Raw genomic sequence first — 57,671 nt, forward strand, 5'->3', positions numbered from 1 at the left:
TACGAGGGCGTGTCCGATTTCGTGGTATGCTACAAGCCACTTTTTCTTGCTGTCGAGCAATGGGTTGAGCGTCAGCCCGATCGTGATTCGGTCGATCGCATCATTAACTTCTAAATTACTAATCGTGTCTTTGCGTCGCCTCGCGGTGAGAATAGCTGCTTCGTTGAGCAAGTTTGCCAAATCAGCACCGGAAAAGCCGGGAGTGCGACGGGCAATCATATCTAGGGCAACTTCGTCGTCGAGTTTTTTGTTGCGCGCGTGCACTTCCAAAATCCCTAAACGCCCTTTGTAGCTGGGCAAATCTACCGTTACTTGTCGATCGAACCTACCGGGCCGCAACAAGGCAGTATCAAGCACATCAGGGCGGTTAGTAGCAGCAATCACAATCACGCCGCTATTACCCTCAAAGCCGTCCATTTCTGTCAGCAACTGATTGAGAGTTTGTTCGCGTTCGTCATTTCCGCCACCAATACCAGCGCCGCGCTGCCTTCCTACCGCGTCTATTTCATCGATGAAGACGATGCAGGGCGCATTTTCTTTAGCTTTTTTGAACAAGTCGCGGACGCGGGAAGCGCCGACTCCGACGAACATTTCCACAAATTCGGAACCGGAGATGCTGAAGAATGGAACGGCTGCTTCCCCTGCGATGGCTTTTGCCAACATTGTTTTGCCTGTTCCCGGAGGCCCGATTAACAAAACTCCTCTAGGAATTTTGGCGCCGATGGCGTTGAAACGTTCGGGTTTTTTGAGGAAAGTTACAACTTCTTGCAGTTCTTCTTTGGCTTCTTCGATCCCTGCTACGTCGTCGAACATCACGCCGGTTTTGGCTTCCATTTGGAAACGGGCTCTGGATTTGCCGAAGTTCATGGCATTTCCTTGCGATTGGGTCGATCGACGCAGGATAGCCATCAACACTGCCAACACTGCAAAAATCACTAGCAAGTTTACTACTAAACTAACTGCTGCGGCGTTGTCGGCTGTTTGTTTGACTTCAAAATCAATCTTTTTGGCACGGATTTGCGAGTAGAGTTCTCGGTTGTTGTAGTCGAAGAGAGTAACAATTTGGGGTTGATCGGTTTTTTGATCTTTTAGCTTAACTTTGGCAGTTCTTTGAATTTCGTCTATTTCGACTTTACTGACTTGCCCTTTTTCTATGTTGTCGATGAGTTGGCTGTAACTCATGGTGTTGTTTGGCGCGCTGTCGGCGAAAACCGGGGTCGAGAGCAATATTCCTTGAGAAATCACCAAACTACCCAGGATGCGCCAAATATTCCGTCCTGGAATTGATTTTTTCGGATTCTGCTGGCTCGATTTGTCTTTGTTTACAGCTAGATGTCCCAGCCATGCGTGTTTCCAAGAATTTTTCATATTGCTTTTTTGCCCAAGGTGGAAGACTGCCAAGATTGACCGCTTGTGGTTTGCTACGTTCATTTATTTTAACAAGATGCCGGGTGTTGAATCGGTTTATCTGTCGCTGGGATCTCAAGAGACCGCTTAAGATGACGGGTTTTGAACCCACTGCGACTCAGAAACCGAGTTTTTTACCAAATCTGTCGGCTATCACCAAGGATTTTGGCAAAAACCCGGTTTCTCGGCCCCTCCACTGAACTTACGCACTCCGACTCAGAAACCGGGTTTTTTACCAAATCTGTCGGCTATCACCAAGGATTTTGGCAAAAACCCGGTTTTTCGGCCCCTCCGTAAATCTCAAATCTCAAATCGATTGACACTTGCCGATCGCCCTTGTTATATTAATCATACTCGTAATGAGTACGCTTTACTTGCTCTGTTATTGTTTTTAAGTCCTATGGTAAAGATAGTCGGCATTGGTGGAAGTTTGCGGGCTGGCTCCTACAGCCAGATGGCGCTGATGGTAGCGGCTGAGCGGGCGCAGGTACTGGGCGCGGAAGTTGAAATATTGGATTTGCGATCGCTCAATCTGCCATTCTGCGACGGTGATAATGATTATTCCGATTACCCCGATGTGGAAAAGCTGCGGAATGCGGTAAAGCAAGCCGACGCTTTGATTCTAGCAACGCCGGAGTATCACGGTAGCGTCAGCGGTGCTCTCAAGAATGCCCTCGATTTACTCACTTTCGAGCATTTGGACGGCAAAGTTGCGGGTGCGATTAGCGTTTTGGGAGGGCAAGTCAACAGCAACGCGCTTAACGATTTGCGAACTATTTTGAGATGGGTGCACGCTTGGGTAATTCCCGAACAAATTGCGATCGGACAAGCTTGGAAAACTTTTAGTCCAGACGGTAAATTGTTGGATGATAAACTGTCTGAAAGGTTCGATGAATTTGCTCGCAGTTTGGTAGAAAATACGCGGAAATTGCGAGGAGTTTCTTAGTAGTATAAGGCGGGAATTTTGGAATTGTTGACTAATGACTAATGACTACTGACTACTGACTACTGCCAACTGCCAACTGACTTCAAAATGGCATATCGATCATATCTCCGAAAGGATGCGGTACGTCGATCGGCATTCTTCCGGGTTTTGACTCATAATTGTCAATCCACTTTTTCGCCAATTCCAAAGCTTCCTCTTCGGTTTTGGCATTTTGGACGGCGACGTGGCGGTTGCCGCGGCCATCCCAAACCTCGACGTAGAATACTTTCTGGGATTGAATAATCCAACCTTTATAAGTGTCTGCTGGTTCCATAGTTAAAATCTTCATTCAGTTGACAGTTGACAGTTGACAGCGACCTCTACCTGGAAGTAAGAGGATTGGATTAATGAATAGTCTGCTTTTAATTTCTCCCTACAAGGGTTCCGGCTTTAAACCATTTTTTTCTGGTAAAATAATCGGGTGAGGAGTTCCACTGGCGGCCTAATTGTAAATATTGCCCCGTGTAAAATGAATTTTACGGGGGTTTATATAGTATTTTTGGAAAAAAGTCAGTTTTACGGTTAACCTCATGACTAGACTCCTGAAGCAATTATTTAACTGGAGAAATTATCTCCAACCTTTGGCGGTGGCGATCGCGATCGTCCTGATCGCATCCCAAATAGCGGTATTGCCGGCATTGGCGACGGGCGTGTACGAAATGCCAGTATTGTCAGCGGGCGATCGAACTTGGGTGTTTGACAAAGGCGACGTACTCAGCCGCAGCAGCGAAAGCAATATCAGCAGTGTGCTCGACACCCTAGAACAAAAAACAGGAAAACAAGTCCGGTTTGTCACCATTCACCGCTTAGACTACGGCGAAACGACTGCCACTTTCACCGACCAACTGTTTGAACAGTGGTTTCCCGCCAAAGAAGACCAGACTAATCAAATTTTACTCGCTCTCGACACTGTTACCAACAGCGCGGCAATTCGCACCGGGGAAGGGGTGAAGTCCCTGCTAAGCGACGAAATTGCCCAGAGTGTAGCTGGGGAAACCGTGCAAGTACCGCTGCGGGAAGGTAATAAATACAACGAGGCATTTGCCGAAGCTAGTTCACGGATTGCGACTGTGATGTCGGGTGAACCAGATCCGGGCCCGCCTGAAGTTGTTGATAACATTCAAGTTGAAGGCACATTTAAGAAAGCTGAAGAAACAGACCAAGGTAATGCCACAGTTATTGTGGTTGTGTTGTTGGTGTTGGCGACAGTGATTCCAATGGTGACTTATTTCTGGTATCAAGGTTTTTCTTAAACAGTTGACAGTTGACAGTTGACAGTTGACAGTTGACAGTTGACGCTTGGACTAATCTTGAACGTATTCTCGATCGCTCAACAACGCCATTTCTGCCCGCACAAATTCCCGTCCCAGATAAGCCGCGTGATCGAACATCGTCACCGGGCTGGGGCGGGTTTCTTCTAGGATTTTGACGCAAAGTTCTTTGGCGGTTCTGCCGCTAAAAAGTGTGGACTGGCTGCGTTCTACCTTGCCGCGGGCGGGGATGGGTTTGCCGGTTTCGGGATCGACAGCGAGGCCGCGATCGTCGATAATGTTGGTGAAGTGTTTGGCGCAAATTAGGCTGGTTTCGCGATCGATGTAAATGATGAAGTAGCCGCCCGGATCGAGGTCTAGGTGGCGTTTGGAGAGGTTGTCATCGATGGCGGTGAGGTTTTCCAATGTTTGACTCATGGTTGGGGAAAGGCAGTAAATAATCGCTGTATTTTTTTTTGCTATTTCTAGTTTAGTGGGCTGCGGCGCAAGTTTGGGAGTTTTCTAAGCGATTTTCTACGCAATATTTGTAGGAGGCAGAAACCGGGTTTTTTTAAGAAAATGCTGCATCGAAGCCTTTAATCTCTAGAAAAACCCGGTTTCTTTGATATTTATGCGTCCATCTATAGGGAAACAGCAAGGCCTAAGTCCGGCGCGGGACTTTTAATGATTGGTAGAAGATTGAGGAACGAACCGCAGAGAGCGCATAGAACGCAGAGGAGCGAGCAGAGAGAGAAACACAATCTGTTATCATTGGGTTGAGTAACAGTTTGTCTTAAATTATAGATGAAATTTATAGATTTATTTGCAGGAATAGGAGGTTTCAGACAAGGTTTTGAGAAAGCGGGATTTGAATGCGTTTTATCGTGCGAAATTGACAAAAACTGCCGCGAAGTTTACACTAATAATTTCAATGAGATTCCAGTAGGAGATATCAAAGAAATCAATTCAGCCGATTTTGATGACTTTGATGTTTTAGTTGCCGGATTTCCTTGTCAACCTTTTAGCATTTGCGGTAAAAAACTGGGTTTTGAAGATACGAGAGGAACGCTATTTTTCGAGATTTGTAAAATCATCAAAATCAAACAACCTCAAGTTATAGTCCTCGAAAATGTCAAGCACTTAATTCATCACGACAAGGGAAATACATTAAAAGTAATTATTGCCAGTCTTCGAGAGTTAGGATACAGCGTAGACTACAAAATCCTGAACGCTAAAGACTTTGGAATTCCTCAACATCGAGAAAGGATATTTATTATTGGAACTAAAGGTAAAGAGTTTGAATTTCATAGACTCAAAAGTAGGTTCCCTCCGAAACTAAGAGAATTTCTAGACGAATCAGGCGATTTTGAAATATTGGATAAATCCGAGTACACTTTAATCGATCGTCCAAAAAAGCAAGTTTCCGGGCTGTTATTTGTAGGTTACAGAAATAAAGGTACTTGGAAAACTGGTGTGAGGCCAAATACAGAACATTTATCGAGAGTTCACAGACAGCCTAATCGAATTTATTCGGTAGATGGTGTGCATCCAACAATTCCTTCGCAAGAAACATCTGGCAGGTTTTTTATCTATTTTCCTGAAACCAACACTGTGAGGAAACTTACGCTAAGAGAATGTTATCGACTGATGGGTTTTCCTGAAGATTTTAAGGTTCATCCCAGGGTTGGGGAAAGTTACAAGCAAATTGGGAATTCTGTTTGTGTGCCGGTGGTGGAAGCGATTGCGACAGAAATATTAAACCACTCTAGCCAATGAACTAACGTTGATGCGGAAATGAGATCTTCCGATTTATATTCCTCATTTTTTTGATGATAAACGTAAGTTTGAGCATCAGCATTAGATGGGCAGAATAACCTGACTCTACAATCAGCATTTTTATTTTGCCAAGCAAGTCTGATACTACCTGCATCGTCTGTACTTGTTGATGCTTTAGGGAAATCATTGCCCAAAACATCATAGGCTTCTACAATCAATTTCATCGCTGTCTTAAAAGCGTACTCAGTTGGTCTTAAAATTCCATATTCGTCGTCTTCTAAATCTAAAAGTTCCAGAAGACGTTCAACTGTCACGCGGAAGTTTGATAATCGCTTCGTGCTACTGCTATCAGTAATCTGTTCGTTAGCTACAGTCATAATATATAAATTCCTTAATGCCGATCGCCAATTTCATCTTAACACAGGCTTTTACTGCGATATTTGCCGTCAAAACTGATATCATTGGCGATCGCGCGACGAGCGATATTTGTAGGGAAACGGCACTGCCGTCTCCTCTATATTCGGTAGGGACACGGTACTGCCGTGTCCCTACCGAAAACCGCCAGTAGGGACACGGCACTGCCGTGTACTCTATATTTGATTAAGCTGGAACTTGGACTTTTTCACTTCCCGAAAGCTCAAAGGCCGCGTGAATTGCCTTCAAAGCTGTGACACCCTGTGCTTCATCCACAACGCAGCTAATTTTAATCTCAGAAGTCGCAATCATTTGAATGTTGATTTTGTGCTGCGAAAGCGCTTCAAACATCTTAGCCGCAACTCCCGGATGCGCTACCATCCCGGAACCGACAACGCTAACTTTGGCGATTTCTGTATCGACTGCTACTTCGCCCCAGCCAAATTCAACTGCTGATTTTTCCAGGACTTCTTTAGCTGCTTCTGCGTCAATTTGTGCTACGGTAAATGCAATGTCGCGTGTTAATATGCCGTCGATATTGTGACACCGCTGCGATTGAATGATCGTGTCTACGCTAATATTTTCTTCGGCTAAAAGTCCGAACATTTTTGCTGCTACTCCTGGTCGATCGGGCAATTGGCGAATTGCCAGACGCGCTTGATTGATATCCAACGCCACGGCGCGCACTGCTGGCGGTTTTTGTGACGCACAACGCAGCCCGATCGGCGAATTGGCGACATCAAAGGCTTTGCAAAGTTCGGCAACTGCCCGATCGCACTCCGCAGCATCGATCGTACAACTAACCTTCACCTCGGAAGTCGAAATCATCTGAATGTTAATCCCCGCATCCGCCAAAGTATTAAACATCTGGGCCGCTACCCTCGGACGGCCGATCATTCCCGCACCCGCAATGCTAACTTTAGCTATGGGTCTTTCTTCTGCCCTCACTTCCGGTTCCCCAAATTCTGGGCGAGAATTCTTGCCGAGGGCGGGCACGATCGCATCTGCAACCGCGACAGCTTGATTCAGAGAATTTCGCCTCACCGTAAAGGCGATATCGTTAGTATTTCCCTCGTGAATTGACTGAATAATTAAGTCTACATCGAGGTTTTGCTGTGCGATCGCCCCAAACAACCGCGCTGCTACTCCAGGACGATCGGGCAAACGCAACAACGACACCCCCGCCTGATCCAAGTCAAACTCCACCGCATCGACCGCTTTTGCGAGCTCCAAGCCCTCCAAAGGCCGAGGCTGTGGGGGTGGGGACACTACTCGCGTACCGGGCGCGTCACTCCAGCTAGAAAGCACCACCAGCGGCACGCCGTAATTCTTGGCAATTTCTACCGCCCGCGGATGCAGGACTTTTGCACCCAAACTCGCCAATTCCAGCATTTCGTCGCAGGTGATCTCGTCCATCAGTTGCGCGTCGGCTACCAAGCGCGGATCTGTAGTCAGAATTCCGGGAACGTCGGTATAAATTTCGCATCTGTCGGCGCGTAAGGCTGCGGCGATGGCGACTGCTGTTGTGTCGGAACCGCCTCTCCCCAAAGTGGTAATTTCCAATTCTGCCGCGTTAGCGATGCCTTGGAAACCTGCGACGACTACGACTTTACCGCTGTTTAACTGGCTTTCAAGCCGCGCCGGATCGATCCGCAAAATCCGGGCGCGGGTGTGGGCGGCTTCGGTGACAATGCCGACTTGGGCTCCGGTGAGGGAAATTGCGGGCTGTCCCATTTCCTGTAATGCCATGCTCAAAAGTGCGATCGACACTTGTTCCCCAGTGGAGAGCAACATATCCATTTCCCGTTTGTTGGGATTTGGGGAAATTTCTTTGGCGAGTTTCACTAAACCGTCGGTGGTTTTCCCCATTGCTGAAAGTACCACGACGAGGGAGTTTCCCAGCTTTACTGTTTTGACTACTCGTTGGGCTACTTCTAGAATGCGATCGACTGTACCAACCGAGGTTCCGCCATATTTCTGAACAATTAGTGCCATAGGATTTATACAAAAGTGATGCAATACTTACCAGTTAATATACGCAAATTCTGGATTATAACCGATGTCGATCTTGTTTTTGAGGGTGGTAGCTCCCAATCAAGAAACCGGGTTTTTTGCGAGATTGAGGGTTTGAATCGAATACCTTGGCCCAAAAACCCGGTTTCTCGTCACCGATGCGTCAGTCCAAAGAAACCGGGTTTTTGGGAGATTGAAGATTTTTGGCGCATATTTTGGCGAAAAAATCCGGTTTCTGGCCACCTATTAGCTGCCTTCTAACTCTCGCAAACGCGCTTCTAAAGCTTGAATTCGCAACTCAGCTTCTATGCGCCTTTGTCGTTCTCGTTCTGCGGCCAATTCGGCTTGATCGGCCCGTTCCTCCGCCGCTGGGATCAAATTCCCGGAGGCATCCCACCAGCGCAGCCAAGGCAGTTCTACGCCCTGATACACTCCTTGCCAAATACCTAATTCTACTCCTATTTGGGCGATCGGGTAATGTCCGCGATTATTTGGTGCGGCTAACTCGAAGCGGTCTTCGACTAAATGATAGACTTCAACTTGGGCTTTTTTAACTTCATAAATCCCGTAAAAAGCAGGGCGAATTATCCGCTCGTAAATCCAGAATTTGCCTTTGCGAGGAGTCGTATCTCTTTCTTCGCTGCCATCGCCGGACACAAATTCTAGTACAATCAGAGGTGGCATTAATTCCCGCCACATCACATAGGAACGGCGGAGATTTCCGTCAAGTGTTGGCGGCACGTCGGGCACGTAAAACCAATCGGGTGCTTCGGCTCCTTTTTCTGGCGGTTCCGGGGGTTGGGCTACTCGCCAGTAAATACCGGAATCTTGACCGATGCAGTATTGTCCGTCGGGATGAACTTGGTCTAAAATCGGTCTAATTGATGTTGTTAATAGGATGCTTTGAGGGTGTTCTTGAAAATTTTTCACAAAAGTACCGTCGGAGTCTGGTAATTGAGTGTGGTCTGGAAAGTCTGTTGCTAGAAAATCTGGTTTTTCGGTGACATTCATCTTGACCTCTTGAATGTTGAAAGATTATACTTATAGCAGTGGACATTGGACAGTTGACAGTTGCACAGTACGGGAATTCAACCATTTATGCTTTGACGGGTATCGTCTCTATTTATGAGGTTATTTATGTCATAACCGATATCGCGCTCGCTATATAATTGGTGGATTAGATATGGATAATGCTATTGTATCAGAGAAAACCGGGTGTTGCTATATGGGAGATTTTCAGGAAGATGAGTCAGTATAAGTTAATTATTTTCGATTTCGACGGTACCTTGGCAATTACTCACAAAGCTATTGTATATTGCTTTACCAAAACTTTTGAAATTTTCAATATTGATCCGCCTGCTGCTCAGACAATTCAAGCGACGATCGGGATAAATTTATCAAATAGTTTCAAAATCCTGCATCCGACGATCGAGGAAAGCGCAATTCCCCAATGGGTGGAAACTTACCGCTCTTTTTATCGGACAGAAGGTGAAAAGCAGCTCGATTTATTTCCGGGAACTAAGCAAGTTTTGCAGTTGGCGAGCAAGTCGGGATTGAGTATGGGTGTTTTTAGCAACAAGCACGTTAATTTTGTTAACTTATTTTTGGAAAAGTTGAGAATTCACGGTTATTTTGATTTAATTTTAGGTGATGACGGACAAATTATTCAAAAACCAAATCCGAGTGTTTTTCACTCGATTATTAAACCGCTGTTCCCGGATTTGGATAACAGTCAAGTTTTAATGGTTGGCGATTCGGCGGTTGATTTGTTGTTTGCGAAAAATGCTGGGATAGATGTTTGTTGGGCGGTTTACGGATATGGCGATCGCGCTGAGTGTCTCGCTTTAGAACCGACTTTTGCGATCGACAAAATTTCGGAACTTGCTGCGATAATTCAAAATTAATCTTGAGTCGGTTTGTTTCAGAAGAAGTTCAATTATTTTTTTAAATAAAATAATTACAGCACTTACCAGGTAATCTCAAAAATCTGGTTTAAACAGATTTCCTCTAAAAAGTTTTAGTTTTTTAGATGAAAACCGTTTAAAATTGCAAGTTCTGAATAAAAAAAATATTTAAAGATAGCCGGAGTTTTTTGGGTTCATTAGAAACAATTAGCGGCGCGAACCGGTAAGCGGCGCGAAGCCTGCCAAGTAAACCATACCAGAGATAGAGATATCCTAGCAACAACTATTATAAATTAGCAGGTAGGAGTCGTTTGAAGGCACAAAGCAGAAGGCTCAAAGCAGAAGAAAAGAAAAACGAGGGAGACTAGAGTTTTTCTAGGTATGATTTACGGCCCAAATTATGCATAATCGCCTTCTAACTTGTGGCTGCGGAAAACAGGGCAATTCTGTTGAACTTTGGGGTGCAGTCAGTCAGAACCGACAAGAAACTCAATCTATAAGAAACTCATGAAGATCGATAATATAAGTATTCCTTCTGAAACGCTATCGCCGACTCGCACTGGTGGGAATCCACCGAATTTAATAGAAGAAGTATGGAGGCTGTACGATCGCGCCCTGGCAGCTACTAGCAACGGCATCGCGATCGCGGACGCCCGACAGCCCGACAAACCAATAGTCTACTGCAACCCGGCTTTCGAGCGGATTACAGGCTACGATCGCAGCGAAATCATCGGGCACAACTGCCGCTTCCTGCAAGGCCCGGATACCGATCGCGCAGCAGTCGCTCAAATCCGCGTAGCCCTTCAAGAACAACACGATTGCAAAGTCGTTCTCAAAAACTACCGTAAAGACGGAACCCCCTTCTGGAACGAACTCACCATCTCGCCGGTGCGCGACAGCAGCGGGACTGTCACCCACTTCATCGGCGTCCAATCGGATATCAGCGATCGCAAGCAAGCAGAAGAAGCGCTGCAACAAGCCGAAGAAAAATACCGCAGCATCTTTGAAAACGCCACCGAAGGCATATTTCAAACCGCCCCAGACGGGCGCTACCTCAGCGCCAACCCCGCACTCGCCCGAATGTACGGCTACGATTCCCCGTCAGAACTGATCGCAAAATGTTCGGCAAAAAACCTTTACGCCGATCGCACCCGCCGCGCTGAATTCATCGCCGAAATCACCCGCGTCGCCTCCCTGAAAGAGTTTGAGTCCTGCGTCGGCCGCGCTGACGGCAGCACTACCTGGATCTCGGAAAACGTGCGCGAAGTCCGCGACAAAGCAGGCGAACTCCTTTACTACGAAGGAACTGTCGCCGAAATCGCCGATCGCAAAGCAGCCGAAGCAGCCCTGCGCGATCGAGAATACTGGCTGAAAACCGCGATCGATGCCGTGCCCGATGCCATCAACCTCACAGACGGCGAGGGGCGCTGGCTGATTGCTAACGACTGCGCCCTCAAACTTTTGGGCTGGGAAACCGCAGATTACCAAGGCAAAACAACTGCCGAACTCGCAGCAGCAGCCGATCCCAGAGTCAGAGACATCCTCCTAAGTTGGCAGGAAACCGACGAAACTACCTGGGAAGCAGGCACTCTTACCTCCAGCAGCCAAATTGTCCCCTTACCCACAGGCGGCAGCAATTTGTTTGAAGTGCGGAAAGTGCCGCTGTACAACCCCGACGGTTCCCGCAAAGGCATGGCAGTGGCGGGGCGGGACATCACCCAGCAAGTGGAAGCTGAAGCAGCTTTGCGCGAAAGCGAACAGCGGTTTCGGGCAATTTTTGAACGCGGTGCGATCGGCATGGCAGTCGCTACTCTCGAAGGTATGGCGATCGCCACTAATCCGGCATTTCAAGCTATGCTGGGGCGATCGGAAGCCGAACTCCGGGGGGTGGATATCGACTCCTGCGTGCACCCGGAAGACGCACGATCTTCGCGCCAGTTGCGCCGGCAGTTGGCGGCGGGCGATCGCCAAGCTTACCAAATCGAGAAGCGCTATCTCCGCCCTGACGGTAGCATCAGGTGGGGACGCCTCACCGCCTCTGTCATCGACAACAGCCAGGGAATGCCACAGTTTATTCTGAAAATGGTGGAGGATATTACTGATCGCAAACAAGCCGAGTCAGCTTTATTACAAAATGAGGCTAAGTGGCGATCGCTGATTCTCAACAGTTCCGACATCATTACTATTCTCGACGAGGGCGGTGGCATTGTTTACGAAAGCCCTTCTGTAGAAACAGTCTTGGACTACGAACCAGAGGAACTGATTGGTCGAATGGTTCTCGATTTCATTCACCCTGACGACCTTCCCTCGGTGATTTCCTATCTCCAACAATTGATCGCAAATCCCGGCGATCCCATCGCCGTAGAAGGTCGGTTCCGGCGCGTTGACGGTTCTTGGTGTTTTCTCGAAGGAGTCGGCATTAACCTGCTAGCAGACCCCGCTGTGAGGGGAATTGTGCTCAACTCCCGCGACATGACGGCGCGCAGGCAAGCAGAATACCGCCTCAGCAAAATCAACGAGTGTTTTTTGGGATTCACCACCGATGCTGCTGACAATATCCAACGCCTGACAACCTTAGCCGGCGAGCTTTTGGGCGGAAGCTGCGCCGTCTACAGCCACGTCGGTGGCGGGCTGCTGCGGGCGATCGCAACTTGGCAAACGCCGCCTGACTACCCGGAGGTCGATCGCGCCGAAGGACACATCTGCACCGATGTCTGCCACCAAGCCAGCGATCGGGCTGTGGCAATTCCTGACTTGCAGAACACGATCTACAGCCAAAGCGATCCCGCTGTCATCCGCTACGAACTCAAAAGCTATCTGGGACAAGCAGTGCGGCGCGGCGACGATTACGTCGGTTCGGTGTGCGTTATCTACACCGAACCGATCGCGGCCACAGAAGCCGACTGCAAGCTGATCGGAATTATTGCTGGGGCGATCGGAGTTGAGGAAGAACGGGCCGCCTCCGCAAAGCGCGATCGGCAAAAATCCCAGGAATTGCAAACAGCTTTGCACGAATTGCAACAAACTCAAATGCAGTTAGTCCAAACCGAAAAAATGTCTTCCCTCGGACAAGTCCTAGCAGGAATTGCCCACGAAATTAACAACCCAGTTGGCTTTGTCGCCGGCAACGTCTGCCACGTCCGCGGCTACGTCCTCGATTTGTTAGAAATCGTGCAGATGTATCGAGAAGAATGTCCAAATCCGCCAGCCAAAATTCAGAAAAAAGCAGAAGATATAGACTTAGAATTTCTCGCAGAAGACCTACCGAAATTGCTCAACTCGATGCACACAGGATGCGATCGAATTGTAGAAATTATTCAAACTCTGCGCAATTTTTCGCGGGCGGACGAAGCTAAATTTAAGCCTGCCGACATTCACGAAGGTTTAGAAAGTACCTTGTTAATGTTGAACAGTAGGCTGAAAGCCAAGGCAAAATGGGAGGGTATTAAAGTAATCAAAGAATACGGAGAACTGCCGAAAATACCATGTCATCCCGGACAGCTAAATCAGGTATTTATGAATATATTGGCAAATGCGATCGATGCCTTGGAAGAAAGCAGCAACCAAGCCAAAAACACCCCCAATTCAAGTGGTCTTACAATTACCATTAAAACTGAAACGATTGATGACAAGAGCATTTGCATTCGGATCAAAGACAACGGCCCGGGAATTCCCCAAGATAATATCGTGCGTTTATTTGACCCATTTTTTACCACAAAGCCCGTAGGTAAAGGCACTGGTTTGGGTTTGTCAATTTCGCATCAAATTGTCGTGGAAAAACACAACGGCAAATTGCAGTGCCTCTCGGAACCTGGTAAAGGCACTGAATTTATCATCGAACTCCCAATTCGCTGATATTCGGACGCAGGCGAGATATCAGATCGTCTCCGTTTGATTACCAAAACAAAAACGGTTTGTAGTGCGTCCTGCCGTCCGCAGCGAGAGCGTCCTGGCGTCCGCAGCGAGAGCGTCCTGGCGTCCGCACTACGAACCAGATCGATCGCAGTCAATCGATCGGACATGATATCATTAATCACTGATGACTGCTGACTATTGACTAATGCCAAAAATGAAGTTTTTATTAGTTACAGATTTAGACAATACGCTAGTGGGAGATGACGAAGCCACTCAAGTTTTCAACCAGCGCTTGCAATCTATGCGATCGCAAATTTGTTTGGTTTACGCTACCGGGCGTTCTCATGCTTCAACTTGCGAATTAATTGCCCAAAAACAACTGCTAGCACCAGACTCTACGATCGCAGGTGTAGGTAGCGAAATTTACCAAGACGCAACCCTGGATTTAGATTGGGCGGAACATCTTTCTCAAGACTGGGATAAAATGGCGATCGCCTCGTTAGCTCAGCAGTTTCCCCAGCTTCAACCCCAATCCCTCAAAGAACAAAATCCTTGGAAAATCAGTTATTGTCTAGAACCAGCAGCAGAAAACAGCTCAATTATCCAGGAATTGCAGCAAAAGTTAACCGGATCGGGACTGGCAGCTCAAATTATTTTTAGCAGCAATCGCGACGTAGATATCTTACCACAAACTAGCAACAAAGGTAATGCCCTAACTTATTTACAAAAGCGCCTGCAAATTCCATCTGAGGCAACATTAGTTTGCGGCGATTCTGGCAATGATATCAGTATGTTTGAACAAGATGTTCGGGGAGTAATCGTTGCTAACGCTATGTCAGAACTCTTAGCATGGCATCGCGAATGCGGCACTGAAAATCATTATTTAGCTGGCTCTGCTTGCGCTGGGGGAATCATCGAAGGAATGACATATTTTTGGGGATTTTGATTGCATAAGATCAGATTTAGTTCGCAGTTCTGATTTCAGTCATTATCAAAATTAGAGGACTGAAATCCGAACGCTCAAACGCACTCCAAGCACAGTCCGCAAAACCTTAAAATCTATATCGCGATCGATCGCACAGACAATTCTAGCTCGATCGACCAACTAAGAGTGCCGAGGCGATCGGCATTTGGGCTCAATTACCACAGACTATCTAAACCAACTAGCAACTCTCGCATCGAATTTAACTTCTTCAGGAAGGCGGTAATCGACCTTCTGATAGGTGTGCAGCAAGTCGCAAATGCCAGTATGAATCAAATTTTCTATCTGTAGCAACTGTTCTGAAGAACAGCGAACCTGACTTGTGTGGTTCGCCACAGACTCGCCGAAGTCGATCGCAGTATACTTATTAGGAACTCGGCTCAGCACATAAGCAATTAAATCCTGCCGCCACCCAGAGTGTGAAAAAGCCTGTTGGTACGGATAATGGGGATAAGACTCCAAGATAGTTTCTACTTCTTTTGTGACTACGCCCAAGGTGATATTGACAAGATGTTTCTGCATTTTTTCTTTCCCCAAACACTACTTAACTAATATCTTTGTTTCCGATATCCAGTTCGTCTTATTTCTCCTGAATTTTAGCGTGTTAATACCGCATATTTTTCTTCGGAAATAACCCGATCGAACTCATAACTTACCTCTTCTATAACCCGCAGCACGTAGCACGGAATCTTGTCCGATAAAATAGCACTTGCTACCGCGCCAGTGTGAATTTCTAATACTGCTTCAACCGCAGCTTCAAACATCAGTCGCTGTCCAGGAAACATCACTCTTTCAAAGCACCAATTAGGAATGTTACCAATCCGCACCACCTGAATTTGGTTGGTAATATTTGCGTAATAGCACAAAATTTTGCTGTTACCTTGAGAAGATAGCTGATATGACATTTGAGAAATCTCCACACTCTCTAAAAAACTTACTCAGACTTCGCTTTGCCTATTGGTGGCAATTGCCAGTTTTGCTATTGACAGAATGACCGACTTATTTTCGGGGCGTTATTCGACAGTGTTAATCACATCAACCGTTATTAATTTATTTTTGATTGATTTTTCCTGCCAACACTTAGAAGACTTGCACAGAAACCCTTCCAGGTGAAAAAAATCGGTTTGTTTGGTATGCAGTGCCTAATTCCTGACTGATTCAGGTTGGTTGTGCGATCGCACTCCTTAAAATTGAAAGTATCGTCACTGAACCGAACTCTTCTGACAACAGGTTCGTTCTTTGGCAGCCGGATGCTGCTGAGATTGGTACTTTCAACTCAAGAACCTTCTATAAACATTATCTAAAAAATATGAGGAAATTATGAAGAAAATGATTGTTTTAAATTAATATACTTTGAGCGAAGCATGGATTGTAACACTTAGGCAGAAATTGGGTTTTTTACCAAAAAACTTTGCTGCATTACGGAGTATTGGTTAAACAACTTGGTTTATTCAGGGACTTGTGTGTAACTTATAGAACATCTTGTGTCTATGTAAATACGGCGGCGGGCGATCGGCTTTACGATCAACAAAAAACCCCGACTCCCTGAAGTTGTCTCTGGAATTTCTAGAGAATCAGGGTTGGAAGTAACCAATCACCGATCGATCTCAAAGCTAAATCAAAAAAATGAGGAAATTCTGAAAACAGCCACCAAAACCAGAACTTTCCGGCACGCACAAACCCGCCTTAGTAACATAATTTCGAGATTTTTGCAAGAGACAAATAGCTAGAAACCGGATTGGCGATCGTCATCCGACTTTAAATTCCCCTTAATTCTTCAGTCGGCGCAGCCCGACTTTGTTTGTATTGACGCGATTGAAATCGCCGAATTTTTTCTTCAGTCGGCGCAGGCCGACTTCGTTTTTGTAGACGCGATTGAAATCGCCGAATTTTTTCTTTTCGGCAGTTCAAGCTGTCAACTGTCAACTGTCAACTGTCAACTGTCAACTGTCAACTGTCAACTGTCAACTGTCAACTGTTAACTGTCAACTGTCAACTGTCAACTGTCAACTGTCAACTGTCAACTGTCAACTGTCAACTGTCAACTGAATGAACCTTCCCCTTCCAGCGGTGCAGGCACTGTGAAATAGAAACTCGTGCCTTCAGAGACAACACTTTCGGCCCAAATTCTGCCGCCGTGCTGCTGCACAATGCTGCGACAGATAGCCAAACCCAAACCCGTACCTCCTTTTTGGCGAGAGTCAGAAGCATCTACCTGTTGAAATCTGCCAAAGATAGTTTCTAGTTTATCAGCAGGAATTCCCCGCCCTCGATCTTTGACTTCAAATAAAACCCGTGAAGCGTAGCCATCCCGTAGGGAATCGCCCAAATCATCAACCCTGACAGTTACTGTACTCCCCGGAGCCGAAAATTTAATCGCATTGCTCAACAAATTTACCAGCAGTTGCACAATCCTGTCCGGGTCAGCCCAAATTTTTGCCAACGAGGGCAAAATCAACAAATTAATCTTATTCTCAGCAGCCAGAGACATCACAGCTTCCGCAGACTTCTGCATCAAAACCTGCGCCTCGCACCATTCCTTAACAATAGTAAATTCGCTCGAATCGAGCCGCTCTAAATCAAGCATATCGTTGACCAAACGCACTAAGCGTTGGGTCTGGTTAGACGCAATTTGTAACATCTTTTTGGCAGTTTCCGGTCGATCGTTCAGCACCCCAGCCGCCAGCAAACCTAAAGAACCGTGAATTGAGGCAAGTGGGGTTCGCAGTTCGTGGCTGACAATGGAAATAAACTCATTTTTTATTTTTTCAATTGCCCGACTTTCTGTGATATCTGTGACTGTGCCGACGTGACCGATTAGTTGACCTCCGTCGGCAAAAATCGGAGCTGTTTTAACCAGACAAAACCGGATTGTTCCGTCGGGCTGGATGTGGCGGAATTCGCAGAGAAATTCCCCATCTAACGATCGCGATTCCGACCACTTAGACCGAATTAGTTTAATGTCTTCGGGGTGAACAAACCGCATCCAGCCGTTTCCTAAAGCTTCTGTCGCTGTGAAGCAGCCAATTGCTTGAGAGCGGGGATTTGTATAGATACATTTCCCCTCAGCATCGATTTGGAAAATGCCGACGGGGGAACTCTCGCTCAGAGAGCGAAATAAAGCTTCGCTTTCCCGGAGTTCTGCTTGAGAGCTTTCTAGTTCTCTGGTTCGCTGCAAAACTCGCATTTCTAACAGTTCGTTGAGCTGTTGGAGGGCGGCTTCAGCTTCTTTGCGATCGCTAATATCCCGCTGCACTGCCACCCAATGGGTAAACGAACCGCTTTCGTCTGCGATCGGCACAATGCTCAATTCTACCCAAAATTCCGTCCCATCTTTGCGGTAATTGATCAAGTCAGCCCGCACCGGCTGCCAGGTTTCCAAAGCTCTCCGAATGCGATCGAGACTTGCCCGATCTGTTTTTTCTCCTTGCAAGATGCGCAGCGTTTTGCCCAAAACTTCTTCTAGCGTATAGCCACTCATCCGTGTGAAAGCTGGGTTGGCATACAGAATTCGCGGGCCCGATGCGTTAATCGGTTCAGCTTCCGTAATTAACACGGCGTCGTTAGTCGTAGTGATTGCTGATTCCAACAGCCGCAACTGTAATTCTTTAGCTTTGCGATCGGTAATTTCTGTAACTGTCCCCACCATCCGCACTGCATCGCCTGCTTCGCTGTAAAAAAACTTACCTTTCCCCTCAATCCAGTGAATGCTGCCGTCCGACCAAATCACGCGGTATTCCTGAAAGTAATCTACTGGCTGGGTCAAGGTCTGATTTATAGCATTCTCAATACTTTTTAAATCTTCTGGGTGAACGCGAGCTGCAAAACTTTGATAAGTTCCGGCAAAAGTTCCCGGGGCCAACCCAAACAACTCTTCGTGTTCCCTCGACCAAACAATGAGATTTTTCTGCACGTCCCAGTCCCAAAATCCAATTTTGGTAGCCGACAAAGCTAAGCTGAGCTGCTGATTCATTTTCCGCAACTCAATGCTAGTAATAGCAACTCGAAGTTCTCCGGCGATTTCAATTTCGCACGGCTGCCAAGGCAAAGATTTTAACCTCACAGTTTCTTGCCACAACTCAAAAGAAGTACGAGAAGACATCAATGGGGTGCCATCTGGTTTAAGATCAATTGGCCAATCTGGTTTGCCAGCCCAGTTGATAGTTTGAATTGCTTCGGGACGGAACCACAAAATGTAATAATTTTTCATCTCGGATATGGCAAGCACCAGCAAACCGCTAGCAACTTTTTTAAAGTTATCGGATGGCGGATACATTTGTGAGAGACAATCTGTATAAAAAACATCATTATTTATTTGAGTTTTGATCCAAGCAAGTAATTTTTTGATTTCTCCCAATTCCGGGGTTTTGCCGATGGTGATTAAATTTTCATTGGCACACACAACTGCACCGGTAGCGCCCATTAATGCCAGCAATTCATCTGGGGATTTAAGTAAACCTTCTACAAAGGAGTTTTCTTGAGAAATTTCCGCGATAAATTTATGGCAAATTTCTTTGAGATAAATTGCATAGTCCCGGTCTTCGCTATCTTGTTTGTAGCTGAGTTCTAGATTCACAAACTTTGCTATCAGTTCGCAAGCCGTTCTGGTTTCGTAGTTGACATACTTTGCTGTTGGGTGGTGACAGGCGAGCAATCCCCAGATTTTTCGATCTTTGATTAATGTCACGGTCATGCTAGCGCCAATGTTCATATTTTTGAGATATTGAACGTGGCAAGGCGAAACTGTTCTCAACAAGGAGAATCCCAGATCCAGGGGGCGACCAGTCAGCGGATTGCAGTCAGGAATTAGTTCTACAGGCTGATAGTGAATATCGGGAATAAACCGAATTAAATTCATACTGAACTGCTTTCTTGCCTGCGGGGGAATATCGGCAGCCGGATAGTGCATTCCCAATAAGGGAGCCAAATTTTCTACTTTGTCTTCGGCGATGACTTCCCCGGCACCGGTGGCATCAAATTGATAGATGATCGCGCGATCGAACCCAATCATCCTCCGCACCTCTTCAACCACTGTCTGACACAGCACTTGCAAGTTGGGTGTGTTGTGGATTTTGTCGATCGGCTTTTGGACTAAATGATAAGAATTGAAACAATCGCTACTTTTTGGGGCAACAACCTGTTCTAGTTCCATAATTAATACTGAACTTGATTGATGCAGCGTCCCCTGAAAAAAAGACTTGCGTTTTTGACTTGTGAATGATAAATTGATACTGTCATTTTGATAGCTGTTTTCAAATAAAGCTTTTTCAACAGCCTCAATTTCCTCAGTCACGACAAATTCATGTAAAAACTTGCCTAAAAGTGCTTCGGGGTAAATGCCGATCGCCTCAAAAGTATTGTTGCTAACTTGCAAAATTTTCAACACCGGAGATTCCAGCACCAACAGGATGCCGTGAGGTTGAATCGAAGCGGGATCGTAAATTAATTCGCAGTCACTGTCATTGCGATCGCCTGTGTTTGAGGTTAATACCATTGCTTTCTTGTTATTGTAAATACTTTTCTAAATTAGTCAGTGTTTTTGACGATCGGGCAAATATCAATCAATGCCACCACCTCCGAATTCTAGAATCTAATAATCCCCTAAAAACCTTTGTATCTCTCGTTTACCATCGAGGCCAGATCCCCTAAATCCCCCGAAAGAAAGGGGGACTTTGATCCGCCCTAAATCCCCAGCCTAAAAACTTCGCTGTCAACTGTTAACGCTGTGTCAGAGCAAGTTTGTGCCGGAGTTGAGTCCGCTCCAAACGATTCAGGATGCGAGCAATTAATTCCGGTTCCACGATCGGCTTATTCACGTAGTCATCAGCACCAGCGACAAACATTTGGCGTACTATTTCTGACTCAGAATGAGCGGTCAAAAATAGCACAGGCAGCTTGCTCCACCGCAAATCATTCCGCACCGCCAAACACAGCTCGATCCCGCTGTAACCGGGCATCTCCACATCTAAAATCAGCAAATCTGGACAAGTGGTTTCGAGTACCTCCCAGAACTTTTCGGGCTCATCCAATGTTGTGACTTGCAATCCCCAAGGTTGTAGAATCATGCTCAGTGCAGCCAATAGATGCACGTCATCATCTACCACCATAACTTTGGCTTCAGCAGGGCCTGTCTGGTCGAGGAGTTGGGCGACTGCTTTGAGTATATCTGCTGGGGGGATAGATTTGTGTAAAAAGCCGGAAGCTCCCAAACGAGCAACTTCTATTCGATCGCTCAATTGATTGTTCCCGCTAAAAATCATCACCGGAATATCTGGTTTTTCACTGCGGAGTTCGGCTAGCAGAGTAAGTCCGTTTTCCTGAATTCTGGAAAAGGTCAAATCCAGCAAAATCGCGTCGGGAGGCTGTTGAGAAATCGCATTTCTTGCCGCTTCGGGAGAGTTGGCGACTTCTATCTGGAAGCCGGAACCGGATGCTGCTATTTTTAGTCGATCGCTCTGAACACTATCATCATCCACGATCAAGATGCGGCGCTGTTGCAAAACCGCAGTAACCAGCTCGCTTTCAGGTTCCGGCGGGCGATCGAATATCTGTTTCAGCTTATGCAGCAATCCCTCAATCTGCTGAGCAGTCCCCGGTTTCAAGACGTTTTGGGCCTTGAACAAATCTTCGATTTTACGCGCAACTATCGAACCTTTCGGCAGCCCCAAAGTACCCAAAGAACCCACTAATTTATGAGCTTGCTCCTGGGCTTCCTGCCGCAGTTCGTTGTCCAAGGTTCCGGTTTTCAGTTGGGCGATCGCGCGATCGAATATCACCACCTTTTCGATAAAATTAGCTCTTAACTTGCCCCTAATTTCCGCAACCACATTCAGGACTTGGAGACGGCGCTCATCGTTGCTTAATTCCGGGTTCTGCCCGCTAGATTCAGCAGATAAAGTCTCTTGACTTTTAGCAGTTTCTGCCGTCGCCCTGGCAACTTTTGGACTCTCAATCTCCTCCGGCAGACTTTTCAGCCGATAGCCCAATCCGTACACGGTTTCCACTAAATCTACAGTCATCCCGGCTGCTTTCAGCTTGTGCCGCAGCCCCTTGATATGAGCCGTAACAGCTTCTTCTTGAGGAAATTCGCCGGCAGACCAAATGCGATCGAGCATAGCGCTGCGGCTGAAAATGCGCCGGGGATTTCTCAGAAAAAGTTCCAGCAGATTGTACTCTTTGGGAGTCAAGTGCAGCACTTTTTCGCCATAAGTTACTTCCGTAGTGTCCGGGTTGACTTGCAGTTTTTCCCAAGTCAAACTTGTACTCGACCAAGTTGCCTTACCCCGGCGCAGCAAAGCCCGAATTCGAGCGATTAATTCTTGGAGATTAAAGGGTTTGACCACATAATCGTCTGCACCCGCTTCTAAACCTTGGACTCGATCGCTGCTGCTGTCTAGGGCTGTCAGCAATAAAATCGGCATTTGGCAGCCGGACGATCGCAATTCCCGACACAAACTAATACCGTCGAGTTTAGGAATCAGCACATCCAAAACAATCAGGTCGTAATCGTAGGCTTGCGCCAACTGCAAGGCTGTTTCGCCGTCTGCTGCCGTATTCACATTGTAATTATGAGCGTTCAGCGCTCTAGTCAGCAAATTAATTGTAATTGTGTCATCTTCTACTAGCAGAATCTTCATAAACCTCGCCTGTTATTTGACCATTTCTTGTGATTTAAATAGCCTTTTCTGAGTTTAGTTTGTCTGCCCCCGTTTGAAACAGTATTTATAAAATCTTAAATTTGTTGCTTTTTGTTGTTATTTTTTCATGCCAAGCATCAAGAATATCATGAAGTTATTGATTACTTAAATACGAGCTTTATCCCTTTCTCTTGCGACCACAACTCAAGCCTTCTTCCTTATCCTATATATAGCGGTTCTCAAAAAAGTGAGGAGAGCCTCATGCCCTATGCCCTATGCCCTATGCCCTATGCCCTATGCCCTATGCCCTATCCCCTATCCCCTATGCCCTATGCCCTATGCCCTATGCCCTATGCCCTATGCCCTATGCCCTATCCTGTTCGCGTACCTCATCTTTTTGAGAAAGGCTATATACATAGCGAAAATTTCCATCAGATGAGCGCTGGAATTTTAGGGCTTTTTCGACTTCAGCGCCTGCTGAATTTTTTGGATCAGATATTGCGATGAATCTTGCTGCTTCACGATCTCTTCCAACTCAGAAGCCACGACTTCGGCGTGTTCTATCTCCTTAACTAAAGAATGAGCGGTAACAGTTTGTCTGACTTCCAAAGGTTCTGTGATAGCGGTCAGTGAATTGAAATTTCTTTCCGCTATTAATTCCTCCAACTCTAACAAAGCCATTTCCGCGCGATCGATCTTGATCGTCACGGATTTAGCCACATTAGCACCCGCTCTTGCTGCCTCCGTGAGTTCGTGAACGCGAAGTTTAAACCGACTGGCAATTTGCTCCATTTGAGTCCCCAATTCAAAAGTTTTACTTGCCAGTCTGCCAATTTCCAGACTCACTTGGCTCAGACCGCTTGGCTGATTTCCCATTTGATTGGTAACTACAGCCACCTGTACCGCTAAATGCCTGACTTGTTCGATCGCCTCCCGGATGGTTCGGGAAGTGCGGTTAACCGTTTCTAAATCATTAGCTATGGCTTTGCCAACGCCCAAAATTTTCTCTGTATTGTTGCAAATAGAATTAGCACCTTGAAAAGTAGCTTGAAATGCTTGGCGACCTTCCGAGGAAATCAGCTTCGCAATCCTGACAAATCGCTGATTCATTTGAGCAATTTCTTCGGCTTGTTTAACCAGTGTCACTTGCTGGGGACTGGCAGTATTCTGCAATTTTTGGGCTTCTTGACGTTGTTGGGCTTTTAACAGCTCGTTGCATTGATGAAATTTTGCCTGTTCTTGTTGAATAATTGCCAGATATTTCTGTCTTTCTAGTCGGTATTTTTGAATAAGTTTGTTAGTTTGAGCTAAAATTTTAGACTGGAAAATCACCAGAGTATGAACGTCCAAAAGGCGGAAACTATGGTTGTGCATTACCACAATAATTGGTTCATAAATCAAATCTTTAGGCCTGTTGAGAGATGCTTGCACGGCATCATCAACTTTCCAGTTTTCCTCCATCAATAAAGGCGGAATTCTTATGAAATCTAACAAGGCTCGAATCGGGTGCTTTCCGTAAATTTCTACGCGATTGGGGAGACTCATTTGCTCTCGAAATTTGACGCGAGAAATCATGCCCAATACCTGTGATTCGTGAGTAATAATCACTCCCGGCAGGTCTGGTTCTTGCTCGAATCTTTGGGCCACTACCTGTCCTGGAGTTGCAGCACTCACTTGGAAGTGGTGACACGGCAGATGTCCGATCGTGAAATCGGGGGTGAGTTGAGTTGGATTGCTCATTTACCCGGATAGTGTTAAGTAGAAGTTAACAAATTATATATTAATATTATACTGGATTAAGATAGTTTAAAGTGATAACAACTATAACGAAAAATCAGATATCTGGCTCCTGAGCCTGAAGAGAGCCTGCCTTCTGACTACTTTCATCTCAAGTCTCTTGGAGTGGTCGCGCCTGCTGTCCCCCCTGGTTCTGTCCCCAAAACATGAGCCTTGATATTTTTTTCTTTAAAACAACCGGGAAAATACCTAGATTGAAACCAAAAACCTTAAATCGGACTTTGCCACTAGCAACCTTTGAGGCTGCTTACCAGTTGTTACAGCAAATGGCTGAACTCCCAGGGGCGATTTGGCTGGCCGATGAGGCGATCGCGAATTCTGACAATCGGGAAAACTCGTCCCAAAGGTTTGCAGCAGTGGTATCCGATCGGTTTAGCGCGCTGTTGCGGGGCGAGGTATTAGATGAGTTGGCAACAAACGGACGCCAACACAGCGGGAAAAATCTCAATTCCCAATTAAATGTGGAGTTGACTTTCGATCCAGGGGCGATCGCCAATTTCCTCTCTCCCCTCGCAGACAAACTCGCAGAAATAACGCCCCCACCGCAAAGACAAATTGACATTCACGCCCTCAAACAAGCAATTAAAAATCTCCAGCCAAACTCGGCATTTATGCAAAGCGAATTCACCCTAAATTTGCTGGACATTCTCGCTACCGATGCCAGCAAAAACAGTCACCCGCCGCTACATACGCAAACAGAAATAGAGGGGGATTTCGCGCTCAAACTGATAGCTCCAGAAACGCTACATATCCAGATTTCCGAAACCGCTAATCACGTACAAATTCCCAGTTCCTGTATTTCATTTTGTCAGCCCGTGGAAGATGCTTTGCAGCAGCAACTCCAACAAGAGCGACTTTTAAATCAGGTGACAACTCAAATCCGCCAGAGTTTGGAATTGCCTGTAATTTTGTCAAAAGCAGTTTCGAGAGTGCGAGAGTTTTTGGATGTCGATCGCCTGTTAATTTATCAATTTGAAAAAGTGCCAGCGCCGCATAATGGCGAATTAGGTAAAGAAATACCTACGGCGGTTTCTGGCGAAGTCAAAGAAAATTCCGGTTCTTACTTGTATTTAGGTCGCGTTACCTACGAAGCTTTAGCCAGCGATGCTATCTCGTCGGTACTGAATTTTAGTGAAAGCGCGCAATGTTTCCTCGATGGAGTCATCGACAGAGAGAAATATCGCAAAGGTTTAGCTTTGTGCGTCACTGATGTGGAAAAAACTTACTTTTCGCAGCCTTGTTTTTTAGAGTTGATGCGAGGGGCGAAGGTGCGGGCGAAGTTGCTAGTGCCGATCGTAGTTCAAGACGAATTGTGGGGGCTACTAATTGCCCACCAGTGTAGTGTGTGCGAGTGGGAAGAAAGCAAAAAAACATTTTTGCGGCAAATAGCAGAACATTTGGCGATCGCCATTTACCAAGCCGAACTTTATGCAGAAGTCCAGCAGCAAAAGTGTACCTCAGAACAGCGCGTCATAGAGCGAACCCAAGAACTGCGCGATGCACTGGCCGCCGCCCAGTCTGCTAGCCTCGCCAAGAGCGAATTTTTGGCAGCTATGAGCCACGAATTGCGCACTCCCCTCACCTGCGTCATCGGCATTTCCGACACGCTGCTGCGGTGGTCTTACGGCAAAGTTGGCGCGAAAGAAGTGCCGATACAAAAACAGCGCCAGTACCTGCAAACTATCCGGGACAGCGGTGACCACTTATTAGAATTAATTAACGATATTTTAGATTTATCGCAAGTAGAAGCGGGAAAAGGTGTATTAAAACTTAGTGAATTTTCAATTTCTAAATTAGCTTCTCAGAGCCTGCACGCCCTCAAAGAAAAAGCTCTAGCTAAAGGCGTGGAACTCGTGCAAGAACAGCGGATCAAACAAGAATGCGATCGCTTCACCGCAGACCCGCGCCGTTTGAGACAAATCCTCTTCAATCTTTTAGGAAATGCGATTAAATTTACTCCCGAAGGCGGGCGAGTCATCCTGCGAGTTTGGATAACAGAAGATAAAAATCGAACGCCGGCAGTGCGGCAGCCCGGTACTGCACCAGCAGGTAGCACCGCAGTGTTTCAAATCAAAGATACCGGCATTGGAATACCAGAAAATCAGCGATCGCTCTTGTTTCAAAAATTTCAGCAGTTAGATTCTCCCTACCGCCGCGAATACGGTGGCACAGGTTTGGGATTAGCATTAACTAAACAGTTAGTAGAACTTCATGGCGGCGCGATCGAAGTCAACTCTACAGTTGATGTCGGCTCAACTTTTACTGTTTTCATACCCATCCAAACTAAAAGCAAAGATGAATCCACAAAATTCAAATATGAAAAATCGAATTCATCTTTACCGCTGCATTCTTCCTCCTTGCGGGGCAGCCTCGTCCTCGTCGAAGAAGATGAAGAAACTGCCATGCTGATTTGCGATATCCTGACAGCAGCAGGACTGCAAGTAGTGTGGATGATTGAAGGTTCGGCGGCTGTGGAACAAATTGAACTTTTGCAGCCGAATGCTGTGATTGTCAATATGCGTTTACCTGGGATGAATGGCTGCGAAATAATTCAGCAACTGCGCCAAAAACCCGCTACTAAAAATATCAAAATTTTGGCTTTAAGTGCTCAGGAAATTCCCGCCGATCAGATATCTTTCGTGACAGCGGGAGCTAACGATTGTTTGGCTAAACCGATTCACCCCCAGCAATTGCTTGACAAAATTCTTTCTTTGATGGCCGGGATTGGTAATGGATAATTGGGCGAAGCGAAGCGGAGGGATGGGGCATGGGGAATTGGGCATGGGGAATTGGGCATCGGGCATCGGGCATCGGGCATCGGGCATTGGCATGGGGAATTAGGCATGGGGCATCGGGCGAAGCGAAGCGGAGGGATGGGGAATTGGGCATCGGGCGAAGCGGAGGGATGGGGCATTTAATATAATTGAGTTTTTGAGGTAATTATGGGAAGACCTGATTTTGAGGAATTAGAGGTTTATAAGTTGGCGGAAAGTTTGGCGAATCAGATTTGGGACATTGTTAAAAAATGGGATTATTTCACAAAAGATACGATGGGCAAACAGATCGTTCGGTCTGCTGATAGTGTCTGTGCTAATATTGCTGAAGGAAGAGGTCGTTATAATGACCAAGATAATCGGCGTTTTGTAAAAATTGCGAGAGGCTCTTTGTACGAAACCGTAAACTGGTTAAGATTAGCGTATGCTAGACAACTTATCACAAGCGAAGAAGTAAGCAAATTTAAACCAATTGTCGATAAATTACTACCAAAACTTAACGCTTATTTGAGTTCAATAGGGCACAGGGAATAAATTACAAAAAGCCCGATGCCCCAATGCCCGATGCCCGATGCCCGATGCCCCATGCCCCATCCCTCCGCTTCGCTTCGCCCAATGCCCAATTATCAATCCCCAATTACCCATGATTAATTGTCAAATTCCTACAGGATTAATTGTTTCTTGTCAAGCACCTGCTGACTCGCCCCTACACGATCCGAGCGTGATTGCGGCAATGGCTCGCACCGCTGTGAATCGAGGAGCGGCGGGTGTGCGGATTGACACTCCGGCTCACATTATGGCGGTGCGAAAACAGGTATCGGCTCCCATAATTGGCATTTGGAAGCAGCAATTGCCGGGATGCGAGATTTACATTACTCCTCGCTTTGAAGACGCGCGGGCGATCGCACTTGCAGGAGCTGATATCATCGCCATTGACGCGACTCTGCGAAATCGTCCTGCTGGCGAAGACTTAAAAACGTTAATCGATCGCATTCACAACGAATTAGGGAAATTAGTCATGGCGGATGTAGATACCATAGAAGCTGCGATCGTGGCTGCCGAAGCTGGTGCAGATACTGTCGGAACTACTCTTTTTGGCTACACTCCCCAAACTGAAAGTTTTTCGCCGCCCGGATTTGATTTGCTGGCCCAAATGCTAGAAAAGCTTGAGGTTCCCGTTATCTGCGAAGGCGGGATTTCTGCGCCGGAAATGGCTAAAAAAGCATTGGATTTAGGAGCGGCGGCTGTAGTTGTCGGCGCAGATATTACTGGAATTGATATTAAGGTGACAGCCTATACGTCACTGATTGGGAAGTAAGAAGGCAGAAGGCAGAAAGCAGGAGAAATATTTGGCTGGGGATTTAAATCGCTTCTCGGCTGAATTTTTATAAAAAATTCATATTTAAGATCTAGATGAATTGAACTATCTGGCTGATTTGTCTGCCAATCGGCAGAATTTATCTATGTCACTAAACAGTGACAATTTATAGTGGCTGCATCCTCCGCCAAATAATCCGGATGGGAATCAGATATGGCTGTTAATTGCATAAAAGAGCAGATTAATTCATATGGCTAGCGATTTTTCTTTTAACTCTAAAGTCCGATTAAACAAAAATACCTCGGACAATCCTGGACAGCAACGCGGTCGATCGTTCCAAGTGATGATTTTTATGCTCATCGTCACTACCTTGGTAGCGATGCCGATCTTTCGTCTAGCCGAATTGCAACTGGTACAAGGAGACTACAACCGACAGCGGGCGGAAAATAACCGCATTCGCCCTGTGTCAGTCGCAGCCACTCGCGGTCAAATTGTAGACCGCACCGGCCAAGTTTTTGCAGCCAACCGCGTATCTCGATCGGTCTATTTGTGGCCAAAAGAGCGATCGACCAAAGACTGGCAAGAAGTCGCCGCTACACTAGGCCCGATCGTCAAAGTGCCTGCGACCGAAATTATCAAAAAAATCGATGGAGCGGGCTACAAATCAGCCCTACCAGTGCGAATTAGTAAGGATATCGATGTCGGTACTTTCGTCGCTTTGGGAGAACAAGCTAATACTTTGCGGGGAGTTGAAATTCGTGCAGAATCGAGCCGAGACAATCCCAACCAGGAATTAGCAGCTCACCTTTTGGGATACGTCGGCGAAGCTAGCTTAGATCAATTAAAAGCTAATCCTACATATCCGATGGGCATGATCGTCGGTCAAATGGGAGTTGAAAAATTAGTTAATCCAACTTTAGAAGGCGTTTGGGGAAACCGTTTGATCGAGGTGAATGCTAAGGGCGAGGAAATCCAAGACTTAGGTGTAAAAGAGCCTATTCCCGGCAAACCCGTGCAGCTAACTTTAGATTTAGATATGCAAAAAACTGCGGAAAAAGCTTTGGGAAATCGCCTCGGTGCTGTTGTCGCAATCGACGTAAAAACTGGAGCGCTTTTAACAATGGGTAGTTGGCCGACATTTGACCCCAATATTTTCACCCGCAAGGTGACGCAAAAAGAATGGGATCGACTCCAAGGGCCAGACAAACCATTTTTAAATCGGGCAGTTCAAGGCTATCCAGTCGGCAGCACTTTTAAGATTGTAACTTCTGTAGCCGGGATGGAATCGGGCAAGTTTTCTCCTGACTCGACTTTAGTATCATCTTCTTCAATTAATATCGGCGGTATATCTTTCAACGAACACGGCGCCGGTTACGGTGTCATCGGTTTCCGCGATGCTTTAGCCTACAGCAGCAATACATTTTTCTATCAAGTAGGCATGGCAGCCGGGCCGGAAGAAATGGCGAAATGGGCCAAAAAAATGGGCATTGGCGGTACTATTAATTTAGAGCTTTTGGGGTTGGACGCCGCCAATCACGGTCAAGTTCCGATACCAGCAGAGAAACAAAAAATGTATGGGGAAGATTGGTACGTTGGCGATACAGTAACAATGGCGATCGGTCAGGGTTTGGTACTTTGCACTCCCCTAGAATTGGCAGTCATGGTGTCAAATATTGCCAACGGTGGTTGGCGAGTGCAGCCGCATTTGTTGGCTTCTCAAACCAATACACCGATCACTCAAAAAATCAAAACTGGTATTAAACCGGCTACTTTAAATGTGATTAAACAAGGATTGATTGACGTGGTGAAAAAAGGTACAGGCCGGGCGATGAATGACGGTACTATTCCTTTGAGTGCTGGTAAGACTGGGACTGTGGAAATGCCCGGACATCCTGACAATTCGATGTATGTAGGTTTTGCTCCCGCTGACAAACCGGAAATTGCGATCGCAGTTATTGTCGAAGGCGGCGGATTTGGTGCTGTATCAGCGGCACCAATTGCTCACGAGGTATTTAGAACCTATTTTCAAAAGCAGGGTTTTAAACCTACGAATAAGCCTTTCTAGTCATGAGTTAATTGTTGACTGTTGACTGTTCATATTTGGTTGTATATGGTGCGCGATGCGCACCTTTTTGCTGTCAGTGCGATCAAAAGTTTTCCGCTACCAATTGTCTCACTTCCAAGGTCGATAAATTCATCATTTGCGCCACCTGTTCCAGATTCATTCCAGAATTTAAAAGTTGAGTTAAGAGCGATCGCAAAGCTGACTCCGCCGCCAGCCGTGCTTGCTCCGATTGTTGAAAGGCTGACTCCGCCGCCAGCCGTGCTTGCTGTTCTTCCTTGTGAGTCTTCAAAAACTCACCAGTTTCAGGAACTCTAAACCTCAATTCTCCTGAAATTAGATGCAATTCCAGTCCCAGAACCTCACTGAACAACCACAGCGTATCGAAAGCAATATTGTTAGCTGGAATCGGCTCATACTGATTGTTTACTAAACGTACTCCCTGTAAAATTGGATTCAGATAATCTCCCGAAGGATCGTACTGAAAATATTCCCTCACTCCCAAAGCTCGATAAATTTCCGGTTTAGTTTCTTGGTCTTTCGTCTGAGTTGTTGCCGAAGTAATCTCTAACACAAAATCTGGAGTAATTCCCCCTTCTTCCCAAACTTTATAATTATCTCTTTTCCGTTTTACTACTCCAAACACCACATAAAAATCTGGCGCCACCACCGCCTGGTTGTTCCCTTCTTCATAATAGATGAAAGAATTCGCTGACACGTAAACATCAGAACGCCCTTGAAAGTAAAGGTTCGCAGCTTCTACAGTATAAGTCATGTAATCGCGCGTGATATCGCTTTCAGCCATCGGCTCTCCGTCGCTGCTGGGATATTTAATTTCTACTTGTTCGACTTGAGTTAAAATTGTCATTTTTCAATTTTCCTCAATTTTAATTAATTTAATCTTCGGTAAATCAGCCTTTTCAGGTTCGTAGTAAGGACTTCAGTCCTCTCTCATTTGATGAGGACTTCAGTCTTCACTACAAGCCTACAAAATTAGATTTTGCGTCCTGGAATTTTCTGCTAATGTGACTATTGGCAGATACAGAAAATTTAAACTTTATTAATTCCTCTTTCTAAAATAATCATTTCCGAGCCAACAACCGGACTTCTAGCTATTAACTTTCCTTGCAGATTCGCAATTTGTAACTTGCTGAAATCGAGCGAGTTAGCTTCTTTCCACATTTGATTCGCAAGCTGATTTTGCTCTACTTCGCTGAGTTTGTACCAATCTTCAGCGACTTTGACAGTCAAAAGCCCGATCGAGAAATCAGCTTGAACAGACTTAACTAAACCGCCGCCCAGGCGATTCGTAATGTCAGCAACTTGAGTTTGAATCGCAGCAATCAGAGACTGTTCCGGCGTCAGGGGTGGCGGGATGATTTCTACCGATTGCGGTTTTTCTGGTGCTACTAAATCGGGCAACTTGCTTTTGAATTTAGCGGATGTTGGCTGAGAATTTGCGATCGCATCTGACGAGTTCGGCGTTTTCGGCACCACAAAATCGCCAAACGTTGACGGCGACTGCTGCGCTGCCGGAAAAGGCACTTTTGCTACTCTCTCCGACGGTTTTGCCGAGAAACTGTTGAGAGTTAAACCGACTGCAACGATTAGAATTGCGGCTAATCCGGCGTTTAAAATTGGATCTGACAGCTTAGCATTCGCAGATGCCGGCAAGAGCGATCGCACTAAACGCACAATACTTTGCCAAAGTACAACGACTTTCTCTAAAAAACCGTCGCCTGCGGGTTTTGATACAGACTTTTTATCGAATTTTACAGCAACTTCTGGCGGGGGAACGCTGTTTACTTGGGCAGCAACAGCCGGAGGAGTTACTGTTACTGAGTTAGAAGCGGTGGGTGCGATCGGCTTTTGGGCCTGCAACGGAGGTTCTGCTGTTAAATTTTTCCCCTTTTTTCTCAAATTCCCAATCGAGACAATCAAAGCTTTGATTTTCTGATTTGTGGAAACAGCGCTGCTGGCATTTTGAGCTTGGCTGCGAGTCGCGGCCGACTTTTTCGGCGACTCAACCTCCGGTTTTGGAGATTGAGACGGTTCTGGAGTTGGTTGATTTAGTGGTTTTTCTGACATTTTCTCTGCCTTGGGGCGGTGCAAATATATCTAAACACGATAAATTTTAGTTGAGCCATCCCAGCCTTAATTTATCATTTCATTAGTTGTAACTGAATCAAAATGAGCATCAAACGCCGTCACTTTCTATTTTTAGGCAGTCTCAGCAGCTTAGGTTTTGCCGGAGTCTCGAAAATGCTTCAGCTTCGGACTTCCTGGGGTACAGACGCCAATGCTGCTGAGCCTTCTAATCTTGAGGCGCAAAGGGCGATCGTCCAATTGCCAGCCTCACCGCCTATTTTACGCTTTATTTCGGTTGCCGACACCGGTACCGGAGCCAAAGGTCAGTATGCTGTGGCTGAGGCGATGACCCAATATCACGGGGAAAATCCTTTTAATATTGCTGTTCTCGCCGGCGACAATATCTACAATAACGGCGAAATTGAACAAATTAATGCTGTTTTCGAGAAGCCTTATCAGCCATTATTGCAGCAAGGCGTAAAATTTTATGCTTGTCTGGGAAATCACGATATCCGCACTGCTAACGGCGACCCGCAAGTTAAATATGCAGGTTTTAATATGCAAGGTCGCTACTACACTTTCCGGCGCGATCCGGTACAGTTTTTTGCATTAGATACTAATGATAATGCTGATTGGAAAAATCAGCTTATTTGGCTGGAAAAAGAGTTGAGTCAGAGCATCGCACCTTGGAAAGTTGTGTTCGGTCACCACCAGATTTATTCCTCTGGCATCTACGGATTGAATCAACCTTTTATTAAGACTTTGACGCCTTTGTTTCAAAAGTACGGCGTGCAGCTTTATATCAACGGACACGAGCATAGTTACGAACGCACTCGCTCGATTAAGGGTACGACTTATTTGATTTGCGGTGCGGGCGGGGGCACTCGTCCGGTGGGGCGTTCTGAGTGGACGGAGTTTTCTGCTAGTCGGCTGAGTTTTGCGACGTTTGATGTCTATGCAGACCGGATGTTTGTCAGTTCTATCGGTACTGACAAGCGGGTTTTTGACCGGGGAGTGATTGAAGTGCGATCGGCTTAATTCACATTATATTCAGGAGCCAACAAAATGAATAGGGGTTGTAGAGCCAATAAAACTGGTTTTGTTTTAGAAGCAACTGTAGAAGGTACGTTGAGAGGTCACGGATATCTCGAAATATGTCCCCAGTTGCCGAAAAAGCGCAAGCGAGATTGGCTCTTGCTCTCTACGGCAAATCCCAAGCGATATGCTAAACAGGTTTATATCGGTTCTAGCATTTACGAAACTGAAATAAATGTCGATTTTTATATTGTTGATGCCGCTTCGTTTCCTCTGGGTCTAATTGTTGAGTGCAAGTGGCAAGAAGATAAAGGTTCGGTTGATGAAAAGTATCCTTATCTCAATTTAAACATTAAAAGTTGCTATCGAGTCCCGACTATTGTAATCGTGGGCGGTGACGGTATGAGGCAAGGTTCGATCGACTGGTTCAAAAAACAAATTCCCGACAATCAAAATCTGTTGGGAGTTCACAAGCTCGAAGCTTTCATGACTTGGGCTAACAAACATCTCTAATCAGGCATTACCGATCGCGATCGCCCTTTTTACCTTCCCTACAGTTGCATTTTTTGAGGAAACTGCTATTATCTACCCTAACGCAGCATTCAAATATTTTTATTTTATTGAATTTAAAAAAAATCCCCCTTTTTTTTGGGTTGAGGGGTTGACTGCGGCAGTTTTTGGAGGTATAATCTAATAATGGGAATACTGACAAGAATAAAATTTAAGTTACCACTTCTATTATCTAAATAATACCCCAAAAGTCCAGAGAAGTCAATAGGTAATAATTCCTTTTTTTTAGCCGATTTTTTAACCCAGTTTCTACATTTTTTTTGTTTGATAACGATAAATATACAAAAAAACCCGGTTTCCGAGGTAACAGGCTGCCGTACAAAATATATTTAGCCAGAGAGTTGGCAAAGAGTTTTTCTTGAAACTGAACTTATTAACAATTCCTTGACTGGGCCGCGCTTGCAACTCTTAGAGTTAATTCCCCTGGATGCTGATATTTCAATTAGTTTGGGGAACTGCTCTCTTGGAAAAGCTTGAGGAGCGCTGTAGATTTCTTTAATGAAATCGCAGTTAGAATTAGACAGCATAACTTTGACACCACGCTCGGCAAGTTCTCCAAAAACATCTCTTAGTTTAAGTTGTTCGGATTCTTTAAAATTATCTCGGCTGTAAGCAGTGAAGTTACTTGTGGCACTGATCGGATGGTAAGGTGGATCAAAATAAACAAAGTCTTCGCTGCTTGTAGCAAAATCCAAAATTCGATCGAATTTTCTCACTTCAATTTGAGCGGGCGCGATTAGAGATGAGACCGATCGCAATAAATCTGCTTGACAAATGTTAGGATTTTTGTATCTGCCCATCGGAACATTAAATTGACCTTTGGAGTTTTCTCTGTAGAGGCCGTTGTAACAAGTTTTATTTAGGTAGATCAGCCGTGCTGCTTTTTCTGTATCTGTGTTGTAGGAGCGCGATCGCACGGAGTAATAATATTCTTTATTGTCCTTGCTGTGTTCTGAGGCGTGCTCTAACAAAAGCTCAATCAGATCCTCCACTTGATCCCTGACACAGCGATAAGCATTAATCAACTCAGGATTAATATCTGTTAACACAGCTTGCAAAAAAGGGTGCTGCTGTGCTAAGTAAAAAAATACAGCTCCGCCGCCCAAAAAAGGCTCGTAGTAAGTGGTGAACTTTTCAGGAAAACTAGGTTGATATTGTCCAATCAACCTAGTTTTGCCTCCAGCCCATTTCAGAAAGGGACGTGGCAAGATGGAAGAAGGTGCGGAAGCAGACATTTATCTATAAATAACGGCCCTATCATATTTATCACAACTACAACTGAATACAAATACTTCTCAAGTTCTCACGCCCCGTTAGGGTTCCGGGATTGAACAGACTGCGACCCGATCGCTCTTGGAAAAGTTTTCGTTAGAATTATATATGTTAGCATCGCCCTTGAAGAATGCCCGATCGCCCGATCGGGAGATTTAGCTCCGGCTGTGCCAAAATTGTCTAAATCGCTCACAAGTGTTACCAGTCAAAGATCGAGCTGTAACACTTTACCCCACCTGTGCTCATGCAAGATTTCATTAATAACATCTCTCGCTACCCTCGTTTTTTGATTACTGTCTGTCTCGGAATCTTCTTTTTCCTGTTCGAGCGACTCAGACCTCTGCTCGATCGACCGGCAACTGCGATCGCCCTGATTACTTCGATTGTAGCGACTTTTGTCTTTCTAACTTTTACACTGCGCGCCATGTTAGGTCTGAGTCCGGTTTAAAGGCAAAATTTCTGCCCCAAAAAACCGGCTTACTCTGACAAACTGTGGCCCACAAACAAGGCAGGCAGAGGGTTTAGGAAAGTTGTCGCTGCTGAGTTTTAGTTGAAACACTAACCCCCGAAATCAGTGCAACTCTTCCGTGCGATCGCACACGCCGGCAATAGTTGCTGCGATAGATTGGAAGAGGAAGAAAGTTACCCTAGTTATGTGAGCGCTCCTCAACCTTGGCGCAAGCAAACATTACCGCAGTGCAGCACAAGCGTTTCTGACTATCAACACAACAGGGGAAATACTGCATCTCTGTTTCCCCGATTTCCGACTTAATCCTTAGGAAGCGGCACACCCCGCCCCGCTTTCCTCTCCCGTTAACCTGACGGTATCACGAGAGTTTCCAGCGGACAAGACCAATGAAATTTGAACATATCTATCAATTTTTTCAAGACCCCCCTCCTGTTTATCTAAACAAGGAGCTAGCAGTGTGCTACATCCTCTCGGTGTTATTGCGCGGAGATTCCTACGGTACAGAACTCATCGGACAACTAGAGCGGGAATTCCCCATCTACCGACTTTCTGATACCGTCCTCTACAGCGCTCTGAAATTCCTGGAAGATGAAGCCGTAATCACCGGTTACTGGAAAAAAGTAGAAGGACGCGGCCGCCCCCGCCGGATGTATCAAATCCTCCCGGAGTGGCGGCACCAAGCTCAAGACCTGGCTCGTCTGTGGCACGAGTACATCGGTCAGGGAAACAGCGCATCTGGCCGTCGCCCCCGCGCCTTAGAAACTGGTCACACGGGTTAGCCGGCGTTGGAATCGGATGCCTAAACCCTTGAAATGCTGGCGCTACTAGCAAAGCGAATTGTCGGATTGCCTTCGCTTTGCCAGCCTCGCCGCATAGCGATTAGAGCTACACTACGTCAGGACTTACGCAGGGTCAATTAAGAATTTGGTGATGGGGAGATCTCGGAATTTGGTGATGGGGAGAAAAACGCCTTGCTACAAAGCTTTCTGCGAATTTTGTGAAAAAAGTGTCTGCGTAAGTCCTCGATCGCTTTCATCAGTAAACTTATGTAAAGTAATAGTAGATAATTTCACTTACAAAAACTTCTACCGATGGATACTACTGTTCTTTCTTCAACCTTTGTGATGACGCTGCTGCTGGCTGTAGGCTTGTTTTTCTTCATCAAGGCCTCAGTCAAAGATCGCATCGAACAGGTCAAGCTTGCTTCCGAGAGCGCCCAAGAGTCACTGTTAACCCAGCTACAAGAGTATTTTGCTGCTAGGGCTTACCGAGTTGCAGCCGTTGATGCCCCCAACTATAAAGTCACCTTTGAGGGTGTTGTGCGGCCGAGTTGGTTTTTAGCTATCTTTTTAACCCTGTTGAGTGCAGGGGGGGCTCTCTGCTTGGGACTGGTTTTGGGGATGCTAGTACCGCAGCAAGGTCAAATTTTCCTAGGTTTGGTACTGCTGTCGCCGCTGACGGGGATATTTTACTGGAAAAAAGCTGGACGTTCCGAGCAAGTCCTTCTCAAACTCGAATCAGTTGCTGACTCGGAAGGCCCAACTAAAAGCTTTGTTACTGTCAGAGCTCACCGCGATGAACTAGCAACTATGCAAAAAGCTTTAAATTTGAAACCGCTGGAAGATTAAAAGTTTGGCGCGGAACGTTTTTTGATATGCTAGATGGCGTGATTCGACTTCGAGCCGACAAACGGATTGCTGCTTGCAGCTCTCTCGTTGGCCCGAAAGTTCGATCGACTGGCACAGTCAAAGGATTTTAGATTATTAGATTTGAGATTTATTCTACAGATGAATCTGGGAGCTTTAATTTTCGTCTAAAATTTTGGGCAGATCCCTCAGAAGCGTCGGGGCTTGTATCCGTTTTTGGGCAGATTCAAAAAAACCATTATCCTGAGAGTGCCAATTGTGCCGATCGCCCGCTGCGGTGATCTATCCTGTTGCGATGGCTCCTTATACCCTAACTTCCCAAGGATTTTTCGCGTAAATTTCAGTTGGCACTCTCCAGACAATGAGAACTCTGGCGCTTTTGTTAAAAGAGTTAGAAAAACATTGCTGTCAATGTTTTGAGCTCAACATTTTGAGCTATGCGCGACTGGCCGACACCACAGGAATTTTTTCTGCGGTTGCTTCCAGCATCACCTTTAAGCTAGGAAACAAGAAATGGTTCTCTTCTACGTATTGGGCTCCAAATAAACCTTTTTCAGCCCAGAAGTATCTGTCGGTGGTATGCTCGTTACGCTTGACCAACAGTAAAGCTGGGGGAGCAATGCCTTCGGCATGGATGAACTTGCGAGCCGCTGTTACGGGTTTATCTTCGCCGCTCTCGATGCTATATTGAGGCACACACTCTAAAATTCTGCGTCCTTCTTGTCGGCGGCGACTTTTGCGTTTGCGTCTCCTGGCCAATTTCTTTACCTCCTCTGTGAGCAGACAGTGTGAGCAGACAGGTTTTGACATACTCCCCAGCCATAAAAACATGGGGATTCTGGATTCAAACAGCTTTCCTCAAGCACAGCTTGTCTGATATTGCCGAGCATCCTAGGTTGATGCGCCAACCTAAATTTGAGATTTTTTGGATCATAGAGTTGAGACCGAATTTTTAGATCTGGCGACTCAACAATATATGATTAAATCATCAAAGCCGTTCCGAATCGGACGGGGCTTTAGAACCAATTTTTAGGTAATCATAGCTACCAAATCCGAGGCCAGTATATCTCTTCTAGCTCAAAATTTCAACTGTTTTTAATATATCGACATAATCTTAATATTCGTGCCGATCGACAAAAGTGTAGCGGTTGTGCTAATGTGAGCCGCAAGTTCCGGCACCAGCCCAGCTTGAGAATCTGTGGAAACTAGGCAGACGGGGGTTTGAGGCAATTTGTGTTAATGAAAGCCGAATGCTTAGAACCGAGCAGCCTGCCATCAAAGCGCAGACACCAGAAATTTAGAAGTCTCCGATCTGTAATCGGCGACTGAGCAGTTGTAATTTACTGAAAATTCCGTTAAAGATCTTAATGTCGCGCTCATGTTAATGCCAGCCAGTTCAGAATTTGTCAAGCTTTGTCGATCGCAGGTGGCGATCGCCGTCAGTTTGGGCGCGACATTCAGCGCGGTATACCTGACACAAGAGCTGGTATCCGGCAGCGAGGCAAAGTTAGTGCCGATCGCAGTTTACCCAGACACCTCAGTCGAACCAGAAAATCAGGAGTTGAGGCTCGAATCTGCTCCAAGCTCGACAGTGAAACCGATGTCGCGGCGGCTGGCTGCGCCGGCTCAGTCTGTGGAAGCATCAACCGTAGAGGCGATCGCGCCAGAGCCACTTCCAGGTTTTGAAAACAGTTCCAATCAGTGCCAAGGCCCGGAAAATGTCTGGCAGCAACGGAAGCAAATTGTGACGCCTCTGATACACGAGGGATCTGTCATGGGACTCCTGGTCAGCGGTAGGGAAGACAGGGCTTGGAACGAGCGAGAAGAGGCTCAGATGCAACAAATTGCTCGCACCTTGGCGCTTGCCTGTATTTTAGACCAGCGATCGCAGTGGATGCAGCAGGAATTGGGATCTTCTCGGCAAATCCAGGCTCAGGTTTATGACACGATGCACAATTTGCTGCACCAGTTCAAAAGTCCGCTGACAGCGTTGCGAACTTTTGGCAAACTGTTAGCGCGCAGGCTGGTACCAGAAGACAAAAACCGCAATGTGGCTTTTAGTATTGTCCGAGAGAGCGATCGGCTGCAAGAATTGCTCGGCCAGTTCGATCGCACAGTAGACACCGGCGAAGCAAATCTCAGACTCCCATCAGGCACTTCAGAAACAGCAACTTCCAATATGGAATTAATCCAGCATTCTCCTCTGTCGCTGTTACCGGTGGCCAATTTGGACGAATCCTGTTTTGTGGGATTCGTCTTAAAACCACTGTTAATTTCCGCATCTGCGATCGCATCCGAAAGGCATCTGTCATTACTAGCCGACATACCCACGGACTTGCCACCAGTCTGGGCGAATGATCGAGCTTTGCGCGAAGTTTTGAGCAACTTAATTGACAATGCCTTGAAATATACCCCCGCCGGCCGCCAAATTTATATTAAAGTAAGCTACGACGCGAACCACCGCCCCTTACCTGCCATAGCAGTTGCAGTCAGCGACACAGGTTCCGGCATTCCCCCCCAGGATTTAGATCACTTATTTGAGCGGCACTACCGCGGAGAAAAAGCCCAGACAGAAATTCCCGGCACAGGATTGGGTTTGGCTATAGCCCGCGATTTAGTCCGCCAAATGCAAGGAGAAATCCAAGTATTTTCCCCAGTAAATCAGGAATGGCTGCCATCTAGTACAGCTCATTTATATCCAGCAGATCGCGGCACTACATTTGTCGTTTGGCTGCCGGTGAAGAAGGAAGAATGAAGAAGTCTGATGATGGAAGTCGGAAGAAGATCTACACAGCAAGCTTGAGCGCGAACCCTATTTTACGTAAAATCAGGTGGATTTACTTGACATCAGTGTCAAACAAGAATGCAAATCTAAACCCCTCTTCTCAAGCATGATATTCATCAGTTATTGCCAATATAAAATATAAAATATAAAATATAAAATATAAAGAAGTCTAAAAAACTCTATTGTTGGGAGACAACTTTTATGAAGCATCTGCCTTTATCCGAAAAAATTTCCAAGTTTTCAACTTTTTTGCCACTTCTCAAAAAACACTTTTTTACTGTACCATTTTTAGTTATTTTCAACACTCTCACTGTCCTAATTTTGGGCGGGCTGAGCCTATACGCCAAACTCAACAACCAGGGAGATGGAGTTGAACGCCTTTTTAGTGATCCTTTTAATTCTTGGTTCCCTTACGAAGGCCTTTTCACCGGAATTTCCGAAATCCTCTGGTGCATCCCAGTCGCAATTTGTGCATTTACATTCGGAGTGCTGCGTCAAAAAGAGCCGCGCAGTCGATCGGCAATATTCTTATTTTTTAGCGCTGTACTGCTGGGAGTCTTTTTCCTGGATGACAGGTTTCGGATGACGTTGATTCTTTTTCAGTTGGGAATATCTAAGAAATTAATTTATTTGTGTTATGGTAGTGGTGTTTTTTTATACGGAATAAATTTTTGGCGATACATCAAAACCACTCCTTACCTGCCATTAGTCGCCGCATTCCTCTTGTTTGCTATCTCGCGGTTTGAGGACATTATAGACACTCAAAGTCTAGGAGTACACGCCATGTTAGAAGATGGCACTAAGTTATTAGCTCTTCTGAATTTAGCCATGTATTTTTGGCACGTATGTCATCAAGCAATTTGGCAGTATTTGCAGCAGAGGGAAAAACCTTAAGTCAGTTGGCAGTTGACAGTTGGCAGTTGACAGTTGGCAGTTGGCAGTTGACAGTTGGCAGTTGACAGTTGACAGTTGACAGTTGACATTAGTTAGATGGAAAAATCAAGAAATAAGCAAGATAAGCTAATTAGCAATTACCGATTACCGATTACCGATTACCGATTACCGATTACCGATTACCGATTACCAATTACCAATTACCGATTACCGATTACCAAGGATTGCCAATCATGGTGAAGGCGGCCCAATAATAGGGATGGGAAAGGATTCGATCGCCCCGCGCGGCAATTTCTGGAGGCAAAATTAGAGGCAAAGAAAGCCCTTCGACTCGCAGCAGCCCGTCTTGAATCCGCACGCGCCCTCGCAGCATCTCCAATTGCGCTTGCCGCAAAGCCTCGGCTTTAATAGTCACATTGCCCTCGCGTCTGGGGGCCCGCAACTGCCGGTAAAACCCCGTCATCAGCCCCAAAGTTCCCTCATCGCTGACTTCCCACAAACTCGCTAAAGCCGATCGCGCACCGCTAGCTACCGCCAAACCCGCAAACCCCAACTCCGCCTCTGCGTCGCCCAAAGCGGTACTACACGCGCTTAAAACTAAGAGATTCACTGGCGGTTCATTCCATCGCAACTGCCGCATTTCAGTGATTAGTAATTTAGTATCCCACAATTGAATGTAAGAATTGCTTGGTTGCCCAGGCTGGAATTGGCTGTGAGTGGCTAGGTGAATGATGCCAAAAGGTCGATTTGCCCGCTGATCTTGCAAATTTCTGAGCGTAAAATCTTGATTCAAAAATGATTTTCCGCGATCGGGCGGCGCGATCGACTCTAACTCCACCGGTACCGCCGGTAATGGCGCTTTATCTTCAAATACCGATGCGCCCATCGCCAACACTTCGTCGTCAGCAATATTGTCGTAGCGGGTATCCGTCAAACTCAGACTGGGGATCACACTAATGCTGTATTTTTCTATTAAAAATTCTTTGCCGTCGTGAAGGGCAGCAAACGGCAAGCTTCGCAAACCTGCTGCCGGAATTACAATTAAATTTTCAATCTTTAAAGCTGTTAATTCTGGGGCTATTGGCGCAATTAACCACCGATAAAGTTTTTGAGCAGAATCTAAATAACTGATACTATTTCTTCTTCTGGGATTAGTTATTTCGGTTTGCAGGAATTCGGCTAGTTGCAACACCTGCCAGCGCGTTGTTGCTGGAACTAAAATGCGCATCGGTTGAGCATTGGCTGTGACTAATACTAATTCTAAATGCTCCCCGTTAGGAACATCTGAAGTTTCTTTACCAGCAGGTGGCAAACTCTCCCCCAACTTTTTTTCTAAGGGGCTAGGGGGCTGCGATGTGAGGTTTTTGAGTACAGGCAATAGATTAGATAAATCCCGACTTGCTACCAGCACTCCTCCATTTTCTTTGGCGGCGGCTGCATCGGCTCCGCTGACCCAATTCATATAAATAATTGCCGATTTGACGCTGGTAATTTGTTCGTTTTTGCGAAGAATTTCGTAAATTACGGACATATTAGTGATCGGGGTTCTGGTGGCCAATTTTAGATGTTTTTCGTACTCGCGAGTGAATGTTTTTTCAAAGGCTAAAACTTCAGAGCCTGCCGGATCGTATTTGCGAGAAGGAGCGAAATTATCCGGGCTAATTGGGGAATTTTTGTCTCGATTTGGCGATCGCAATTCTACTTGCAAAGATGCAGGAAATGACGGCGCACGAGGAGGAGTTGGTGCGGGAGTTGGTGCGGGAGTTGGTGCGGGAGTTGGTGCGGGAGTTGGTGCGGGAGTTGGTGCGGGAGTTGGTGTGATTATGGAAATCAGATTTGGTAAACTTCCTTGGGTGTAAGTTTGCCCAAATGCAAGACTGGAGAAAATGGTGTTTCCCTCACCAGCATTAATGCTTCCCTTTGTTCCATTGTCGATCGCGCCGCCAACTACAAAGGGTAGATCAATACCGCCTCCGTGCCGAATTGCGATCGCGCCGCTTCCCGCACCTCCGGCAGTAGAAATACTGCTGGAAAGATTCCCGGATATATCATCGTTGAAAACATTGTTCGATCGAAACAAACCGAGAGTTGTCACATCAACGTTGCCACCTGTGCCGCCTTGCTTGCCACCTCTAGCGTCGATCGATCCCAACTGAATGTTACCAGTCGCTCTCAGGGATACATCCCCGCCGTTGCCCTTGGAAGTGCCGCGGGAGTTGAGATCGAGAGCGGCAATTCCGGCTTGCGAGGTGACAGTAATATTGCCGCCGATCGCCCCCGAAGCATTCAAAGCGCCCGCAGTTAAAGAGCCGGCCTTGCTGTTGAGTGCGATCGCGCCACCTGTTCCCCCCGTTACTGATGAGGAGTCGATCGCGCCCGCAACCACAGTATTCCCCTCAACCTGAATGCTTCCGCCGTTGGAGGTAATATTGCGAGTCCGAATCTCGCGAGTTGCTTGCAGATTCACGCTGCCGCCATCCGTTTTGAAATTACCCTCTAACAGGACATTTCCTGCCTTGAGATGGGCTACCAAAGCAGCCGTCGTATCCCCCCGAAGAGTAGCAGAATTTCGCGCGTTTATGGTCAAACTGCGGACTGCAATTGTTGAAGCAGCCGTCACATTAACAGCGTCAGCCGAGAGCAGGCCCAACCTCTGAGTTTGACCGATGGGGCCCCGAAAATTAATATTACCGCCAGCGCGCAGGGTCAAATTATTGGCGCGGCCCAGGATGCTGTCGAGGGTATTGGCAAAAGTGATATTGCCGGTACTGGTGGCTAGGGTGGCGCTGCGATCGACTGTGACGGCACTGTTGAAAGTGATTTTGCCGGCTGTCGCGATCGCACTGAATAGCTCGGTACTGCGGCCGTTGACAATCAAACTAGCTAGGGGTGTAGCTTGACCGACTGTACCGCCGAACCGCACTCGCTGAGCGTCAAGTCTCAGGGCGTGAGATCCGTCTAGGCTGCCGGAAAACAGAATATTGCCCCTAGCTTGAGTGCTGAAAGCTGCATCAGCAATCAGGGACAGGTTGCCTGTAAAAGTGAGATCTGCGCCGGATGTGGCAATGTTCGCGCCGATCGCACTTTGGGGCGCGTCGAGAGTCAAACTAGCGCTGCCGGTGGTTCTCAGGGGATAGTCGATCGCGATCGAGTTGCCTTGAAGTGTTAGCGGGCTGTTGAAGGTAATGGGTGCGACGATCGCGATCGGGCTGCTGTTGGCGCGCCCGATCGCGATCGAGCCGAAACCCCCCGCCAAAGCGCCGAGATCCGTGTACGTCAAGTCCAAAATGCCCAAAATATCGCCGATGCCACCGATCCGAATTGCTCGGCTGTCGTTGGGTTGCAAGCGAATTGTTCCCCCCGCACTGCTGACGGAATTGTTGCCACCCCTGAAGTCAATGCCGTTAGCAGTGAGAGCGATGTTACCACCGTTCGCATTCAGCCGCCCCAGAGAGATGCTGCTGGCGAAAATGTTGATGTTGCCGCCTTGAGTCTCGATTAAATCGTTGGGATCATTGACAAAAAATACTCCGCCTGATCTAAATGTTACGCTGTCTCCGGTTCTCGCTTGCAGTGAAAGTTGGTTATCGGGCAAGTCTTGGACGGTGATCTCGCCGGGGGTGTCTAGAACCACGTTGCTACCCGCCGCCATCTGTTCCAACTGCACTTCTGAGATCGTCGATGTGTCAGATGGTTCTGTTGTCGCTTGGAGTTCTCCGTCGGTCGATCGCGCGCTGGTGTCGTCATTACCGCTGACGATCGCAATATTTGCCGGATCGAGCCACAAACTGCCGATCGCCCCGTTAGTCGCGCGGGTATCGACCTCTCCTTGGAAAGTTAGAGCATTTTTGCCCGAAACTTCGACTGTGCCGCCGTTACCTGCGGCGATGCCCCCGCGAGCAGTAATATTGCCGAAGAAGCGAGTTGTATTGTCTGACCAAATTACTGCTGTGCCGCCGTTGCCGCGGTCGATCGCGTTTGCTGCGATCGTAGAATCAGGACTAACATAAGTCACCTGAGCATTTGGTACTGGTTCCATCCCCTGGAAACCGCCTCCGACGCGCACAACACCTCCGCCGTTAGTCCCGGAAGCATTGATATTGGCGCCGAACAGTCCGACTTTTTCGCCTAAAATATTGACTGCGCCGCCTGTTGGGCCAGAAGGGGCAAATACATTTACAGTACCGGAGACGATCGCACTTCCGGCATTTACCTGCACTTTTTGACCATCAGTCAGTACCAATTGACCTTGGGCGTTGGTTGTTAAACCTGTAGCTGAGGCTACTCCTGGGCCCGTCAGCAACTGAGGTAAAGCAGCCGGGGCGATTGCAGATTTTTCTGACGGCAAAAATGGAGTAATTTCTAAACTCAATAAATTCCCAACTTGACTGATGCGAACTGCATTTTGTCCGGGAACAGCAGCCACTGTAATTTGACCTGCTGGCGCGGATAATTCCCCAGTATTAATAACTGTTCCACCCAGCAAAGTTAAATTTTGACCGCTACCAACTGCTAAGTTTCCAGTATTGACAATTGTCCCGGTTTGTGAATTATTAAAATTAAATTGATTGGGATTTCCGAGCAAGGATTTATAATCATTAATTCCGGCAGAATTGAACCAACCATCGCCGAAACCGATACCTGTAGCAGTTGTGGCGAGAAAAGAACCAGGCACGTTTAATCTAGCATTTTGACCGAAAACAATTCCCGCCGGATTCATTAAGAATAAATTTGAGTTCCCGCCACTGACAGAAATCAGACCGTTAATGACGGAAATATTGCTGCCGGAAATCCGCCCTAAGATATTTTGAATATTTGGATTAGTTAGAAAGTTCCCGATTTGCCCTTCGCTGAGATTAAATTGGCGGAAGCTGTGAAAGAGATTTGCGCCGTTTCCTGACAGTTGTCCGCCACTAATGTTTAAGCGATTTTGCTCCTGATTGACAACAGTATTAGTGCCGTCATTCGCCGGAACTACAGATTGCGATCGCACTGCTAGCGGTAGCAGCCAAAAACCTAATGTCAAAATTAGAACAGAGCGAAAAAAATAAGTCATTAGTCATTAGTCATTAGTCGTCAGTCATTAGTCGTCAGTCGTCAGTCATTAGTCAGAGGGAAGTCAGAAAAGCCAATTCCCTATTGCCAATTCTAGTCTCTGGTACTTGAGATTTTGTTTGAGCTGTAATGTTCCGCGAAAGTGCCAGTAAACTTAAAAAGGTCGATCGAGGTTGCGCGCATGGGGCTTTTCTCCTGGGTGTGAATCTGCTGAGTTAGTCGATCGCACTTCCAAACCACCCATTACTAGAATATCGGAAATACGATGCAGATTTAATATTTATCTGTGGCAGGTGTCTTGACAAAGTGCTCGCTTTCGTCCTATAATTTGTAGACTGATTGGATGGAACAGCAGTCAAGCCACGAAATAACTAGCTCCTCTGACGAAGTTATCTGACGAAATTAACAACAAAATATTGATGCTTTTAGAGAGCAACCATGCAAACTCAAACTTTCCCATTTCTAAATGAACAAGTAGTTGAGCATATCTTTGCATTAGGCGAACTGACTCGCGATGACAGACAGCGAATTCAGTCAATGCTATTAGATGAGTCGATTGGCGAAAATGAATTGAGGTTAATTGAAAAAGTCATGGAAGGCGTAGTCAAGGGAATACTAGACGTGCTTTATTAGTTGAAAACTTGCGCAGACTTATGTAAAAGTAGGGTGCGCATTGCGCACCTTACTCTAATTTCAAATAAAATCGAAAATCACTCTAAAAATCATCATCTGAAGCCTCATCGGAACTCTCATCGCTACGCACAAGTTCAGAAGGAGGCCTATCGCTACTCCAGGCCCACCACACAGCGCCACACCGACAGCGGTAAAATTCTTGCCACTTGCGGCGGTTGGACTCGGTGTATACTGGCGATCGACGATTAATCCAGACTTCATGGGCATCCGTGCAGCTAGCAGCGCACTTGGGACAGCAAAACTCAGTAGCGTGAACCGCCGCCGCAGTCCATTCAGGAGAATGTGGAGCAAAAGCTTCCATGTGTTAGAGTTTCTATCTAAACTGCTGGTAATTACGGCAAATCAAGGGTTGCTAAAGATCCGCAGAACTCGCAATCACATAAGCAACGACATAAATACGCTGTTGAGTGCGTAATTTATCTGCCAGTTATTTTTTTTGGCATTTGCCGTCCGATGAATAGTATAACTGATGTGGTGCAAGCCGTCGATCGGCATTCTCAACTATTTCAAGGACTAGGCTCATGTCTATTTACAACTTTATCTCATTTCTGGGCATATTTGGCTTATGTGCGATCGCCTGGATTTTCTCAGAAAACCGCCAAGTTCGTTATATACCTTGGCGCGTCATCATCTGGGGCATTGGCCTGCAATTAGTCTTAGGATTTTTAGTATTCCTGTTTCCCCCAACTCGCATCGCCCTAGAGTGGTTTACAGGCTTGCTCGATGGAGTATTCACCGCTGCTGACACCGGAGCGAGATTTGTATTCGGCACAAACATCGTACCAAAACCAGGTCAAGAGCCGCCAATTAATTTAGGATATATTTTCGCCTTTCGAGCTTTACCGACAGTAGTCTTTTTTTCCGGCCTCATGGCCTTACTGTACAACATCGGCGTAATTCAAATTGTCACCGAAGTTTTTGCCAAAATATTTTATAAGACAATGCGATTGAGCGGCGCAGAAGCACTAAGCGGTGCCGCCAATATTTTTGTAGGAATAGAAGCAGCAATTGTCGTCAAGCCTTATTTGCCACAAATGACTCGTTCCGAACTTTGTGCAATCCTCTCCTGCTGTTTTGGAACTGCCGCTTCATCAACTTTAGCAATTTACGTCAGCTTTCTCAAGCCTGTATTTCCAAATATTTTAGGACATTTAGTTTCCGCCTCAATTATCGCAATTCCCGCTTGCTTTGTCATCTCCAAAATTTTAGTTCCTGAGACTGGAGTACCGGTGACAATGGGCGGCATCCCCAAGGAAAATCCGAAACCTCAAGGCCATGAGTTCATCGGCGACGAAATTGCCGACAGGGACAGGGAAGAATTCAAACAAGAGACAGTTGGTGGAGAACCAATCGAACGAGTCAGCCCTTTGGATGCAGCGATAATTGGCGCATTGGACGGTGTGAAAATGTCAGTAGCCATTGCCGCTGTTTTGATTTTAATCTTGGGCTTAGTTTCCCTAATCAATCAATTCTTTGGCTGGCTGGCCGTGTTGCCGGCTCCCATCGGCACAATCTTTAGTTTTGTTACCCTGCAAAACATTCAAGGAGTCTTATTTTACCCGCTAACCTTGTTAACCGGAGTTCCCCTTGAAGATTCCTGGGTAGCATCAGTAATCATCGGACGGCGGCTGTTAGAAACCGCGATTCCGCCTTATCAAAGTTTAGCAGAAGCGGCGGCAAAAGGACTAATTAGCGATCGCACAGTTTTGATTGTCAGTTACGCCCTTTCCGGCTTCGCCCACCTAGCATCCGTTGGCATATTTGTCGGCGGCACAATCGCCCTAATTCCCTCCCGCCGCAAAGACATTTCCGAACTCGGTTGGAAAGCATTATTTGTCGGCACTTTAGCAACAATGATGATTGCCTGCATCGCCGGCTTATTTGACACCGGAGACGCGAGCATTTTAGGCGCTAAGGCCGCCCCTGCTGCCCCGATAACTGCCCCCGCTTCCCCGAAACCGCTGGCATCCCCCGCCGCGACTTCCAAGCCGTTAGTTGCCCCAGCAATTGCCAGCCCGAAGCCTTCGCCAAAGGGTGAAAAAGTGGCTCCAAAAGCTCAAGAATCTCCTAAATCTGAATCGAAGAAAACGCCTTAAACAGTTGACAGTTGACAGTTGACAGCGGACAATTTTACATTTATTTAATTGACAAATGTCCGCTGTTTCCTGTATTGATTAGGCTTAAATTGCCAGCATTAGCTTTTCGAGTGGTAAGATATCTGCGTTTATCTGCGTTCATATGCAGTTATCTAAAAAGTCGATATTGGCACGCGATCGACCGAATTATATATAACAGACAAACCCAAAAATCAATAATTCAATAGCGACAATAAATGAATGACTGCTGACTAATGACTAATGACTAATGACTAATGACTAATGACTAATGACTACTAACAACTGACTAATGACTACTAACAACTGACTACCGACTACTGACTTATGAATCCCGAACCTGAAATTCGCCGCCTGTTAGATGTGATGCCCGCTTCCGGCCGCATGACGTGTAAAATTATTAATAAGCCTCAACAATCGACGGTAATTGATTGTGATTTTCCTTTACCTTGGAATCAATCTCGACCGATTTATATTAATTTTGATTTGTGGCGGCTGCTATCTAAGCCGCAGCGGGATTTGCTGCTATTGCGAAATGTGAGTTTTTTAGGCAATTTTAAGTGGTTTAAAGCGGATATTTATCAAGGTGCTGCTCTGGCGGGAATTGTGGGGACTGTTGTAGAGTTGTTGCAGGGAGATGCGATCGGAATTGCGATCGCCGGTGGGTTGACGGGACTGGCGATGACTCGAATTTGGCGCGACAATCGCAGTTCGCAAGTAGAGCTAGATGCTGATGAAACGGCGATTAAAGTCGCGGGAAGGCGTGGTTACAGCGAAGCCGAGGCGGCGGGACATCTGCTGTCTGCTATCGAATCTGTGGCGCAAATTGAAGGGCGCAGTTTGGATTTTAATGAGTTGATTCGGTGTCAGAATTTAAGGGCGATATCGGGTATTTCGGCGGTGGGTGTACCCGATAGTGTTAGGAAAGAGTGAAAACACTATTTCATAAACAATCGCGTGTCCCGCAGGCCAAGGACACAACACTGTTGTGTCCCTACAGATAATAGTTATTATCCCATTGGTAGGGAAACGGCACTGCCGTGTCCTTGGGCAAAATCGCAGCGCTATATCTGCTACTCAACTCTTTCCCTGACAATCCGAATACTCTCCCATGCAGGTATCCGACCCGCTTGTCGCTCATCTAGTAATACCAAGTAAACATAAAGTGGGTATATTTCATTGAGACTCTCTAGATACTTACGGCTAATAGCTTCACTTTCTTGACGGCTTAACATAATTGTCTTAAGCGCCAGTTTATTTTTAGAAATTACCCCATAAGTTGCTGACAAGAAATGATAGATAACAATAACAGGAAGCAGAGGGAAGTGTAAAAGTAGGAAATCACTAGCTTTGCCTGCTTTAATTGCTTTAAATTGGTCTTTGAGGACGCGGTTGAGGTCGCCGTTGAGGTCGAGGTTGAGGTCGCGGTTGAGGACGCGGTTGAGGTTGAGCTTGAGGTTGAGCTTGAGGACGAGGTTGAGGTCGCGGTTGAGGTCGCGGTTGAGGTCGCGGTTGAGGTCGCGGTTGAGGACGCGGTTGAGGACGCGGTTGAGGTCGAGGTAGAAGTTGAGCTTGAGGACGGGGTAGAGGTAGACGATGAGGTAGAGGTCGCGGTTGAGGTCGTTGAGGTCGCGTTTGAGGTCGCGGTTGAGGAGGAGGTTGAGGTCGAGGTTGAGGTCGAGGTTGAGGTCGAGGTCGCGGTTGAAGAGGCGGTTGAGGTTGAGGTCGAGGTTGAGGTTGAGGTTAAGGTCGAGGTTGAGGTCGAGGTTGCGGTTGCGGTTGAGGTTGCGGTTGAGGTCGCGGTTGAGGTCGTGGTAGAGGTCGTGGTAGAGGTCGAGGTTGAACTCCAAAACCTCAGCTAAATTCTGTTGCCAAGTTTGCTGCTGTTGAGTTTCTATTCCTACAATGATTCGCTGTTCTCCATCAAAACACCAGCATCCTACTTGTTTTTCTGGGACTGGATGCTCCTCTACTTCAGCTACAGTTGGCAGTCTATATTTAAATATGGGTGCAGATTGCTGCTGAGTTAACCATTCACAAAACTCGTTTGCATCGCTCGACCTTACTCCAGTAATGGGTTTTTGAGCATCTCCTGGCGGAAATCTGTAACTTTTCCAATGGTCAGGTTGGCGATGTACACCTGCTTTCAGCCCCTCATCAATAAAAAGCTGATATTCGGCGCAGGTGATGTAACTCATGTCAATTTCGACATTCTCATCAATTCGTAGTAAATTGTTCAGCCGTCGGGATAACAACACGTTAGCTGCTAAGTTGAATTTTTCTGTCATCGACTTTCCAAATCTGCGTTTAACCTTTGCTCCAGTTGTTGCCGAACATCTGGATTTACACTCAACGCCTCGTCCAAGCAATCATAGGCGAGTGCCATTTCCTCAACGGATGGAGATGGCATCGCCAAGACTACACGAATCAGATTGCTAACATTACTCTGTGCTGCATAAAGACGGATGGTTTCAGCCCACCAAGATTGGTGAATATTTCCGATCAACAAATTCTCTTGGTTCGATTCCTTAATCTGAACCGCTGCTAAATATTCCTGGAAACTCAAGTGAGCAAATTCATAAATGCCTACTTCTTTTTCCACTAACAACCCACTCACATCCCGAACTTGCTGGATAAAATTCTCTGGATTTGTACCGCTGCCTGCTACATCTGCCAGCTTGTCTTTAATCCAATCAATTCCATCGGATAGCTGGAAATCACGAGTTTTCTGCTGCATTAATTCAAATGCCAGCACTTGCAGAACAGATTGCTTTTGCGTAGCTGTTAGTGTATCCGCAATATTTTTAGCTCTTTGTCGCTTTTCTAGTAAAACCTGGCAAATTTCTCTGTAAAGTTCTACTCGTTTTCCCGGCAAGGCGCTACCGCGACGGTGCACTGTGGCAATCATGGTTAGCAGTAAAGGATTCACCGCCATGTCCATTAGAGGTTTGCTATCCTTAATCCGCTTAATTAAATCATCAGCTTGTTGTTTAGCCTCTGCCCGTACTCCCTTATCATCTTGTCCGGCACGACTCATTATCTCTGTTTCCAAATACCAGCTACCAATAAACTGCTGCATCTGTTTCAAGCTAAATGGTTGCACTTCTAAGACAGTCACATCTTGTTGCAACCGCGCACTTTTATAACCAAAAGGTCGAGAAGTTAAAATAAAAGCTGTGTTCGGGTATGCCCCCATCTGTTCGTCTACCCAACGACTTACTTGCTGGCGCTGGGTTTCATCCGCTACTTCATCTAATCCATCTAACATTACCAAACATTGGTTTTGACGTAATTTTTCGGCAAACCAGTTAGGCGGTGGATTCAGGAATGAATATTTTTGCTGCTGCTGCTGTACCTGCTGAGTAATTAAGTCTGCGAGAGTGAGTTGATGATTATTCACAATTTCCTGACGCACATCTCGGAGATACAACAATATCGGAATCAGTTTCGGCGCTTTCGGATGCACTTTGCGCTGTTGCTTTGTGGCATAAATCTGGGTTAAGTATCTCAAAAGGGTAGTTTTCCCGGAACCGGGTGCGCCCAATACAGCCATGCGCCAAACTGCCCGATTCTTCTTATCTATCTCTGCTAAAAAATCCCAAATTTGTTTTTTATTTGAGTTGTTTCCTTCATCCTTTAGCGGCTGAATCATTTTGTGACTTGCATTCGCTGCCTCTGTTGCAGCAATTTTGAGTGGCACAAATACCTTTTGCAACTTCAGCGTTCTGTCTCTATCCAATCCCTGTGTTTGATAGTCTCGACAGATATAAGTCAAGCCCTTGTAATATTCCCGCTGAAAAGGTGAGGTTGAATTTTCGATCTTGTTCCAAATCAAGTCTGCAAAACTATCTGCAAGTTGCTGTCTCTTTGCCCTAAACTTCGGTGCAAGTTGGTTAGTAACTGGGATGAGAAACTTGATGAGATGGATAAACAACATCAAAATTACAGTCACAACCAAAGCTAAAAATGATGCTGTCCATTCGCGCCTCAGTATGAAATACAACATTACCAGCAGTCCAAAACCGGGCGGAAACCATACCAATCTGTTCTGCCATTGTCTCGGTAAAAGCAGTACGGGTGGCAGCACAGTCCCCAAACCAAACATCACGAGAGATGTATAAAAAACTACTGGGCTGAATTCAGCAGCTATGTAGTTCCCCTTCAAGAGTCCGAACAGGATGCCACCTCCCAGCAGGGGTAAAAAACCAACAAGCCAGTTTTGATTCCCAGGCGTTGAACTCGGCTGAGACTGACTGGATATAGCAGTGAAGATGAAAAGTGCCAATAGACACACTACAGTCAGTCCGAGTATCAGGGGGTCTGATATTTTTAAGTCTTGTTTACCCGGTAGTTGGTTGATCAGCCAACCCAACAAACCATTACTGAGTATCAACAGCAACGGTAGCAGCAAATTTTGGAGAAATCTGGACATAAGCGATCGCATTTAAAAGCTTGTTGTATCCAATTTTACGCGATCTGAGCGATCGATATCACGAAGGTTCCCTAACGTACTTATTTTAATCAAAAGCGCGATCGCTTTTTTTATGGCTTTTCTGCAAGCGACGCACCCTACAACTATGACCGAGAACAATGATAAACTTCATATTCGTACCCATCTACCCCCGGAAACTGGCGCGATTCAAGCTGACATTTTTGTGCTGCTAAGTTGACAGGTGCGCGAAAATTTACCAACCACAAATCTAGCGGACGTTCTAATTTACTGAGTGTCTGATCCAGTATCCCCGCCACAATTTCCGGCGCATCCCTTCTCTGCTTAACTAAAAGAAACTGTGGAGAAAACGCTTTAACTTCTTCCTTTTTCCTAACATCCGTTACATCCGTTACAAAATCCGCTGCCGAACCCTTCTTCCTAACATCCGTTACATCCGTTACATCCGCTACATCCGCTACAAAATCCGCTGCCGAACTTCTTTCCCATTCCAATCCTATCCCCATCAACTCTCCTATTTCTACATGAGTATTTTGAGTAGTGGCAATTAACACTGGAACTTTCGAGACTTCGCGAATAATAGGAATTAAAAGGTCTGGTTTGTAATATTTGCGATAGCCGAGATTGGAATTTACTGTGATACCGCTGACAAAACCCATTGCTAAAATTAGCATGACTGCTTTTTTGCCAGAAATTTCTACGGCAGGCAAATTAAACCATCGACTTTTGACTGTAGGTGTGCTATAAATAACTGCTAAGATTGCTCCTAATAGTAATATCACTCCCGGAAAGTAGACGAAATTGTATCGAGGGCCGCGAGTTAGGTCAATTCCTAGAATGTATGCAAAGCTGAAAAATAGGAAAATTGCTCCTAGTACAAATCCGCCGAAAATCACAGTACCTAAACGAGTATCTGGAGTTTTCAAGGAAGTTTTAAGAGCGTTTCGCAGCAGGGGAAGTGCCCAAAGCAAAAATATTGTCATGCCGATCGCAGATCCAGCCACTACTGCCAAATTTGGCGATTCTACCGGCAGCAGCGACACGACAGTGATCCATCCCGCGCAAGCTTGAACAATCGGATTGATCCCATCTAATAATGTGCGATCGCCACTGACAAGCCAATTAGTTAGTTCACTGCCGTACTTGTTTGACGAAAATACCGGCAGCCAAACTAAACCGCCAGCTAAAGTCCCCAGCGCTACTGCTAACAGCCGCCAGATAATTTGAAATTGCCAAATATTCGGCTGCTGATTATTTGAAGTTGCCAATTTCTGATTAAATTGCAGCCAAATTACAGCAATTAAGGCGATGGCTTCGGCACACAAAGTCAGCACAAAAAAGTAGTGAGAAGCAATTCCCAAACAGTTAATAACTATCCAAATTAGCACCGCCCAAACAGGTAGAGGAGCGCGTTGTTGCAGTTTTTGGGCAGCTAAGGTCAAGCAAAAAAGAGAGGCAATAACTAATAATATTCCTAATGTATAATGGCGGGCTTCTTGAGCGAGATAAATGCCGTAGGGAGAAACTGCCATCATTGCGGCCGCACATTGGCCGACTAAACGAGAATTGAATGCAAATTTGCCTAAAAAGTAGATGGCGGGTACTGAAATAACGCCCAATAATGCCGGCAGCGATCGCCCAATCCACACTAAACTATCCTCGGTCGGCCCAAACAACCGCATCCACCAGTGGGCTAGCATAAAATATACTGGCGGATGGTTGCTTTCTAGCAGCAAATGGTTTAGGACATCTGCAATGCCAGCATCGGGACGAAATTGCAGCGGTTGTAATAGAGTGGGAAGGTCGATCGCGCGATCGATCGGCACACCGCGAAAACTGTTGCCCAAACTAAACACTAGAGTCGAAAACTCGTCAGTCCACAGCGGTTTCGAGTCCAAATTGGCAAAACGCAGCATTAGGGCGATCGCCATCCACAGCAATAGCAACAACAGTTGTTTGTTCTTAATCATCAATTCAGTCATTCAAAGGCATAGGGAAGAAGAGTTATTATAGTTGATAATTGACAGTTGACAGTTGCTAGTTGCTAGTTGTTAACTATCAACTGTTTAAAACCCTCTCTGCCAACAGTCAACTGCCAACAGTCAACTGTCAACTGTCAACTGTCAACTTCCGTCACCCGCCAGCTCAGCTTCATATTAATCCAGAAATTCCACAGAGTCACAACTGCGATCGCAATTAAAGTCGCCAAATATTCATTCATCCCCAAAATATTAAACATCACATTAACCAGCAGCACATTCAAAATCAAACCCATCAAGCAAATTGTATTAAACTTCAACAGCCGTTTCAAGCGCTGCTTCATTCCCGGCTGTCGCTTAGAAATATCCCCAAAAGTCCACAAATCATTCCAAAAAAAGTTACTGATAATTGCCAATTCAGCAGCAAAAATCAGACTGCGAGTCAGCTCCAAATTGAATATCTCGCGCAGCACGTACAAAACCGCCATATTCACAAACACGCCGCTGAAACCTACAAGGCCAAACCGCAGAAACTTACCCATCGGCCAGCGGGCAAACCGCAATATGAGCAAATGCCGCAAATACTCAATATACTGTTTCCCAGTAACTTTGCTCTCGCCTTCCTTCCGCTCCTGAAACACGTAACCAACCTCTCCAATCCAGCGGATATCCCCCCTTCCAAGCACTTCAATCAAAATTTTGTAACCCGCAGGATTCATGGTTTTGCCGGCAACGCAACTGCGGCGCACCATAAAATAGCCACTCATCGGATCGGAAACTCGGCCCACCACTCCCGGTAGTACGATCAATCCGACTATTTGAGCTCCCCGTGACAACAATCGCCTGACAACGCTCCAGTCGCTCACCCCGCCCTCGTCAACGTGGCGGCTCGCAGCGGCCAAATCGGCTCCCCGCTGAATTTCTGATAAAAGCTGCAACAGCGTCTCCGGGGGATGCTGCAAGTCGGCATCGATCACCCCCAAAACCTCGCCCCTAGAGGCTTGCCACCCGCGAATTACGGCGGTGGAAAGTCCCCGCTCGTCTGAGCGCCGCATCACGCGCAAGTGCGGATATTCGGCTGTCAAGGACTGGGCAACTTCCCAGGTGCGATCGGGACTGTTGTCATCGACTACAATTAATTCGTAGTTGCCGGGAATCATGCCATCGAGCAATTTGCTTAATTGTTCCACAATACTTTTGACATTCTTGCACTCGTTGTATGTGGGAATGACGAGGGAAAAATAAATGGGCGGTGTGTCTGCGTCTGTAAAAGTTGCAGCGAAAGTCGGTACAGCAGGAATTTGCAAAGGCCCAGAAGGCACTGGTAACAGATGATTTGTTTCGTTGACGCCCATAAATTAAGTTTCACAAATTAAAAGATGCTTTTAGAAAAGTTGAGAGTTGAGCAGAGTGTTCCTTTATAATTGATTTGTTAAGATATAAAAACGCCTTAATTTTAGGCAGTAATTCTGTAACTAAGCCAAAAATAAAACTGTGGATGCAATTCTCGATCGCGCTTTACAAGGTTACAACATCTCTACCGCCGAGGCCTTGGTACTTTTGCAGCCAAGAGATCCAGAGGATCTCGCCCAAATTCAAGCAACCGCTGACTTGCTCCGCCGCCGACAATCAGGGGATACTGTTACCTATGTGATAAATCACAATATTAATTTTACTAACATTTGCGAGCAGCATTGCAGTTTTTGTGCGTTCCGCCGCGACGATGGAGATGAAGGCGCTTTTTGGTTAGACGCAGCCCAAATTCAGGAAAAGGCAACTGATGCAGTGCGACGGGATGCGACGGAAATTTGTATGCAGGGTGGCTTAAATCTTCAAGCTAAGCTGAACGGCCAATCTTTGCCTTATTATCTGCAATTGGTAAAAACTATTAAAGATAAGTTTCCGCAGTTGCACTTGCACGCTTTTTCGCCACAAGAAATAGAATTTATTGCCCGACAAGATAATCTGAGTTTCAGCTATGTAATTTCAGCTTTGCAAGATGCGGGAGTCGGTTCGATGCCTGGTACTGCGGCGGAAGTTCTCGACGATGCGGTGCGGAGGATTATTTGCCCGGAAAAACTAGATTCGGCAACTTGGTTGGAAATTGTGGGAACTGCTCACCGTCTGGGTTTGCCGACAACGAGTACGATGCTTTGCGGGCATATTGAGACTGCCTCTCAGCAGGTTTTGCATTTGGAAAAAGTGCGATCGCTCCAACAAACAGCAATTAACAATAACTATCCAGCACGCATCACAGAATTCATTTTACTGCCCTTTGTCGGACAGGATGCACCGGCTCCTTTACGCAGTCGAGTCGGCCGCGATCAACCAGTTTTAGCAGATACATTGTTACTCACCGCTGTATCTCGAATCTTCTTGGGAAATTTGATTTCCAATCATCAGCCAAGCTGGGTAAAATTGGGTTTAGCAGGAGCTACAGAAGCCCT

General features: G+C 46.3%; 44 protein-coding genes (2 of these 44 cut by a window edge). 23 read left to right on the forward strand and 21 right to left on the reverse strand.

Translation table 11 applies throughout. From position 1 onward, the window contains the following. On the reverse strand, positions 1-1,368 hold the 5' portion of the coding sequence (gene ftsH / locus K4039_RS03815; protein WP_265233803.1) for an ATP-dependent zinc metalloprotease FtsH. Its footprint begins 579 nt before the window's first position; 1,368 of the gene's 1,947 nt are visible here — the first part of the coding sequence; its start codon is at positions 1,366-1,368; its stop codon lies off the left edge, out of view. A gap of 439 nt (positions 1,369-1,807) precedes the next feature. On the opposite strand from ftsH, the gene K4039_RS03820 reads away from it, so the two are divergent. Continuing rightward, entirely contained in the window at positions 1,808-2,353 is a 546-nt protein-coding gene (locus K4039_RS03820; RefSeq protein WP_265233804.1) for an NADPH-dependent FMN reductase, read from the forward strand. Positions 2,354-2,435: 82 nt separating this feature from the next. Here K4039_RS03820 and K4039_RS03825 read toward each other — a convergent pair whose 3' ends face one another. Next, a complete protein-coding gene (locus K4039_RS03825) occupies positions 2,436-2,666 on the reverse strand; it encodes a hypothetical protein (protein ID WP_265233805.1) in 231 nt (76 codons plus the stop codon). Positions 2,667-2,922: 256 nt separating this feature from the next. On the opposite strand from K4039_RS03825, the gene psb32 reads away from it, so the two are divergent. After that, positions 2,923-3,645, forward strand: a complete 723-nt coding sequence (gene psb32 / locus K4039_RS03830; RefSeq protein ID WP_265233806.1) for a photosystem II repair protein Psb32 — start codon at positions 2,923-2,925, stop codon at positions 3,643-3,645. A 51-nt stretch (positions 3,646-3,696) separates the two neighbouring features. Here psb32 and K4039_RS03835 read toward each other — a convergent pair whose 3' ends face one another. Beyond that, positions 3,697-4,080 carry a DUF4346 domain-containing protein gene (locus K4039_RS03835; protein ID WP_265233807.1) on the reverse strand — a complete coding sequence of 128 codons (384 nt, stop codon included), beginning with the start codon at positions 4,078-4,080 and terminating at the stop codon, positions 3,697-3,699. Between the two features lie 366 nt (positions 4,081-4,446). On the opposite strand from K4039_RS03835, the gene K4039_RS03840 reads away from it, so the two are divergent. Then, positions 4,447-5,418: a DNA cytosine methyltransferase gene (locus K4039_RS03840; protein WP_265233808.1), complete on the forward strand. Its 972-nt coding sequence runs from the start codon at positions 4,447-4,449 to the stop codon at positions 5,416-5,418. On the opposite strand, the gene K4039_RS03845 is transcribed toward K4039_RS03840, so the two are convergent. From K4039_RS03845 to K4039_RS03855, 3 genes are all read right to left on the reverse strand, one after another. Further along, entirely contained in the window at positions 5,337-5,795 is a 459-nt protein-coding gene (locus K4039_RS03845) for a hypothetical protein (protein ID WP_265233809.1), read from the reverse strand. The two genes, K4039_RS03840 and K4039_RS03845, sit on opposite strands and share 82 nt — an antisense overlap. A 223-nt stretch (positions 5,796-6,018) precedes the next feature. After that, positions 6,019-7,827 (reverse strand): aspartate kinase, encoded by a 1,809-nt coding sequence (locus K4039_RS03850; RefSeq protein ID WP_265233810.1) that lies wholly within the window; start codon positions 7,825-7,827, stop codon positions 6,019-6,021. 264 nt (positions 7,828-8,091) lie between these two features. After that, positions 8,092-8,856, reverse strand: a complete 765-nt coding sequence (locus K4039_RS03855) for a Uma2 family endonuclease (protein WP_265233811.1) — start codon at positions 8,854-8,856, stop codon at positions 8,092-8,094. Between the two features lie 233 nt (positions 8,857-9,089). On the opposite strand from K4039_RS03855, the gene K4039_RS03860 reads away from it, so the two are divergent. The 3 genes from K4039_RS03860 to K4039_RS03870 all read left to right on the forward strand — a co-directional run bounded on the left by K4039_RS03860 (position 9,090) and on the right by K4039_RS03870 (position 14,550). Next, a complete protein-coding gene (locus tag K4039_RS03860; RefSeq protein ID WP_265233812.1) occupies positions 9,090-9,749 on the forward strand; it encodes an HAD family hydrolase in 660 nt (219 codons plus the stop codon). A 507-nt stretch (positions 9,750-10,256) separates the two neighbouring features. Then, complete coding sequence (locus tag K4039_RS03865) at positions 10,257-13,604, forward strand: PAS domain S-box protein (protein WP_265233813.1); 3,348 nt, start codon at positions 10,257-10,259, stop codon at positions 13,602-13,604. 214 nt (positions 13,605-13,818) lie between these two features. After that, positions 13,819-14,550, forward strand: a complete 732-nt coding sequence (locus tag K4039_RS03870) for a sucrose-phosphate phosphatase (RefSeq protein ID WP_265233814.1) — start codon at positions 13,819-13,821, stop codon at positions 14,548-14,550. A gap of 204 nt (positions 14,551-14,754) precedes the next feature. On the opposite strand, the gene K4039_RS03875 is transcribed toward K4039_RS03870, so the two are convergent. From K4039_RS03875 to K4039_RS03895, 5 genes are all read right to left on the reverse strand, one after another. Continuing rightward, the gene (locus tag K4039_RS03875) at positions 14,755-15,108 is read right to left on the reverse strand and encodes a hypothetical protein (protein WP_265233815.1); all 354 of its coding nucleotides are present in this window, start codon (positions 15,106-15,108) and stop codon (positions 14,755-14,757) included. A 74-nt stretch (positions 15,109-15,182) separates the two neighbouring features. Then, complete coding sequence (locus K4039_RS03880) at positions 15,183-15,491, reverse strand: DUF1830 domain-containing protein (RefSeq protein WP_265233816.1); 309 nt, start codon at positions 15,489-15,491, stop codon at positions 15,183-15,185. Positions 15,492-16,627: 1,136 nt separating this feature from the next. After that, on the reverse strand, positions 16,628-20,080 hold the full coding sequence (locus K4039_RS03885) for a PAS domain S-box protein (protein WP_265233817.1): 3,453 nt from the start codon (positions 20,078-20,080) through the stop codon (positions 16,628-16,630). Positions 20,081-20,303: 223 nt separating this feature from the next. Further along, a complete protein-coding gene (locus K4039_RS03890) occupies positions 20,304-22,223 on the reverse strand; it encodes a response regulator (protein WP_265233818.1) in 1,920 nt (639 codons plus the stop codon). A 450-nt stretch (positions 22,224-22,673) separates the two neighbouring features. Next, on the reverse strand, positions 22,674-23,963 hold the full coding sequence (locus K4039_RS03895) for a chemotaxis protein (protein ID WP_265233819.1): 1,290 nt from the start codon (positions 23,961-23,963) through the stop codon (positions 22,674-22,676). 251 nt (positions 23,964-24,214) lie between these two features. Here K4039_RS03895 and K4039_RS03900 point away from each other — a divergent pair, with 251 nt between their 5' ends. The 5 genes from K4039_RS03900 (at position 24,215) to mrdA (ending at position 30,177) form a co-directional block, all read left to right on the forward strand. Next, positions 24,215-26,758, forward strand: coding sequence for an ATP-binding protein (locus K4039_RS03900; RefSeq protein WP_375339781.1), 2,544 nt, complete (start codon positions 24,215-24,217; stop codon positions 26,756-26,758). After that, positions 26,759-26,938, forward strand: a complete 180-nt coding sequence (locus K4039_RS03905; RefSeq protein ID WP_265233821.1) for a hypothetical protein — start codon at positions 26,759-26,761, stop codon at positions 26,936-26,938. A 24-nt stretch (positions 26,939-26,962) separates the two neighbouring features. Then, positions 26,963-27,328 (forward strand): four helix bundle protein, encoded by a 366-nt coding sequence (locus K4039_RS03910; protein WP_265233822.1) that lies wholly within the window; start codon positions 26,963-26,965, stop codon positions 27,326-27,328. 109 nt (positions 27,329-27,437) lie between these two features. Then, complete coding sequence (locus tag K4039_RS03915; protein ID WP_265233823.1) at positions 27,438-28,112, forward strand: N-acetylmannosamine-6-phosphate 2-epimerase; 675 nt, start codon at positions 27,438-27,440, stop codon at positions 28,110-28,112. Positions 28,113-28,362: 250 nt separating this feature from the next. After that, positions 28,363-30,177 (forward strand): penicillin-binding protein 2, encoded by a 1,815-nt coding sequence (gene mrdA / locus K4039_RS03920; RefSeq protein ID WP_265233824.1) that lies wholly within the window; start codon positions 28,363-28,365, stop codon positions 30,175-30,177. An 82-nt stretch (positions 30,178-30,259) separates the two neighbouring features. Here mrdA and K4039_RS03925 read toward each other — a convergent pair whose 3' ends face one another. Together K4039_RS03925 and K4039_RS03930 are read right to left on the reverse strand one after the other, a co-directional pair. Beyond that, positions 30,260-31,042 (reverse strand): Uma2 family endonuclease, encoded by a 783-nt coding sequence (locus K4039_RS03925; protein ID WP_265233825.1) that lies wholly within the window; start codon positions 31,040-31,042, stop codon positions 30,260-30,262. 182 nt (positions 31,043-31,224) lie between these two features. Beyond that, positions 31,225-32,262, reverse strand: coding sequence for a hypothetical protein (locus K4039_RS03930; protein ID WP_265233826.1), 1,038 nt, complete (start codon positions 32,260-32,262; stop codon positions 31,225-31,227). A 102-nt stretch (positions 32,263-32,364) separates the two neighbouring features. Between K4039_RS03930 and K4039_RS03935 the strand changes: the two genes are divergently transcribed. Further along, positions 32,365-33,300 (forward strand): metallophosphoesterase, encoded by a 936-nt coding sequence (locus K4039_RS03935; RefSeq protein ID WP_265233827.1) that lies wholly within the window; start codon positions 32,365-32,367, stop codon positions 33,298-33,300. A gap of 27 nt (positions 33,301-33,327) precedes the next feature. Beyond that, positions 33,328-33,810, forward strand: a complete 483-nt coding sequence (locus K4039_RS03940) for a PD-(D/E)XK nuclease superfamily protein (RefSeq protein WP_265233828.1) — start codon at positions 33,328-33,330, stop codon at positions 33,808-33,810. A gap of 386 nt (positions 33,811-34,196) precedes the next feature. Here the strand turns inward: K4039_RS03940 and K4039_RS03945 are convergent, their stop codons facing one another. Then, positions 34,197-35,102 carry a DNA adenine methylase gene (locus tag K4039_RS03945; protein ID WP_265233830.1) on the reverse strand — a complete coding sequence of 302 codons (906 nt, stop codon included), beginning with the start codon at positions 35,100-35,102 and terminating at the stop codon, positions 34,197-34,199. A 281-nt stretch (positions 35,103-35,383) separates the two neighbouring features. On the opposite strand from K4039_RS03945, the gene K4039_RS03950 reads away from it, so the two are divergent. The 4 genes from K4039_RS03950 to K4039_RS03965 all read left to right on the forward strand — a co-directional run bounded on the left by K4039_RS03950 (position 35,384) and on the right by K4039_RS03965 (position 37,236). Continuing rightward, on the forward strand, positions 35,384-35,587 hold the full coding sequence (locus K4039_RS03950) for a DUF751 family protein (protein ID WP_265233831.1): 204 nt from the start codon (positions 35,384-35,386) through the stop codon (positions 35,585-35,587). 126 nt (positions 35,588-35,713) lie between these two features. Beyond that, positions 35,714-35,911: a hypothetical protein gene (locus tag K4039_RS03955; protein WP_265233832.1), complete on the forward strand. Its 198-nt coding sequence runs from the start codon at positions 35,714-35,716 to the stop codon at positions 35,909-35,911. 83 nt (positions 35,912-35,994) lie between these two features. After that, positions 35,995-36,387: a PadR family transcriptional regulator gene (locus K4039_RS03960; RefSeq protein ID WP_265233833.1), complete on the forward strand. Its 393-nt coding sequence runs from the start codon at positions 35,995-35,997 to the stop codon at positions 36,385-36,387. A gap of 312 nt (positions 36,388-36,699) precedes the next feature. Further along, entirely contained in the window at positions 36,700-37,236 is a 537-nt protein-coding gene (locus tag K4039_RS03965) for a cofactor assembly of complex C subunit B (protein ID WP_265233834.1), read from the forward strand. A gap of 453 nt (positions 37,237-37,689) precedes the next feature. Here K4039_RS03965 and K4039_RS03970 read toward each other — a convergent pair whose 3' ends face one another. Next, positions 37,690-38,013, reverse strand: a complete 324-nt coding sequence (locus K4039_RS03970; RefSeq protein ID WP_265233835.1) for a DUF3155 domain-containing protein — start codon at positions 38,011-38,013, stop codon at positions 37,690-37,692. Between the two features lie 625 nt (positions 38,014-38,638). On the opposite strand from K4039_RS03970, the gene K4039_RS03975 reads away from it, so the two are divergent. Further along, positions 38,639-40,009: a GAF domain-containing sensor histidine kinase gene (locus tag K4039_RS03975; protein ID WP_265233836.1), complete on the forward strand. Its 1,371-nt coding sequence runs from the start codon at positions 38,639-38,641 to the stop codon at positions 40,007-40,009. Between the two features lie 231 nt (positions 40,010-40,240). Beyond that, the gene (locus K4039_RS03980; RefSeq protein ID WP_265233837.1) at positions 40,241-40,933 is read left to right on the forward strand and encodes a hypothetical protein; all 693 of its coding nucleotides are present in this window, start codon (positions 40,241-40,243) and stop codon (positions 40,931-40,933) included. Positions 40,934-41,147: 214 nt separating this feature from the next. On the opposite strand, the gene K4039_RS03985 is transcribed toward K4039_RS03980, so the two are convergent. Next, on the reverse strand, positions 41,148-45,989 hold the full coding sequence (locus K4039_RS03985) for a CHAT domain-containing protein (protein ID WP_265233838.1): 4,842 nt from the start codon (positions 45,987-45,989) through the stop codon (positions 41,148-41,150). 437 nt (positions 45,990-46,426) lie between these two features. Between K4039_RS03985 and K4039_RS03990 the strand changes: the two genes are divergently transcribed. Beyond that, positions 46,427-46,621 (forward strand): hypothetical protein, encoded by a 195-nt coding sequence (locus K4039_RS03990; protein WP_265233839.1) that lies wholly within the window; start codon positions 46,427-46,429, stop codon positions 46,619-46,621. An 82-nt stretch (positions 46,622-46,703) separates the two neighbouring features. Here the strand turns inward: K4039_RS03990 and K4039_RS03995 are convergent, their stop codons facing one another. Beyond that, positions 46,704-46,982 carry a hypothetical protein gene (locus K4039_RS03995; protein WP_265233840.1) on the reverse strand — a complete coding sequence of 93 codons (279 nt, stop codon included), beginning with the start codon at positions 46,980-46,982 and terminating at the stop codon, positions 46,704-46,706. A 220-nt stretch (positions 46,983-47,202) separates the two neighbouring features. Here K4039_RS03995 and K4039_RS04000 point away from each other — a divergent pair, with 220 nt between their 5' ends. Both K4039_RS04000 and K4039_RS04005 read left to right on the forward strand, forming a co-directional pair. After that, a complete protein-coding gene (locus K4039_RS04000) occupies positions 47,203-48,777 on the forward strand; it encodes a NupC/NupG family nucleoside CNT transporter (RefSeq protein WP_265233841.1) in 1,575 nt (524 codons plus the stop codon). 345 nt (positions 48,778-49,122) lie between these two features. Continuing rightward, positions 49,123-49,728 (forward strand): DUF3318 domain-containing protein, encoded by a 606-nt coding sequence (locus tag K4039_RS04005; RefSeq protein ID WP_265233842.1) that lies wholly within the window; start codon positions 49,123-49,125, stop codon positions 49,726-49,728. A 140-nt stretch (positions 49,729-49,868) separates the two neighbouring features. On the opposite strand, the gene K4039_RS04010 is transcribed toward K4039_RS04005, so the two are convergent. The 4 genes from K4039_RS04010 to K4039_RS04025 form a co-directional block, all read right to left on the reverse strand. Beyond that, positions 49,869-51,083 carry an SUMF1/EgtB/PvdO family nonheme iron enzyme gene (locus K4039_RS04010; protein ID WP_265233843.1) on the reverse strand — a complete coding sequence of 405 codons (1,215 nt, stop codon included), beginning with the start codon at positions 51,081-51,083 and terminating at the stop codon, positions 49,869-49,871. Beyond that, positions 51,080-53,227, reverse strand: coding sequence for an NACHT domain-containing NTPase (locus K4039_RS04015; protein ID WP_265233844.1), 2,148 nt, complete (start codon positions 53,225-53,227; stop codon positions 51,080-51,082). The genes K4039_RS04010 and K4039_RS04015 overlap by 4 nt, the downstream gene beginning before the upstream one ends. 143 nt (positions 53,228-53,370) lie before the next feature. After that, positions 53,371-55,215, reverse strand: coding sequence for a glycosyltransferase family 39 protein (locus K4039_RS04020; RefSeq protein ID WP_265233845.1), 1,845 nt, complete (start codon positions 55,213-55,215; stop codon positions 53,371-53,373). Positions 55,216-55,361: 146 nt separating this feature from the next. Next, on the reverse strand, positions 55,362-56,579 hold the full coding sequence (locus K4039_RS04025; protein ID WP_265233846.1) for a glycosyltransferase: 1,218 nt from the start codon (positions 56,577-56,579) through the stop codon (positions 55,362-55,364). Between the two features lie 139 nt (positions 56,580-56,718). Between K4039_RS04025 and cofH the strand changes: the two genes are divergently transcribed. Then, positions 56,719-57,671: the 5' portion of a 7,8-didemethyl-8-hydroxy-5-deazariboflavin synthase subunit CofH gene (gene cofH / locus K4039_RS04030; protein ID WP_265233847.1), read on the forward strand. Its footprint extends 193 nt past the window's final position; the window shows 953 of its 1,146 coding nt (coding positions 1-953); the start codon lies at positions 56,719-56,721; its stop codon lies beyond the right edge, outside the window.

This window comes from Lyngbya sp. CCAP 1446/10 (genome assembly GCF_026130175.1).
Taxonomy (GTDB): Bacteria; Cyanobacteriota; Cyanobacteriia; order Cyanobacteriales; family Microcoleaceae; genus Microcoleus.

Bases quoted from the DNA above. Each gene is read 5' to 3' on its own strand.
- K4039_RS03930 (WP_265233826.1), bottom strand. From the start codon at position 32,262: ATGTCAGAAAAACCACTAAATCAACCAACTCCAGAACCGTCTCAATCT.
- K4039_RS04010 (WP_265233843.1), bottom strand. From the start codon at position 51,083: ATGACAGAAAAATTCAACTTAGCAGCTAACGTGTTGTTATCCCGACGG.
- K4039_RS04020 (WP_265233845.1), bottom strand. From the start codon at position 55,215: ATGATTAAGAACAAACAACTGTTGTTGCTATTGCTGTGGATGGCGATC.
- K4039_RS03835 (WP_265233807.1), bottom strand. From the start codon at position 4,080: ATGAGTCAAACATTGGAAAACCTCACCGCCATCGATGACAACCTCTCC.
- K4039_RS03995 (WP_265233840.1), bottom strand. From the start codon at position 46,982: ATGGAAGCTTTTGCTCCACATTCTCCTGAATGGACTGCGGCGGCGGTT.
- K4039_RS03990 (WP_265233839.1), top strand. From the start codon at position 46,427: ATGCAAACTCAAACTTTCCCATTTCTAAATGAACAAGTAGTTGAGCAT.
- K4039_RS03885 (WP_265233817.1), bottom strand. From the start codon at position 20,080: ATGGTATTAACCTCAAACACAGGCGATCGCAATGACAGTGACTGCGAA.
- K4039_RS04005 (WP_265233842.1), top strand. From the start codon at position 49,123: ATGAATCCCGAACCTGAAATTCGCCGCCTGTTAGATGTGATGCCCGCT.
- K4039_RS03865 (WP_265233813.1), top strand. From the start codon at position 10,257: ATGAAGATCGATAATATAAGTATTCCTTCTGAAACGCTATCGCCGACT.
- K4039_RS03925 (WP_265233825.1), bottom strand. From the start codon at position 31,042: ATGACAATTTTAACTCAAGTCGAACAAGTAGAAATTAAATATCCCAGC.
- K4039_RS03910 (WP_265233822.1), top strand. From the start codon at position 26,963: ATGGGAAGACCTGATTTTGAGGAATTAGAGGTTTATAAGTTGGCGGAA.
- K4039_RS03945 (WP_265233830.1), bottom strand. From the start codon at position 35,102: ATGTCTGCTTCCGCACCTTCTTCCATCTTGCCACGTCCCTTTCTGAAA.
- K4039_RS03825 (WP_265233805.1), bottom strand. From the start codon at position 2,666: ATGGAACCAGCAGACACTTATAAAGGTTGGATTATTCAATCCCAGAAA.
- psb32 (WP_265233806.1), top strand. From the start codon at position 2,923: ATGACTAGACTCCTGAAGCAATTATTTAACTGGAGAAATTATCTCCAA.
- K4039_RS04025 (WP_265233846.1), bottom strand. From the start codon at position 56,579: ATGGGCGTCAACGAAACAAATCATCTGTTACCAGTGCCTTCTGGGCCT.
- K4039_RS03840 (WP_265233808.1), top strand. From the start codon at position 4,447: ATGAAATTTATAGATTTATTTGCAGGAATAGGAGGTTTCAGACAAGGT.
- K4039_RS03850 (WP_265233810.1), bottom strand. From the start codon at position 7,827: ATGGCACTAATTGTTCAGAAATATGGCGGAACCTCGGTTGGTACAGTC.
- K4039_RS03940 (WP_265233828.1), top strand. From the start codon at position 33,328: ATGAATAGGGGTTGTAGAGCCAATAAAACTGGTTTTGTTTTAGAAGCA.
- K4039_RS03980 (WP_265233837.1), top strand. From the start codon at position 40,241: ATGAAGCATCTGCCTTTATCCGAAAAAATTTCCAAGTTTTCAACTTTT.
- K4039_RS03855 (WP_265233811.1), bottom strand. From the start codon at position 8,856: ATGAATGTCACCGAAAAACCAGATTTTCTAGCAACAGACTTTCCAGAC.
- K4039_RS03870 (WP_265233814.1), top strand. From the start codon at position 13,819: ATGAAGTTTTTATTAGTTACAGATTTAGACAATACGCTAGTGGGAGAT.
- K4039_RS03915 (WP_265233823.1), top strand. From the start codon at position 27,438: ATGATTAATTGTCAAATTCCTACAGGATTAATTGTTTCTTGTCAAGCA.
- K4039_RS03935 (WP_265233827.1), top strand. From the start codon at position 32,365: ATGAGCATCAAACGCCGTCACTTTCTATTTTTAGGCAGTCTCAGCAGC.
- K4039_RS03960 (WP_265233833.1), top strand. From the start codon at position 35,995: ATGAAATTTGAACATATCTATCAATTTTTTCAAGACCCCCCTCCTGTT.
- K4039_RS04015 (WP_265233844.1), bottom strand. From the start codon at position 53,227: ATGTCCAGATTTCTCCAAAATTTGCTGCTACCGTTGCTGTTGATACTC.
- K4039_RS03890 (WP_265233818.1), bottom strand. From the start codon at position 22,223: ATGAAGATTCTGCTAGTAGAAGATGACACAATTACAATTAATTTGCTG.
- K4039_RS03965 (WP_265233834.1), top strand. From the start codon at position 36,700: ATGGATACTACTGTTCTTTCTTCAACCTTTGTGATGACGCTGCTGCTG.
- K4039_RS03875 (WP_265233815.1), bottom strand. From the start codon at position 15,108: ATGCAGAAACATCTTGTCAATATCACCTTGGGCGTAGTCACAAAAGAA.
- K4039_RS03860 (WP_265233812.1), top strand. From the start codon at position 9,090: ATGAGTCAGTATAAGTTAATTATTTTCGATTTCGACGGTACCTTGGCA.
- K4039_RS04000 (WP_265233841.1), top strand. From the start codon at position 47,203: ATGTCTATTTACAACTTTATCTCATTTCTGGGCATATTTGGCTTATGT.
- mrdA (WP_265233824.1), top strand. From the start codon at position 28,363: ATGGCTAGCGATTTTTCTTTTAACTCTAAAGTCCGATTAAACAAAAAT.
- K4039_RS03820 (WP_265233804.1), top strand. From the start codon at position 1,808: ATGGTAAAGATAGTCGGCATTGGTGGAAGTTTGCGGGCTGGCTCCTAC.
- K4039_RS03845 (WP_265233809.1), bottom strand. From the start codon at position 5,795: ATGACTGTAGCTAACGAACAGATTACTGATAGCAGTAGCACGAAGCGA.
- K4039_RS03950 (WP_265233831.1), top strand. From the start codon at position 35,384: ATGCAAGATTTCATTAATAACATCTCTCGCTACCCTCGTTTTTTGATT.
- K4039_RS03895 (WP_265233819.1), bottom strand. From the start codon at position 23,963: ATGAGCAATCCAACTCAACTCACCCCCGATTTCACGATCGGACATCTG.
- K4039_RS03985 (WP_265233838.1), bottom strand. From the start codon at position 45,989: ATGACTTATTTTTTTCGCTCTGTTCTAATTTTGACATTAGGTTTTTGG.
- K4039_RS03975 (WP_265233836.1), top strand. From the start codon at position 38,639: ATGCCAGCCAGTTCAGAATTTGTCAAGCTTTGTCGATCGCAGGTGGCG.
- K4039_RS03880 (WP_265233816.1), bottom strand. From the start codon at position 15,491: ATGTCATATCAGCTATCTTCTCAAGGTAACAGCAAAATTTTGTGCTAT.